Source organism: Saccharopolyspora sp. NPDC003752, assembly GCF_053605825.1.
Map to the genome: position 1 here is coordinate 1 of NZ_JBSGJZ010000027.1, position 56,674 is coordinate 56,674.

Here is a 56,674-nt window from a genome sequence, read left to right on the forward strand (position 1 = left end):
GCGGAGTCGTCGGCTTCGTCGTCGGCTTCGTGGTCGGCCTCGTCGTCGGCTCCTGCGTCTGCGTCGTCGGCTTCGACGTCGTCGGCGTGTTGGTCCGCGTGTTGGTCGGCTCCTGTTCGGAGGTGGTCTCCGCCACCGGCGGCGGCGGGAGCGGGTTCATCTCCGAGGTCGTCGGGTTCCCGGTGTTCTCCGGCGGCTTCTGGCTGTTCATCAGCGCCGAGGTCACCAGGACCGCGATCACCGCGACGGCCACCAGCGCGATGCCCGAGATGACCACGGGCCGCTTGTTCTTGCGCGGCTTCTCGTAGATCGCCGCATCGCCGCGGGTGTCGGAACCCATGTACGAGGTGGCGTCCTCGTACGACTGCTCCGAGTAGGGCTCTTCCTCGTAGTACGCGACGGTGGTGCCCTGCGAGCCGACGACGCTGGTCGGGGCCATCTCGGGCTGGCTGGACTCCGGAGCCAGCGCGGGCGGGATCGGCGCCGCCATGGTGGGGATCGACGTCACCGAGCCGCCGTCGGCGACCGACTGCAGCATGTCCCGGACCTGCGGCATGTCCGGCCGGTCCTCGACGCGGGCGGCCATCATCGCCATCAGCGGCTGCGCCATCGGGCCGGCCTGCCGGGGCGGTTCGATCTTCCCGGCCGCCACCGCGTGCAGCAGCGCGAGGGTGTTCTCGTTGAGCCCGAACGGCGGGTGGCCCTCGATCGCCGCGTACAGCGTGGCGCCGAGCGAGAACACGTCGGACGCGGGCGTCGGCTCCTGGCCCATCGCCACGTCGGGCGAGAGGTAGGCGGGCGTGCCCGCGAGCATCCCGGTCTTGGTGACCTGCACGTCGCCCTGGGCCCGCGAGATGCCGAAGTCGGTGATCTTCACCTGGCCGTTGTCGCCGAGCAGGATGTTGCCGGGCTTGATGTCGCGGTGCACGACACCGGCGGCGTGCGCCGCACCCAGCGCCGACGCGACCTGCGCGCCGATCCGCGCCACCTCGCGCGGCGGCAGCGGCCCGTGATCGGACATCATCCCGGCCAGGCTGACGGAGGGCAGGTACTCCATGACCAGGACCGGCTGACCCTCGTCCTCGGCCACGTCGTAGACCGAGATCGCGTTCGGGTGCTGGAGTCGGGCCGCGATCCGGCCTTCCCGCATTGCCCGCTGCCGCGCTTCCTCGGCCTCACCCGGATCCAATCCGGGCTGCAGCAACAACTGCTTGACCGCGACCGTGCGGTGCAGGCGTTCGTCGACACACTCCCACACCACGCCCATCGCGCCACTGCCGATGCGTCGCTGCACTCGGTAGCGTCCGGCGACCAGGCGACCTTCGTCGCTCACCGACGTCTCCCCGTACTGCTATCGATGCTCAGCAGGCACCGCGAATCCCGGGGATAATGGTCCCGGGTACGGCCCCACCGAACATCGGCGGATTTGGCGGACCGGCTCCGGCCCTCCGACATGTACACGTTCTCCTCGCGGTTCGGGCTCGTCGAACGTCTCGAACCCAACCGCGATACGGGAGCCTAGCCGACGCCAGGTCGGCGTAGGCCCGAAGTCGAAAGATCCGTGCAACCGGATCCGACGGTACGCCGGCGCTCCCGCGCGGTCGGCCGAACCGGATTCTCCTCACAGTCGTTTCCGCTGGTGATGTCGGTCCTGGGGGGCCGCGGGCGACGTCCCGATCGGGCGGCACACCGGTTGCGCTGGGCAACGATATCGGTGCGTCCGGTTCATCCTGGTACGGCGGCGGGCGTTTCAGGGGGCTCGGGTCGTTGCCGCATTGTTGTGCGCGGCCGGTCACGGTTCATCGGGGCGCGATGTGCCGGGCACCGAGCAGTTCGGCCCCGACGATCCGCGGGGAGGCGTCGGATTCGACGGTGAGCAGCTGGCGCAGCACCACCCGGTGCCCGTCCGGATAGCGGGCCTTGACCTCGGCCAGCACCACCCCGGCCGAGGAGGTCCGAACCTGCAGCTGCGTCGATTCGACCGCCTGCCAGGCGCTTACCAGCGCCGCCTGCTGCCCGGCGAGCAGCTCCGGCGCGGCCAGCGAAACGGCCGAGCCCGGGTCGTGGTCCAGGCGGCGGTAGAACTCGTCGACCAGGTTGAGCGCCGATTCGTGACTGCCGGCCGCGGGGTTCGCGGTGCCCTGCTCCACGGCTTCCGGCGCATCGTCGGCCCCGCCGAAGCCGGCCGCCGCGGCGAAACCGCCGTTGGCGTCGAACGGCCAGCCGGCTGCCCGGACCAGATCCGGGCGCAGCGCCAGCACACCGGTGATCGGGGCGGCGGAGGAGACCGGACGCGGCGCGGCGGCGGGCTGCGCGGCGAGCCTCGCGCCGATCGCGGCGGATACGAGCAGCAGCAGGGTGCCCAGTACGCCGAAGGCGATCCGGCTGCGCAGCGGGGGTGCGTCGGCAGCGGGGTCGGGCATCTTGAGCAGTTCGTCGGCGATCCGCTCGTGCTCCGGTGACAGCGGCTCGCGCTTGATCAACTCGGCCACGGTGATCGTGCCCGCACCGCCGCGCCGCCTGCTGGTCGAAGGATGTTGCTGCACTCGCTCGCCCGCCCTCATGAGTTCGCCGTAGAACTCGTACCGCGCCGACGTTCGGATCGCGAAAGGCTTACCGCGGAGTTCACCGGAAGGGGTGCGCGCGAGGACTCGAACGGAGCAGCGGATCACGAGCAGTGATCAGGCGATCCGCTCGTCGGAGGTGATCAGCGGCTCGTCCTCCATCGTGTACCGCAGCTCCCGGCGCTGCGTCTGCACCGTGCCGTCCGCCATCGTCAGCCGGACGGTGTGCAGCGTGCTGGTCGGGGTCGCGTAGCTCTCGACGACCTCGACCGACTTGGCGCCCGAATACCTCGCGGCGAACGCCTCGTAGCCCTCGGCGTGCAGCGACCCGGTGGTCAGCGCGTATGCGCTTCGCAGGTCGCCGCGGCCGATCGCGGCGTAGTACTCCTCGCCGCGCCGCTTGACCGGCCCGGTGTCGGCGAACAGCAGATTCGGCCGCTCCGACGTCCGCGTCGGGCTGGGCGTCGCCGGGGTGGTGCCGGAGGTCGGCGGGCCGGGAGCGCCCGGGGCGGAGCTGCCGATCGGGTTCGGGGGGAACGGGATGCCCCCCGGCGTGGCCATCGGCGGCGATGGCTGCAGGGGAGGCAGCGGCTGCACCGAACCCGTCGCTCGCACCGCCTCGGGCCGGGTCGGGTCGCCGGTCAGGTAGTACGGATCCGTCGGCGGCACCGGCGGGTACTCCCCGCGAGGCATGCTCGGCAGCTCCAAGCCCTCGATGGTCGTCGACCCGCCGGCCAGCAGCGTGGTGGCGAACATCAGCCCGCCCAGCGCGGCGGCCGACGAGGCGATCGCGAACCAGGCCGCCTGCCGCCAGGTCCGCGGCGGGGTGACCGACGCCGGGACCATGCCCAGGTCGAACTTGTGCAGCCCGCCCACCGGCATGGTGTCGACCAGCGGGTCGGTCGTCAGCCGCGCGCCTAGCGCGTGCGCCGGCCGGCGCGGGCGGACCGCCGGTGTCCACGACACCGGGGGCCCGACCCGGTGCCGGCCGTGCGTGGGCGGTTCCGGCGTCGGCGGCCAGTCGAGCTGGCCGCTCCAGCCGAGGGTTCTGCCGCTGTGCATCGGAGATCTCGACTTTCTGCCACTCGCGGGGAGTTCACGACGTGTCGACAACGTGGAATGCCTCGGCGAGCCGGCCGGCCATGCCGTGCCGCTCGGCCGTTCGTGCCAGGTGTCGCCGGATCATGCCCTGCAGGTCGTCGAGGTGCGCGGTCTGCGACCGGTGCGCGGCCAGCGCCGCGAGCTTCGCGTCGAAGTGATCGGTGATGTCGACCGCGTGGTTGATCCGCTCTTCGGGCGACTCCGACATCCACAGCTCGCGCACCGTCCACGGCTCCAGTCCTTCCCGCAGCAGCTCGGGGTGGGCGAAACCGTTGCGCGCGTCCGGGTAGATCGCGGCCAGGGTCGCCTCGCCGACAGCTCGGTGGTCCGGGTGCGACGTCGGGAGGTGCGCCCAGTTGATCTCCGGGGAGTGGCTGATGACCCGGTGCGGGCGGACCTCGCGGATCACCTTGGTGATGTCCCGGCGCAACTGCAGGTCCGCGACGACCTGCCCGTCCCGGTAGCCGAGGAAGCGCACGTCGGAGACGCCGACGGCGGCCGCGGCGGCCCGCTGCTCGTCCTGCCGGATGCGCGGCATGTCCTCGCGCGGGGTGTCGTCGAAGCCGCCTGCATCGCCTGCGGTGCACACGCAGTAGGCGACCTGCACGCCGTCGGCGACCCAGGACGCGACGGTGCCCGCCGACCCGAAGTCGACGTCGTCGGGGTGGGCGGTGACCACCAGGGCGCGGAGTGTCGAGGACGTTTCCGGCGACGTGGTCATGGTCACAGCCTAAGGGGCGGGCGCAATGACTCCGGTCCGGGGTCGCTCAATCACGCATGGTGATCAAAGAGGCCTTTCGGTGTGAATGAGTACACCGAAAGGCCCAATGTTGATCTGGCATATGACTGCTCAGCGTGCTGAGCGTCCGATCAGAACTGCCCGCTGCGGAACCTGCCCTGCGTCGACTGCAGCGCCTTGAGCGAGGCGACACCGCCGCCGCCGCCGAGGATCATCGCGAAGATGTCCGCCCCGGCCGAGTCGCCGGAGCTGATCAGCAGCGCCAGCAGCGTCACGCCCAGGCCGACGCCGGCGATCGGGAACCGCTTCCGGGCGAAGTCCACGGCGGGCTGGCCGCCGGCGCGCTTCTTCGCGGCCGACGTCAGCATCGCGAGGTAGCCCGCGTGCCCGGCGGCGACGAGCACCCCGGCCAGCGTCACGAGAAAGGCCACAAGACCAAGAACACCCATGACCACAGTCTGCCTTGTTTCCGCCGTGCCCGGTATGGGTGATATCCCGGATATGCCGCGCGCGGGTCGCGGGTGGGCGGAATCCCGGGGGCTCCGGGGTGCCGCCGGAAGATCCGCCGAATGCACTACTGCGAAAAACGCCCGGTCAGCCGCACTGCCGCGGCGGCCGGTGGAAAAGGTTGTGGTTTGACCCTGGATTGAGATGGGACTCACGCCTTAGGTTCTCAGGCTATGAGCGATCGGTTGGCCGGGTCGGTTGGTGCGAGCTCTGCGCGATCCAGCACCAACGGCCTGGATCTGGGGGACAAGCGAGCACTCGTCACGGGTGCGGCGAGCGGGATCGGCGCGGCGGTGGCCCGCCGGCTGGCGGCGGCCGGCGCAGAGGTCATCGCCGTGGACCGGGCGGCCAAGGTCGAGGACATCGCGGCCGAGATCGACGCCGAGGCCAGGATCGTCGACCTGGCCGACCTCGACGCCGCCGCGGCGCTCGGCGAACGGGTGGACATCGTGGTCAACAACGCCGGTTTCCAGCACGTCGCGCCGATCCACCGGTTCCCCGCCGACACCTTCAGCGCGATGCTGCGGGTGATGGTGGAGGCGCCGTTCCGGATCGTGCGCGCCGCGCTGCCGGGCATGTACGACCGCGGCTGGGGGCGGATCGTCAACATCTCGTCCGTGCACGGGCTGCGCGCGTCGCCGTTCAAGAGCGCCTACGTGACCGCGAAGCACGCGATCGAAGGGCTGTCCAAGGCGACCGCGCTGGAAGGCGCCGCGCACGGGGTGACCTCCAACTGCGTCTGCCCGGGCTTCGCGCGGACTCCGCTGGTGGAGCGTCAGATCGCCGACCAGGCGGAACTCCTGCGGGTGCCGGAGGACCAGGTCCTCGAAGACGTGCTGCTGGCCCGCACGCCGATCAAGCGCCTGGTGGAGCCGGCGGAGGTCGCCGAGCTGGCGGTGTGGTTGTGCGGCCCGGGCACCACGTCGATCACCGGGGCGTCGTTCCCGATCGACGGCGGTTGGACCTCGCACTGAGCTCTTCCCGCCGGGCTGGTGGGCGGCCCTGGGCTGCCCACCAGCACGTTCGCCGTCGGAAACGGGACTGAGAACGGTCGTGTCAGTGGCCGAGGCGGCCGCGGCCCAGGCGCAGCAGGATCATCGCGAGCTCACGGCCCTCCGGGCCGAGTTCCCGGTAGCGGGCGAGCACGTCCATCTCGCGGTTGTAGACGATGCGCGGTCCGCCGGCCGCCATGCGGGCCTGGCCGACCTGTCGGGAGACCTCGGCGCGGCGCTTGACCAGGCGCAGGATCTCGGCGTCCAGGTAGTCGATCTCGTCGCGGAAGTTGCTGATGGCCTCCGCGGCGGCCTGCGTGGCCGAGGCGGGCTCGGACTTCGGCTGGTCACCGTCCACAGTGGCGTTCATCGGGCGTTTTCCTCCGGATTCGGCCCCGTCCCCGGCCCCCGGAACGCGCGAACGCCCCGAGTCCGAGGACCCCGGGGCGTCGTAGTGGTTTTTGAGCTCACGCAGCTACGGGCGCCGGAGTCCCGGGCCCGTAGAAAAACTCGTAGGTCTGCGTTCGCACGCGACCAGTCTGCCACAGCCGGTATCGGCCTGGCCATGAGGTGGGCCCATCATCCCAACGGATGGACAATGGCGGTTGTCGATCACCAGTTCGAGTTATTCGGTGGAAATGTGCCGGGAGCAGCGCGGATCTTGGAGTCATGACGACCGAATCCGCTGCAGGCCAGCGTCCCGACCAGCACTCCGGCCAAGACTCCCGGCGGCGTCCGCGCCGGTCCGTCCCGCCGCCCTCCGCGCGGACTGCCGACGCGCGCTGCGGATCACGAAGATGCCCGCCGCAAGGCCACCGGCACAGGTCAGCGCGAGCACCGTCCAGCCGTAGCCGACCGCCCGGGCGGCCTCGCCGAGCGCCACCGCGACGATGGTCTGCACCGCCGACCACAGCGCGCCGGCGGCCGCCGAGAGCACCAGGAAACGGCGGTACGGCAGCCGCAGCGTGCCGACCACCGCCGGGACCACGGCGTGCACCACGGCGACGAATCGCGTCGTGATCAGCGCGCGCCCGCCGGTGTCGTGCACGACCGCCTCGGCGGCCTGCCAGCGGCGCGCCCCGATCTTGCGCCCGACCCACGTGTTGCGGAGCCCGGGGCCGATCAGGCGGCCCAGCCAGTAACCCCCGCTCTGTCCGATGACGTTGCCCAGCACGGCCGCGCCGAACAGCGCCGGTGCCCACCGGGCGCCGAGGACGGCGATGGTGAGCAGCAGCGTCGCCTCGCCGGGGATCAGCAAACCGATGAAGAGGGAGGTTTCCAATGACAGCAGGACCAGCGCCAGCAGCACGCACAGCCACGGGTTCAGCGTCGCGGCCCACGCGATGAACTCCCGGATCGCGGCATCGATCTGGCTGATCAGCTCCATGGGGCGCGTTCCGTTTCCGTGGCGGTTTCGGCGGTCGGAACTCACCTTCCAGGCCGGCCGCGCGCGGGGGATCGGGGTAAGTCCCGGGGCGGTCCCTGAGTTTCGCGGCCGGGGATTGGGCCAGAGCTGCGCCGGGCACGCCGTCGGTGGGCCGGATTCGGCTCCGGGCCTCGGGTGTCGGTGTCCGAACCGCCTGGCGAGCCGATCCGCGCGTCCGGTTCGGGCACCGGGATTCGGGTTTTGTCCGGGCACGCCGGTAACGTGGAGCAACGATGAGCACCCCACTCGACCTCCAGTGGCAGAGCGATCTTCCGCAGCACGGATCGCCGCAGTCGGACGAATCCGGGCGCGCCTCGCGGTCCGGCCCGGATCCGGACGCCCTGCTCAACGGCCTGAACCCGCAGCAGCGTGACGCGGTGGTGCACACCGGCTCGCCGCTGCTCGTGGTGGCCGGCGCCGGGTCGGGCAAGACGCGGGTGCTGACCAACCGGATCGCCCACCTGCTCGCGGGTGGCGTGCACCCGGGCCAGATCATGGCGATCACCTTCACCAACAAGGCCGCGGCCGAGATGAAGGAACGCGTCGTCGATCTGGTGGGTCGGCGGGCCAACGTGATGTGGGTTTCGACGTTCCACTCCATGTGCGTCCGGGTGCTGCGCCGTGAGGCCAAGAACCTGGGGCTGTCGTCCAACTTCTCGATCTACGACTCGGACGACTCCCGGCGGCTGATCACCATGATCGCGCGGGAGCAGGACCTGGACTCCAAGCGCTATCCGGCGCGCACGCTCGCGGTGCACATCTCGAACCTGAAGAACGAGCTGCTGACCCCGGAGGCCGCCGCCGAGCAGGCGGGCAACGACATGGAGCGCAAGGTCGCCCAGGTCTACGCGGGCTACCAGCGCCGGCTGGTCGAGTCCAACGCGATGGACTTCGACGACCTGATCATGCGCACGGTGGAGCTGCTGCAGGACCACCCGGCGGTCGCGGAGTACTACCGGCGGCGCTTCCGACACGTGCTGGTCGACGAGTACCAGGACACCAACCACGCGCAGTACGTGCTGGTGCGCGAGCTGGTCGGCACCGGGACGACCGACGGCGGCGTCGAGCCGGCGGAGCTGTGCGTGGTCGGTGACGCCGACCAGTCGATCTACGCCTTCCGGGGCGCGACGATCCGCAACATCGAGGAGTTCGAACGCGACTACCCGCAGGCCAGGACGATCCTGCTGGAGCAGAACTACCGCTCCACGCAGACGATCCTGTCCGCGGCCAACTCGGTGATCCGGCGCAACCCGAACCGGCGCGACAAGCGGCTGTGGAGCGATGCCGGGGACGGCGAGCGGATCGTCGGCTACGTCGCGGACAACGAGCACGACGAGGGTGCGTTCGTCGCCGGCGAGATCGATCGGCTGGTGGACGAGGGCGACGCGACGTTCAACGACATCGCGGTGTTCTACCGGACGAACAACCAGTCCCGGGTGTTCGAGGAGGTGTTCATCCGGCTGGGCCTGCCCTACCGGGTGGTCGGCGGCGTCCGCTTCTACGAGCGACGCGAGGTCCGGGACGCCTTGGCCTACCTGCGAGTGCTGGACAACCCGGACGACACGGTCAGCCTGCGCCGCATCCTCAACGTGCCCAAGCGCGGCATCGGAGACCGGGCGGAGGCCGTGGTCGCCGTGCACGCCGAGCAGGAGCGGATCTCGTTCGCCGCCGCGCTGCGGAAGGCGGCGGCCGGACAGGTTCCGCTGCTCAACACGCGGGCCCGGAACGCCATCGCGGGCTTCGTGGCGCTGCTCGACGAGCTCCAGGCGGTCGCGGCGGAGTCCGATGTCGCCGAGATCCTGGAGAAGGTGCTGGAGAGCACCGGCTACCGCGCCGAACTGGAAGCCAGCGACGATCCGCAGGACGCGACGCGGGTGGAGAACCTGACCGAGCTCGTGACGGTCGCGCGGGAGTTCACCGAGACCCTGGCGGGAGCGCCGGTCGGCGAGTCCGCGGCCGAGGTCGATCCGTCGGCCGAGGCGGTCGTCTCGGAGGCGGTGCCGGCGGCGGAGGACGCCGAGGAGGCGGCGCTGGGGCTGCCCGCGGACGACTCGCTGTCGGCGTTCCTGGAGCGCGTCTCGCTGGTGGCGGACGCGGATTCGCTGCCGGAGTCCGGGGACGGGGTCGTCACCCTGATGACCCTGCACACCGCGAAGGGCCTGGAGTTCCCGGTCGTGTTCTGCACCGGCTGGGAGGACGGCGTGTTCCCGCACTCGCGGGCGCTCGGCGACCCGGCCGAGCTGGCGGAGGAACGGCGGCTGGCGTACGTGGGCATCACCCGTGCCCGGCAGCGGCTGTACCTGTCGCGGGCGCTCATGCGCTCGGCGTGGGGGCAGCCGATGACGAACCCGGCGTCCCGGTTCCTCACCGAGATCCCGGACGAGCTGATGCACTGGCGCCGGATCGAACCGGAGCGAGCCGCCCCGCAGGTGCGCAGCACCTGGGGCAGCCGCGGCGGTTTCGACCGCACCGGGTCGGATTCCGCCCAGGCGGGGCTGGCGGAGCGCGGCATGCGCAGCACCGGCATGAAGGGCTGGAAGGACACGGTCGCCATCAAGCTGGCGGCCGGCGACCGGGTCACCCACGACAAGTACGGCCTGGGCACGGTGCTGTCCACCGAGGGTGAGGGGCCGCGGGCCACCGCGACGATCGACTTCGGCAGCTCCGGCACGGTGCGCCTGATGCTGATCGGCAGCGTGCCGATCAGCAAGCTCTGACCCGGCGAGCCGCCCGGTGTCCTGAGTAGACAATTCTTGCGGCGCGGTGGAATACCCGGCGGCCGGCCGAGGTTTGGTACTGCGATAGCAGGAAGCACAACCTTGTGAGGCGCGTCGTGAGCGAAACCCGGGCAGTCGTGGACGAGTTCTACCGCCGACTGGGCGACGGCGAGATCGGCTCGTTGGCCGACCTCTTCGCCGACCGCATCGAGTGGGACATCTACGGTGCGGACGACGTGCCCTGGACCGGGCGGCGAGCCACGCGGGAGGAAGCGGCGGAGTTCTTCACGTCGCTGCACACGCATCTCCAGCCGGAGGAGTTCGCGGTGGAGCGCATCCTCGTGGACGGGGCGGACGCGGTCGTCCTCGGCCGCATGCGGCAGATCGTCAAGGCGACCGGCAGGCCGTTCGCGTCACCCTTCGCCTTCCACTTCACGGTGGAAGGCGGGAAGATCACCCGCTACGTCACGTACGAGGACAGCCTGGCCCTGGCTCGCGCCTTCGGCGCTTCCTGAACCTCCAATGCGCTGCAGGGCATCGGAACCCTGCAGCGCCCGCGATCGAGATCGCTGCCGTGGTGTCTGCCGGGAGCCGGTCAGGGAATCGCGCCGCCGGCGGAGTCGAGGCTGGCGACAGTGTCCCGGATGCGGGCCCGCAACCACTGGTGGGCCGCATCCGCGTCATTGCGGGGATGCCACGCCATGCCCACCTCCAGCGTCGGGAGGTCCAGCGGCACCTCGAAGGTGTGCAGCCCGAGTCGTCGTGCTGCGGATTCTGTTGTCAGGCAGACGAGATCGGTCTCCCGCGCCAGCAGTAGTGCGGCGGTGTGGCTGGGCAGCACGACCGCGACTCGCCGCTGGATCCCCAGCTCGGCCAATCGCTCGTCCACCGGCCCCCGCGCGTGACCGCGCCGCGAAACGCTGATGTGCTCGGCCGCGCCGAATCGCTGCGGTGTGACCCGGCCGCGAGCCAGCGGATGCTCGGAGCGAACCGCGCCGACCAACCGCAGCGACGTCAACGGCGCCGTGCAGGTCTCGGGATCGAGGTGCTTGAGCACCCCGAGTTCGACATCGATCAGACCGTCGCGCAGGGCGCGGGTGTCCTCGACGGCTTCGGAGGCGAACCGCAGCGTCACTCCCGGCGCGTCGTTCCCGGCCGCCGCGAGCAGTCCGGGCGTCAGCGCGTCGATCAGGAGATCGCTCGTCTGCAAGGTGAAGGTGCGGGACAGCGTGGCGGGGTCGAACGCCGCGCCACGGCTGAGCAGCGTGCGCGATTGCTCGATGACGGAATGCACGTCGTCGCGCATCGCTGCGGCGAACGGCGTCATGACCATGCTCTGACCGGCGCGCACCAGGATCGGATCGTGCAGGATGCGGCGGATCCGGCCGAGCGTCCGGCTCATGGCCGCGGGCGAGGTCTGCAGCTGTTCCGCGGCGCGCGTCACGCTTTGCTCGTGCAGCAGCGCGTCCAGTGCCACCAGCAGGTTCAAGTCCATTGTGGACACTTGGAACTCCATTATGACGTCGGTCACAGCTGTCGCGAAGGGTGTTGGCCACCAGCAGTATTGCGCGCGGGGCAAGTATTTCGTGCCGGCTTTGCCATCGCGACAACGGTTTGTCCGGCTCAAGGTGGAGATGATCCCGCACCGGCGGGAACCTTTCGACCTGAGGAGAACCGGCCATGCAGACCGGCGACGTGCTGGCAGTGGTCAGCCAGAGCGGCCCCACCGTGAGCTTCTACGACGCGATCACCCACCAGTCGCTCGGAACCCTCGAACTGCCCTCGGAGCCCCACGAGCTCTGCTTCGATCCCGAGCACCGGGTCCTGTACTGCACGATCGCTTACCACTCGGGCTACTACGGCGAGAACACCGGCCGGGCCCACGAGGTGGTGGTCATCGACGCTGATGCGCGCGAGATCGTCGAGGTCATCGACCTCTCACCGGAGCACGGCCCGCACGGGCTGGCGCTGGACGCCGAGAACCGGCGGCTGTACGTCAGCGTCGAGGCCGGGCCCGCCGGGCCGGGCGGCGTGGTCGTGCTCGACACGAAGACCCGCAAGCAGATCGGTCGCATCGACACCGAGGCGCCGGGCCCGCACTGGTTCGTGATCACGCCGGACGGGCGTCGCGGCTATGCGAGCAACAAGGAGGCCCCGTTCGTCTCGGCGGTCGACCTGGAGGCCGGCCGGCTGCTGCGCCAGGTGCCGGTCGCGGGCAGCGAAGGAATCGCCGTCACCCCTGACGGCAAGCACGTTTGCGTGGCCACGCCGAAGGCCGGGACCCTCGACGCCCCGACCGCCATCGAGGTGATCGACACCGAGACCAACGACATCGTCCGGACGATCCGCACCGGGGAGCCCGTGCTCGCGGTCCACATCACCAGAACCGGCACGCTGCTCGTCGGCGGGCTCCGGTTCGACGGCGACCCGGCCCTCATCCGGCAGCAAGCCGGGCGGCTGCTGAGCTACGCGCCGGGCACCTACGAGCCGCTCGGCAGCGTCGAGGTCGGCGGCTTCCCGCTCACCATCACGTCCTCGCCCGACGGTACGCGCGCCTACGTGTCCGCCGTGACATCCTCGACGGTCTCCGTCGTCGACCTCGAAACCCAGAGCACGCTGGCGACCCTGCCGATCGAACGGCGTGGCGAGCCCGGCGCGCACGGCCTCGCCTACATCCCGGCCGGCCGGGGGTGCTTGGGTTCGTAGAGCCCGATTTCGGCGCCGCTGGGCAGGCGGAGCGCGGTGAGCAGTCCCCAGCCCTCGTTGCTGACCGGGCGGGTGATCTCGACGCCGCTCTCCTGCAGCTCGCCGATGGTGACGGCGATGTCGTCGCACATCAGGTAGAGCTCGCAGGTGGGCTCGCCGTGGGTGGGATGGGTGGCGAGTTCCGCGGGCGGCAGCCCGAAGATCAGCCACCCGTCCCCGGCGTCGACGGAGTCGAACCCGAGCACGTCGCGGAGGAACGCCCGGTCCCGTTCGGCGTCCCGGCTGAACAGCAGCAAGTGCGCGCCGTTGATCATCGCAAACCACCTCCTGGCGAAACCGTGCCACGGCAGCGGGCGGCCCGCCGTTCCACGACAAGCCCGGGCGAGACGTCCGCTGCCGTACGGCACCAGAGCAGCCGCGCGAGCTCGTGGATCTCGGCGGCGGGAACTCGATGCCACCGGGTTTCCCGCTGAGGACACCAGGCAATCGACCGGCGCGTGGAACTGGCCCGTCGGGTCAGAAGCGGTAGCGGAGCATCCGGCCCATCCGCCGCATCGCGGTGATGCGCCCGGACGCGCGGATGGCGGCGCGCGCCGGGATCGGGTACCTGTCGAGTTCCGGCGCGTCGGTGAACGACCACTCGGTGACGAACCGCAGCCCGGGAACGCGGGATTCCAGCGCTCGCGGCTCGTCGATGCCCCAGTGCAGGCTCGCTCCGGCGTGGACCACCGCGGGGTTGAAGCGGTTGGACACCCGGACCCCCAGGCTGCTGAAGGCGTCGAAGATCAGCTCTCCGCTGGGGAAATGCCCCATGACGCGGCGCAGCAGCGCCAGACCATCCACTTCGGACAGGTACATCGTGAGCCCTTCGGCGACCACCAGGACCGGCCGGTCGCCGGGGATGCCGTCGAGCAGGCCGGGCGCGGTCACCGACGAGGCGATGGTGTGGTGGTGCGGGCGTTCCGGGAAGAGGCGGCGGCGCAGCTCGATGACGTCGGGCTGGTCGATGTCGTACCACTCGACGCTCTCCGGCGGGTTGATCCGCTCGAAGCGGCTGTCCAGCCCGCAACCCAGGTGCAGGACAGTCATGCCGGGCCGCAGGGCCTCCTCGACCCAGCGATCCAGAGCCTTGGCGCGCATCGCCACGGAACCGGCGTTGTGCGCGCGCAACTTGAACTTGCCGAAGTCGAAGTCGATGCGCTGAACGGCCTCGTCGGCGTGCCGGTCGCCGAGCATCGGGTCCGCCGACCGGTTGTCCAGCGCGCGCAGGTAGAGCGTGGCGAGCATCGTCGCCTGCGCGCCGGTCAGCTGGACCTTCTCGCGCTCCTGGTGTTCGAAGCTGTAGTGCAGCAGTCGCATGGCCTTGCGCAGCGGCGGGATGGTGTTCATGACCTTCGCGATCGTGCGGTCGGTCGCGCCCATCTTCGCCACGGCCGGCAGGTCCATCATCGGCAGTTCCTGCCGCAGCCGGAGGCCGGGCACGCGCAGTTCGAGGGCGTGGGGATCGCCGATGCCCCAGTGGAAGGAGGCGCCCGTTCGCTGCAGGAACCCGGAGAAGCGCGCGGCAGTCACGGTCCACGGCAGCACCGCGTCGAAGATCATCTCACCGATTTCGAAGCGCTCGACCAGCCGGCGCAGCAGGTCGATGCCGTCCGTCTCGGTCAGGTACATCGTCAGGCCCTCGGCGATGACCAGAGTCGGCCGCCCGGCCGGGATCTCGTCGAGCCAGTCCCGATCGGTCACCGATGCCGCGATGGTGCGGTAGTTCGCCGGGCCCTGCGGGTAGAGGCGGTCCCGCAGCTCGATCACGTCGGGCATGTCGATGTCGTACCAGCGCACGCCGGCGGGTACGGCGAGCCGGAATGCCCGGCTGTCCAGGCCGCACGCCAGGTGCAGCACCACCGCGTCGGGGTGCTCGGCGAGGTAGCGCGCCGCCCAGTCGTCGAGTTGCTTGGCCCGCAGGATCACCGCCATCTGATCTCCCGAGCCCAACAGCCTGTGGAAGTCGAAGTCGATGCGGTCGAGCAGCCGGTCCGCCGTCTCGTCGCCGAGCACCGGATCGGGCCTGCGGTTGTCCATGGCCCGGGCGTAGAGGGGGCCGAGGAGCGTCTGCTGAGCGCCGGTAAACCGGATCTGTTCGGTCACGCGGCCCAAGCTACACTTGTTTCACAAAGTCGTGAAATAAAGAAAACGTATAAAATCTTTCGAGTGATCGACACGGTTGCTGAGGATGGGGACATGGCGGAACGCGCGGGCGACGACGTGCTGCGGTTCGTCGAGCGGTTCGCCTTGGACCTGATCGGCGCCGGCTTCCCGCGCATGGCGGCACGGGTGTTCGCGAGCCTGCTGGTCGCCGACGAGGGGCGGCGGACGGCGAGCGAGCTCGCCGAGGTGCTGGACGTGAGCCCGGCGGCGGTGTCCGGCGCGGTCCGCTATCTGGTGCAGGTCAAGCTGGTGGTGCGGGAGCGGAGTCCTGGCGAGCGGCGCGATCATTACCGGGTGCTCGACGACGTCTGGTACGCGAGCATCGTCCAGCGCGACGCGGAACTGCTCGGCTGGGAGCGGACCCTCGCGGAAGGCGTGGCCGCGGTGGGAGAGGAGACGGGGCCCGGGAGACGCCTGGACGAGACCCGCCGGTTCTTCGAGTTCCTCCGCGCCGAGATCCCTGAGCTGATGCAGAAGTGGCACCGCGAGCGTGAGTCATGACCCTGCTCGACGGGCTCGTGCACTGCGCAACAGGCAGCTGACCTCGATGATCGCGCCAGATCGACCTGATCGCCGAGGCTCGATCGGAGCGCGCGGGGTAGGCCGGGGCGAGGCTGAATGGCTGCTGCTCGATGAAGGCGGCGACCTCTTCGGGACTCGGGTCCGGGCTCCTGTCGGACAGGGCTCGGTGATCCGGTCGATGCGGAAGGCCCCGCCAGTCCTCGCGCAGGTGCCAGAGCCGGTGTGGCTCGACCAGGTGCTTGCTCGCGGCGCGGTAGGTGAAGTTCCGGCCGGTGATCGCGTTGGCCGGCGTCAGCGGCACGGTCGTCGAGCCGAGGGCCTTGACCCGCCGCAGCCGCGAGGGCAGAACCTGTTGGAGCTTGGCCAGCCCCCGATGCCTTGCACGATGTTCCTCGCCACTAGGCGAAGGCAGGCCACGAACGGCCACGGTCTCCTCGCCATCGAGCAACAGGAGAGGCATGGCCTTGCCGGCGATCAGGCGGTAGCCGCCTTCCGCGCCTCACCCGGATAGCTGAGCCTCGCGGCCGGTCGATGTCGAGGCGGATGATGCGCGGGCCGACCTCCCCAGCGCACGGCGAGTTCAGCGACTTCGGCGTTCAGGCGGCTGGAAGCAGAAGTGGCGCCGACGGTCGTCGACGCCACTTCCGAACTCGCGCGGGATGCCTACGCGGGCGAGATGCCGCGGGCCTGCATCCAGGGCAGCGGGTTGATCTTCTTGCCACTGGTGTTCCACACCTCGAAGTGCAGGTGCGGGCCGGTGGAGAAGCCGCGGTTGCCCATGGTGGCGATCTGGTCGCCGGCCTTCACCTTCGTGCCCTGCTTGGCCGTGATGGTGTTGACGTGGCCGTAGACGGTGATCGTGCCGTCCTCGTGCTGCACCCGCACCCACAGGCCGAAACCGCTGGCCGGGCCCGCCTCGATCACGACTCCGTCGGCGACGGAATAGATCGGGGTGCCCTTGGCGTTGGCGATGTCGATGCCGTAGTGCGTGGTGCCCCAGCGGCCACCGAAACCGGAGGTGAAGCTGCCGTCGGCGGGAAGCACGTACTTCGGGGCCCGCGCCGCCTCCTCGGCGGCGATGCGGGCGGCGTCGCGCTCCTGGGTGATCCGCTCGCTCTTCTTGAGCTGATCCATCTCGGAGCTGACGTCGGTGGTCTGCGCGACCGGGAGCATCGCCGGAGCGGGAGCGCTGCCGCCGACGCCGGTGTAGGACTGGTCGGCCAGCGCGGTGTTGAACGAGGCCGATGCGTCCGACGGGTTGAAGTCGTCGTGGTCCGGGGCGGCGTGCCCTTCACCTGCGGCCATCGACTGCCCGGCGGCCGCGAAGGCGCCGGCTGCGACGGCGGCGACGACCACGCGGCCGCGCCAGACCGATGCGGGTGAGGAGCCCCGGGTCTTCGCCGGACTGCTGGAGGGGTCGTCGGGGGACGCCTCCGCACAGCCCGGGGAGTGTTCTTCGCCGCCGGGGGAGCGGTGTCGAGCCAATGCCTGCCCTTCCGTCTCGGGGAGCCGGATCACGTTTCCGGGCGGGGATCCCGGGGCCGGTCGGGGAACCAGCCGAAGGTTGTCCTTCGTGATCAGACCGTGACAACGGACCGGGGGACAGTAACCAAGGTGATCCCCTAGGGGCAAATCCCCGTCCGTGGTGTCGCGGCTACGGAACGTGCCCGATAGGCGTGCGGCGGGCCCGATTGTCGGGGTCGTGTGGATACTGGGTGTGGTCGTCGCGCAGCGGAGCTGCCAGCGGCTTCGTGATCGGCACGGGGTAGATCGATCGGCCCGCAGCTGACGACGACGTGTCTCGATCAAGTTGCCTCGCCGTAATGAAATGTGTTGCGAGTCACACTCCAAGAGCGGCTTGATGGGCACTCGGCGGTGCTCCGTTCAGTCGGTCCTAGGGGATGTCCCTGAGCGTGTGACCGGTGGGTGCCGCCGCCGTCCGGGGTTGCTAGCGTCTGCGCGGTGACTGCGCGGCCCGACCATCCGTCCGGCGGTTCCTCGGCTCTCGCCGCGAATCCGCAGCCCGATCTCGATATACCGATGCGACTGCGGGTCGCGATCGTGGTGGCCGCCGCCGGTGCTCTGCTCGTCGGCCTCGGTCCATTGCTCGGGCTCGTCGAGCCCGGCGCCTCGGCGGCATTCCTGGCATGGCCCCTTTTGCTGGCGCTCTCCCTGCTCGCCCCCGCGTTGGCCTTCGCCTTCGCCAAGCGTGGGCGACCCGGAACGGCGGCGGCCGTGCTCGTCGGCCCGGCGGCGCTCGCGCCCGGCCGCTTGGTGCTGGATCTGCAGTTCGTCGCCGACCCCGGTCTGGCCGCCCGGCCCGAGCTGCTCCGGGTGGAAACCCTCGACGTCCTCGCCCCTTCGGCCGGTGTCTGGTTGCTCCTCGCCGGGCATGTCGCGGCGATCGCCGCAGGTGTTCTCGCAGTTCGGGGCATCGGTCACGGTGATGAGGGCGCCGGTTCGCACCGGCAAGGCCTGCTCACGCTCGTGCTGTGCGCCGGCGTGATCGCGGCCGTCGGCGTTCTGATGGCGCCGTTCGCCTCCGAGGACCCGTACCTGTTGCCGCACCCGGCGCTGGACGGGCCGGTGGTGCTGCTGATCGGCGGCATCCTGCTCGCCGTCGCCGCGCCGAGCACCGCCGGATTCCTGGCGGGTTCCACCGACCCGGAGTTCGCCCGCGGCGGGCTGCTCGGGATGGCTGCGGCGCTGGCCTGCGTGGCCGTGCCGCCGCTGGTGTCCGCGGCGGTGCTCGACCAGGTCCAGCTGGCTTGGGGTCCGGTGCTCGTCGCGGCCGCGGTGATCTCGTTGGTAGTGCTGGCTGTGCCCGCCGGGCGCGCCGATTCCGGAGAGTCGACCGACGATCTCCGCCTGCCCGCGCTGACCCGATTGATCACCACCTCGGCCGTGCTCGCCCTGATCGCCGGTGCGCTGGCGCTGCTGGCGGCGGCCGCGCCGCAGGTGGAGATGCCCTTCGGGCTGCGCGACCCGTCGCCGTACCCGGCGCGGCTGCTGTGGCCCGCCGGCTTCTTGCTGGTGGCGCTGGGCATCGGACTGCTGCTGCCGCGCCTCGCCGGATGGCTGCGCCCGATGCTGACGGTGGTCTGGGTGGTGATTCCGTTCGCGGCGGCCGGAGTGCTCGACGCGGTCTTCACCGCCGTGCAGGCAGCGGACGCAAGCGCCGGGATCGGAGCCTGGGCGGCCGGGGTCGCGGTCTTGTTCGCCGCGTCCGCGGCGATCGTCGCGGCCATCGCCGGTGCGGTCGAACGCGACGACGTGGATCTGACGGAAATGGCGATGCACCGCATGGTGCTGGTTCCGTCGCTCCTCGCGCTGCTGCTCGGGGCCGGTGCGTTCAGCTTCCCGGTGCTCACAGCCCCGGACTACACGGCGCCCGGTGTGTTCACCGCCTTCGGGACGACGTCCTGGGGACTGGTGGTCGCGCTTGCCGCCGTGGTCGGAGCGGCGGTGCTGGCGCCGATGTGCCGACCGCCTCGCGCTGCGGCGCTGCTCTGCGCGGCGGCGCTCGTCGTGGCGGTCCGGGTGCTTGAGTTCCCGCTGACCGCGGAACGGCTCCCGGGCTCGGAGCCCGGCCTGGGTCTGTGGTTCGGGGCGGCCTGCGTGGTGGTGCTGCTCGGAACGTCGATCGCGGCCGCCCGGGTGCCTGGCGATCGACAGTAGTAAGGAACGCTTCCTGATCATGCCCAGCGGCCCCGGGGCGGAGTTCCCGCAGGTATGGGCCCCGGAGATGGTCGCCGGAGCTGTGGCCCGCGTCGCGCGGCGGGAGTGAACGCCCCGTTCGTCCCGGAGCCGCCCACCCCGGCAGTGCACGCTGGCTCCGGGTGGATGAGGCGAACGGCCTATTCACCTCATCTATCGGCGCGAACAGGCCGTTCGCGCCGCGCCAACCAGTCCATCGCTGGCGTGACGAGGTCGTGTGCGCCACCGTGCGGAATTCGCACGGTTCGTGTGCTCAGGGGAAACGCCGCGGTCGTGGAGGCGTAGGTGTTGAGCCGTTCGCCGCGGGCGGATCACTCGATCAGCCGCCTTGCCGGCGCCCGCGGCGCGGTCGACAATGCCTGGCACACCGTCACGGTGCGCTGTTCCGTTCGTCACCACGAACGTCGATATCGAGCCTGCGGAGCAGGCCAATCCCCGTGCTGGACGGTTCGACCAGGCCTAATGCCCAACCTCAGGTGAGGCAGTTCACCGGGTGCGCCGCCCCATGCGTCCTCGCAGGTCGATATCGTCACCGAGTCCGACACCGACGTCGCAGGAGAGTCGAGTGGACCTGTACGAGTACCAGGCGAAGGAGCTCTTCGCCTCCCACGGAGTGCCGACGCTGCCCGGCGCCGTGGCAACCGATCCGCAAGGGGCCAAGGCAGCCGCCGCAGAACTGGGCGGGCCCGTTGTGATCAAGGCCCAGGTCAAGACCGGGGGCCGCGGTAAGGCCGGTGGCGTCAAGCTGGCCGAGAACCCGGATGAGGCCGAGACCAAGGCCGGGGCGATCCTCGGCCTGGACATCAAGGGCCACATCACCCGCAAGGTGCTGGTCACCACCGCCTCCGACATCGCCGACGAGTACTACTTCTCGTTCCTCCTCGACCGCGCCAACCGCAACTTCCTCGCGATGGCCTCCGTCGAGGGCGGCATGGAGATCGAAGAGGTCGCGGCGACCAAGCCCGAGGCGCTGGCGAAGATCGCGATCGACCCGATCGAGGGCGTCGACCAGGACAAGGCGCGGGAGATCGTCACCGCCGCCAAGTTCCCGGCCGAGGTCGCCGACCAGGTCGCCGACGTGATCGTCCAGCTGTGGGAGACCTTCGTCGCCGAAGACGCCACGCTGGTCGAGGTCAACCCGCTGGTCAAGGACCCGCAGGGCAAGATCATCGCGCTGGACGGCAAGGTCACCCTCGACGAGAACGCCGCGTTCCGCCAGGCCAAGCAGGCCGAGCTGGTGGACAAGGAAGCGGAGAACCCGCTCGAGGCCAAGGCCAAGGAGAAGGGCCTCAACTACGTCAAGCTGGACGGCGAGGTCGGCATCATCGGTAACGGTGCCGGGCTGGTCATGTCCACCCTCGACGTGGTCGCCTACGCCGGCGAGAAGCACAGCAGTGTGAAGCCGGCGAACTTCCTGGACATCGGCGGCGGCGCCTCCGCCGAGGTCATGGCTGCCGGCCTGGACGTCATCCTCGGTGACCCGGCCGTGAAGTCGGTGTTCGTCAACGTCTTCGGCGGAATCACCGCCTGCGACGCGGTTGCCAACGGCATCGTGCAGGCGCTGAAGATCCTGGGCGACGAGGCCACCAAGCCGCTGGTCGTCCGGCTCGACGGCAACAACGTCGAAGAGGGTCGCCGCATCCTGGCCGAGGCCAACCACCCGGTCGTGACGATGGTGGACACCATGGACGGTGCGGCCGACAAGGCCGCCGAGCTGGCTGCGGGGGCATGAGGCCATGGCTATCTTCCTCAACGAGAACAGCAAGGTCATCGTTCAGGGCATCACCGGCTCTGAAGGAACCAAGCACACCGCTCGGATGCTGCGCTCCGGCACCAACATCGTCGGCGGCGTGAACGCCCGCAAGGCCGGGCAGACCGTCGAGATCGAGGGCAAGCAGCTCACGGTCTTCGGCACCGTCAAGGAGGCCATGAAGGAGACCGGCGCCGACGTGTCGGTCGTCTTCGTGCCGCCGAAGTTCGCCAAGGACGCCGTGATCGAGGCCATCGACGCCGAGATCGACCTGGCCGTGGTCATCACCGAGGGCATCCCGGTGCACGACTCGGCCTACTTCTGGGCGCACGCCAACGCCACGGGCAACAAGACCCGCATCATCGGGCCGAACTGCCCGGGCATCATCTCGCCCGGCAAGTCCAACGCCGGCATCATCCCGGCCGACATCACCGGCCCGGGCAAGATCGGTCTGGTGTCCAAGTCGGGCACGCTGACCTACCAGATGATGTACGAGCTGCGGGACATCGGTTTCTCCAGCGCCGTCGGCATCGGTGGTGACCCGATCATCGGCACCACCCACATCGACGCGCTGCAGGCCTTCGAGGACGACCCGGAGACCGAGGCGATCGTCATGATCGGCGAGATCGGTGGGGACGCCGAGGAGCGGGCGGCCGACTACATCAAGGCCAACATCACCAAGCCGGTGGTGGGCTACGTGGCCGGTTTCACCGCGCCGGAGGGCAAGACCATGGGCCACGCGGGCGCCATCGTCTCCGGTTCGTCCGGCACCGCCGCGGCGAAGAAGGAGGCCCTGGAGGCCGCTGGGGTCAAGGTCGGCAAGACGCCGAGCGAGACCGCCAAGCTGATGCGCGAGATCGTCAAGGGCTGAGCCCGATCTCGACACGTCCTTTTCGGGGCCGGACGCCTTCGGGCGTCCGGCCCCGGTGGCTGTCTGCATGCTTTTGTGCGGGGCCGACGGAATCGCGAGCGCTTCGCCGGAGCCCGCAGGGAAGTCCCGGTTCGGCGGTCTTCCGGTACACCGAAGCCGGTTGATTCGATACCGTCAGCAAGCTCCGCCCCCCCGAGTGTTGAAGCGAGGAGTCCGTCCAGCCATGTCCGCGCCCTTCCCCCAGTCGCCGCCGCCGGCCACCCCGGGACGCCCCGGCGTTTCGCTCGGTCTCAACGAGATCCTGGCCTTGGTGGCGGCAGGCGCCGGTCTGATCGGCTACCTGATCGGTTTCTTCGACGGCGTCGCCGGCGTGGCGATCGGCAGCCTCGTCGGGTTCTCCCTGATCGTCTCCGCCGCGCTGGCGGGTCTGCGGTTCGTGCCGAAGACGCCGAACGCGCTGTTCGCGGCCGCACCGCTGTCCGCCTACGCGACCCTCAGCCTGCTCCAGGACTTGGTCGGCGGTGGCTCCGGCGGAATCGTCGTGGTGCTTCTGCTGCTGTCCATCGTCCAGCTGGGTGCTGTGGCCGGCATCCTGCTGATGGAGGGCGGCATCATCAACGCGCCGTCGAAGCCCGCGCAGCCCCCGAAGCCGCCCTTCGGCCAGTCCGCCCCGTTCCAGTCGGGCAAGCCCGGCGGCCCGGCCGGTCCCGGTGGCCCTGGCGGCCCCGGTGGGCCTGGTGGTCCGGGTGGGCCTGGTGGTCCCAGCGGGCCCGGTGGTCCCGGTGGACCCGGTGCGCCGGCGTGGAACCAGCCCGGCCAGTTCGGTCAGCCGAGTGGCGGCTGGAGCCCGGCGGCCGGCCCGCAGTCCCAGCAGTCCGGCAGCTGGGAACCCGCCTCCGGCGGCTTCCAGTCCCCGAACCAGCCTGGTCAGCCCGGACCGTCGGGTCAGCCGGCGCAGTCGAGCCCGTCCGCGCCGCAGTCGAGCCCGTCCGGTCAGCCGAGCCAGCCGCCGCAGTCCGGCCAATCCGCGCCGACGTCGAACCCGTCCGGCCAGCCGGCGCAGCCGAGCCAGGGTTCCGGTCCGCAGGGCACTCAGCAGATGCCGCACCCCGGCTCCAATCCGCCCAGCTTCTGATCAGTTCGATCCGCTCGTCGCGCGGGCGGCCTTGTCACCGGTTTGTGCTGGTGGTGAGGCCGCCCGCGCGGTGTTCGCAGGGGCTACCGCGGAATCGGAAGAGCGCTTTCGGCACGGAGCTCCGGGTGGTGACTCACCGCACCGGCTATGTCCAATGTGGACGAATGCTGTCGCACGATGGGCGGAAGCAACGGCGTGTTGTGACCCGTTCGGCGTAACTTCGGTGCGACATTCGGCTGCGTGTCAGTGCTCGACTCGATCCCCCACGCCATCGCCGACGGTCCCCGCGAACGCCGGCACGGGATCCGCTGGTGGTTGCTCGCCGTGGCCGTCGGCGCCGTCCTGCTCGCCGGTTACCTGGTCGCCGCAGGACTGATAGCGCTGGTGATGGCGACCGCGGGCAGCGCGCAGTTCGACCCGGTCGTGGTCCTGGTGGCGGCCCTGCCAGGGTGGCTCGCGCTGCACCAGACCGCGCTGAAGATCACGGACGCGCCGCTGAGCGTTCTGCCGCTGCTGCCCACCGCGCTGGTGATGCTGCTGATCGCCGCCGCATCCGCCTGGGTCGCGCGGCGGTCCCGACTGCGCCGTCCGGATCAGGCATGGCCGTTGATCACGGCGATGGGGCTGGTGCACGCCTTCGTCGGCACCGCCATCGCCGTGGTGCTGGACGGTCCGGTGAACGCGGTCCCGGTGGATGCGTTCCTGAGCTGCGGGCTGGTAGCCACGATCGCCTCTGCGGCAGGTGTGGCGAACCGGTGCGGGTTGATCTACCTGGTTTGGGAACGGGTCGAGGCCGAGGTCTGGTCGGGCCTGCGCCTCGGCCTGCTGGCGCTGGCCGCGCTCGTCGCTGCCGGTGGCGTGGTGCTGCTGGCCGGGATCTGCCTGTCGGCTCCGGAGATGGTCGCCGCCCTCGCTCGGCTCGAGAGCACGGCCGGCGACGCGATCGGCGCCACGCTGTTGTCGCTGCTCTACCTCCCGAATGCAGTCATGGCGGGCTGGTCCTTCGCCGCCGGAACGGGCCTGTCGATCGGCCGGCTCGAGATTCAGCCACTGCACGTCGCGCCGGGTCCGGTGCCGGACCTGCCGCTGCTCGCCGTCCTGCCGACGCACGATTCGGCGGCCTGGTGGGCGATCGTGTTGGGGTTGCCTCTGGTCGTCGGCCTCCTCGTCGGGACCGCCGCGCGCCGGGTGCCCGGGTCCCTGGCGCGCAGGCTGCTCGCGGTCGGCGTGGCGGCAGCGGTCGCGGCGATGGGAACGCTGCTGCTCGCGCACGTTGCCGGGGGCGATCTGGGCAATGGTCCGTTCGGCCAGGTGACGCTGCGGCCGGTCGCACTGGCCGCAGCGACGTTGTGCTGGATCGCCATCCCAGCCGCCGCCGTCACGTGGCTGGCCGGGCCGGACCTCGACGACGAGCTCGAGGCGGATGCCGAGGGGGCCACGGGCTCGCCCGCGGCCGGCGCCGACTCCGCGGACGAGGCGACCCCGAAGGACGACGCAACCGGCGATCCGTCTGATGCCTCCGCTTCGGACGCCGCCGACGACACCGTCACCGGCGCTGACGACACCACCGATGTCGACGGCGACGCCCCGGCGGACGACAACGCGTCCGAGGCGGAGGCCCTGGAACTGGACGACCTGGCTCCGGGGATTCCGCACGCCCGCGAGGCCGCGGAGTCCGAACCGCCCCGGAGCAAGCCCGCCGAGATCGACCCCACCGAATTCGACGGCGACCTCACCGGGGACGACCGGAGGTGAGGGCTGCGCCACTCGCCCGGGCCCTGGCGACGTCGGCGCCGCAATCAGCGCTTACGCTGCTTCGGGAGATCGTGCCGAGGCATGTCAGGAGCGAACGCTGAATCCGAGTACGCCCGACCAGCCGAGCGCCGCCGAGCACTCGAAGTCAACCCGGTTCGCCACCGCCGGCCCCGCACGGGTCGTCGTGCTGGTGTCCGGATCCGGAACCCTGCTGCAAGCGCTGCTCGACTCGACCAGTTCGCCGGACTTCCCGGTGCAGGTGGTCGCGGTGGGCGCCGATCGCGACGGCATCGAGGGACTGGCCCGCGCCGAGCGCGCCGGGGTGCCGACCTTCGTGCGTCGGGTCAAGGACCACGCCGACCGCGCCGAGTGGGACCGCGCGCTGACCGAGGCCTGCGCCGAGTACGAGCCGGACCTGGTGGTCTCCGCCGGGTTCATGAAACTCGTCGGCGCCGATTTCCTGGCTCGCTTCGCCGGCCGGTACCTCAACAGCCACCCCGCGCTGCTCCCGTCGTTCCCCGGCATGCACGGGGTGCGGGATGCGCTGGAGTATGGAGTCCGGGTCACCGGCTGCACGCTGTTCGTGGTGGATGCCGGCGTGGACACCGGGCCGATCCTCGCGCAGGAGGCCGTCGAGGTGCGGCCCGACGACGACGAGGCGAGCCTCCACGAGCGGATCAAGGCCGTCGAGCGGCGGCTGCTGGTCGACACCCTGGAACAGCTGGCACTGCACGGCTGGACCGTGCAGGGACGGAAGGTGAGTATCCCGTGACCACGAACTCGCAGGAGCGGCGAGCAGTTCGCCGCGCGCTGATCGGCGTGTCCGACAAGTCGGGCCTGCTGGAGCTGGCCACCGGGCTGCACGCCGCCGGCGTGGAGATCGTGTCCACCGGCGGTACGGCCCGCACGATCGCCGCCGCGGGCGTGCCCGTCACCCCGGTCGAGGAGCTCACCGGTTTCCCGGAGGCGCTCGACGGCCGGGTCAAGACCCTGCACCCGCGGGTGCACGCCGGGCTGCTCGCCGACCTGCGCCGCCAGGAGCACGCGGACCAGCTGCGCGACCTGGACATCGCGCCGTTCGACCTGCTGATCGTGAACCTGTACCCGTTCGTGCAGACGGTGGCCTCGGGCGCCGCGCCGGACGAGGTGATCGAGCAGATCGACATCGGCGGGCCGGCGATGGTGCGGGCGTCCGCCAAGAACCACGCGAACGTCGCCGTCGTGGTCGACCCGAGCCGCTACGAGTGGGTGCTGGAGCAGGTCCGCGAGGGCGGCTTCACGCTGGCCGACCGGGTCGAGCTGGCTGCGGCCGCGTTCCGGCACACCGCGTCGTACGACGTCGCCGTGGCGTCCTGGATGAGCAAGGTGCCGACCGGGGACGACTCCGTGTTCCCCGGCTGGATCGGGGAGACCTGGGAGCGGCGCTCCGCGCTGCGCTACGGCGAGAACCCGCACCAGCCCGCCGCGCTGTACGTCTCCGGCGGCGAAGCGACCGGGCTCGCGGCCGCGGCTCAGCTGCACGGCAAGGAGATGTCGTACAACAACTACGTCGACGCCGACTCGGCCTGGCGCGCTGCGCACGATCACAGCGAGCCGTGCGTGGCGATCATCAAGCACGCCAACCCGTGCGGCATCGCGGTGGCCGATGACATCGCCGCGGCGCACCGCAAGGCGCACGAGTGCGACTCGGTGAGCGCGTACGGCGGCGTCATCGCGACGAACCGCGAGGTGTCGGTGGCGATGGCCGAGCAGGTCGCCGAGATCTTCACCGAGGTGATCGTGGCGCCGGGCTACGCCGATGGCGCCGTGGACGTGCTGAGCAAGAAGAAGAACATCCGGATCCTGACCGCGCAGCCGCCCAAGAGCGGCCGGATCGAGATGCGGGCGATCTCCGGCGGCATGCTGGTGCAGGGCTCCGACGCGATCGACGCCGAGGGCGACGACCCGGCGAACTGGACGCTGGCGGCCGGCTCGCCGGTGGACGAGGCGACCCTGGCGGACCTGAAGTTCGCGTGGCGCGCCTGCCGCGCGGTGAAGTCCAACGCGATCCTGCTGGCCGACGACGGGGCGACCGTCGGCGTCGGCATGGGCCAGGTGAACCGGGTCGACTCGGCGCGCCTCGCGGTGTCGCGGGCGGGCGACCGGGCGAAGGGCTCGGTGGCTGCCTCGGACGCGTTCTTCCCGTTCGCGGACGGTCCGCAGGTACTGCTGGACGCCGGGGTTCGCGCGATCGTGCAGCCCGGCGGCTCGGTCCGGGACGCGGAGACCATCGCGGCGGCCGAGGCCGCCGGCGTGCCGATGTACTTCACCGGGACGCGCCACTTCGCGCACTGAATCCGGTGCACTGTGGACGGTGCGGTCGACTTCGGTCGGCCGCACCGTTTTCGTTTCGCCGGTCGCCTCGGCCGGGCGGTGATCGGCGCGTGTTTCGTCCGTGCGCATGGTCCTTGCCTCCTCGGACTGCGTGCCGCAGCCGTCGGCGCAAGGCCGGTGGCTACGGGTGGGTTCGTTCGCCGTTCGCGGGCTCACCGTGGGCTGGCCCGCCTGCTCGGTCGGCCGCCGGAACTGCTCGGACGGCGGCTTTCCCGCGAGCTGGAAACGCGGTCATGAGTCAAGTTGTAGCGGACATTTCCGCCAAGATCAGATGATCGAACAAATGTTCACCTGATCCGGTAGAAGCCCTTGACGCGGGTCGCTGTGCAGGGTTTACTTAACTTGTTCGAACTGAGGTTCGAGATAACGGAAGTGGCCGATGTCGGGGTCGGCTACTCCGATGGAACCGGCGCCGTGTTCGGGTGCAGGCGCAGCGCCGGGTCCACCGCTGCCTTCCCCGCAGCGGCTGAATGGGTGCCCGCGCCGGGGTCGGGCATCCATGCGGTCACGATGTGGGGAGGCAGCGATGTCCGCGATGGCGTCCTTGACGGCGCTGGGCGCGTCCACGGCTGACGGGGTGTCCGTGGGTGTGCAGGCCGTCGAGGCCGGCGGCATTCCGGGAGCGGGCCGGGTGCTGCCCACGCGGACGGAGCTCGCCGCCGTGCTGCCATGGCCAGGTTTGCGCCGTGGCAGCACGGTGGCGGTGCACGGATCGGTCTCACTGCTGTTCGCGCTGCTGTCCGAGGCGACGGCGAACGGATCGTGGGCGGCGGTGGTGGGGCTGCCCGGAATCAGCTTGGTGGCGGCGGCCGAAGCCGGCGTGGAGCTCGCCAGGCTCGCGGTGGTGCCGCGGCCGGGCGGAGACCCGGTGGGCGTGATCGCCGCGCTGCTCGACGGGGTCGACCTGGTGGCGGTGGGTGGTACCCGGCAGGTGGCCGACTCGGATGCCCGGCGACTGTCGGCGCGGGCGCGCAACCGCGGCTCGGTGCTGCTGCCGTTCGGCCCGTGGACGGGTGCCGAGGTGCAGCTGCGCTGCGTCGGTGCCGACTGGCGAGGACTTGGACAGGGCCATGGTTACCTGCGGGAACGTGCCGTCACGGTGCGAGCGGGAGGGCGCGGAGCGGCATCCAGGCCGCGCTCGTGCCGACTGCTGCTCCCGGCGCGCGACGGAGCGATCGGGGTGCCCGCGGACGAGTCGGGCGAGAGCGCTCGGCCGCGGCTGCGCCCGGTGGCGGGGTGAGAGCGGTGCCGCCTCGTCGACTCGTCATCTGGTGCCCGGACTGGCCGGTGGTCGCCGCCTCCCGTGCGGCCGAGCTCGGCCCGCTGGTGCCCGCCGCGGTGTTCGCGGCGAACCGGGTGGTGGCCTGTTCCGAAACTGCTCGCAGCAGTGGGGTGCGTCGTGGGATGCGCCGCCGCGAAGCGCAGGGCCGGTGCCCGGAACTTGTTGTGTGCGAACACGATCCGGCCCGGGACGCGCGGTTGTTCGAGCCGGTGGTGGCGGCGGTCGAGGAGTTGATGCCGGGTGTGGAGGTCGTGCGTCCGGGCCTGGTGGCGGTCCCGGCACGGGGGCCGGCCCGGTACTTCGGTTCGGAGGAGGCCGTCGCCGAGCGCGTGCTGGACCAGCTGGACGCGCAGGTCGGCGTCGAGTGCCAGATCGGCATCGCGGACGGGCTGTTCGCGGCGGTCCTGGCGGCCCGGCGCAACGAACTCGTGGCCCCGGGCCGAAGCCGGGAGTTCCTCGCTCCGCTGCTGATCGAGGAGATCGACCAGCTCACCGACCGGCTGCCCGGGCAGCGCGCCGCAGATCAGGCGGAGCTGGTGGATCTGTTGCGGCGGCTGGGGGTTCGCACGCTGGGCGAGTTCGCGGCGCTGTCCTCATCGGACGTGTCCACCCGGTTCGGCCAGGCCGCGTTGCTGGTGCACCGCGCGGCCGGCGGTCGGGAAGAGCGGCCGGTCCTGCGGCGCCAGCCGCCGCCGGACCTGGTGGTGTCCGAGGAGCTCGACCCGCCGGTGGAGCGGGTGGACGAGGCCGCGTTCGCGGCCAAGGTCCTGGCGGACCGGCTGCACGCCAGGCTGGGCGAACTCGGGCTGGCCTGCACCCGGCTGGGGATTTCGGCCCGCACCGAGCACGGCGAGGAGCTGCACCGGGTCTGGCGCTGCGCGGAGCCGTTGACGCCGGCGGCCACTGCGGATCGGGTGCGCTGGCAGCTCGACGGCTGGCTGCACGGTCGCAGCGGTCGGCAGCGCCCGACAGCCGGGGTGAGCGTGCTGAGCCTGCGGCCGGAAGAAGTGGTCGGGGCGGGTGGTCTGCAGCTCGACTTGCTCAACGCCGCGACCGGGGAGGCGGACGCCCGCGCCGGGCGCGCGTTCGCGCGGGTGCAGGGCTTGCTCGGGCCGGAGGCGGTCCTGACCGGGGTGCTCGGCGGCGGCCGGGACCTGCGCGATCAGGTGCGGTTCGTGCCGTGGGGCGACGAGCGCCGTCCTGCGCTGCCCGCCGACCGGCCGTGGCCGGGGCGCATCCCGTCGCCGTCGCCCTCGGTGGTGCCGGATTCGCCGTGGCCCGCGGCGGTGTTCGACGACGAGGACCGTCCGGTGGGCGTCACCGACCGGCATCGGCTCACTGCCGCCCCGTGTCGCGTGGAGGTGTCTGGTGGGCGGTCGCGGGTGGTGTCCGGCTGGGCCGGGCCGTGGCCGGTGGCCGAGCGCTGGTGGGCGGAGCTGCTGGCGGGCGGCGCCGGCCAGACGGCACCGGCGGCGCAGGTGCCGGCGCGGGAGGTGGTGCGGGTCCAGGTCGTGCTCGAACCGGAGGCGGATCCGGCCGGGGACGGCGACGCCGAGGTGGGCGAGGTGGCGCTGCTCTTGGTGCACGAAGGGGGCCGGTGGTGGGTGCAGGGTGCCTATCGATAGCGGCGAACACTCGTTCGAGTGGAGTGCGGCTTATTTGGTGGCAGCGGTGAATCGAACAGGAGTTCACTGGATTTCATGAGTTGGTTCAACCCTCCCCAGACCTGGTCGGACCTGGAGAAAGCGCTCTCCGGTCGACTGCCTCCGGCCGACGGGTCCGGCCCGCGCGACGAGCGGCACCCCGGCGACGGGAACGACAGCCCGGCGTGGACCCGGCGGCGTGCCAGGTACGAGGCCGACGCCGTCGCCGCGGTGGCGGCGGTGCCCTATGCGGAGCTGCATGCGCACTCCAACTTCAGCTTCCTCGACGGTGCGGGCCATCCCGAGGAGCTGGCGGCGGAGGCGGCCCGGCTCGGGCTGGAGGCGATCGCGCTGACCGACCACGACGGGCTGTACGGGGTGGTCCGCTTCGCGGAAGCCGCGGCCGAGCACGGGGTGCGCACCGTGTTCGGCGCCGAGCTGAGCCTGGGGCTTTCGGCGCCGCAGAACGGGATTCCCGACCCCGAAGGCCGCCACCTGCTGGTGCTGGCCCGCGATCCGGCCGGCTACGCGAGCTTGTGCCGGGCGATCAGCGAGGCGCACTTGGAGGGCAAGGAGAAGGGCCGTCCGGTGTACGACCTGGAGAAGCTCGCGGGCGCGGCGGCGGGGCGTTGGCAGGTGCTCACCGGGTGCCGCAAGGGCGCGGTCCCGGCGGCACTGGCCGAAAGCGGCCCGGCGGCGGCCGCCGCCGAGTTGGACCGGCTGATCGGGCTGTTCGGGCAGGACCACGTGACGGTGGAGCTGGCCGACCACGGGCTGCCCGCAGACTCGGCGCGCAACGACGCGCTGGCCGGGCTCGCCGATCGAGCCGGAGTGTCCACAGTGGCCGCGACCGGCGCGCACCTCGCCCGGCCGGACCGCGCCCGGTTGGCCGCGGTGGTGGCGGCGATCCGGGCCCGCCGCAGCCTGGACGACATGGATGGCTGGCTGCCCGGCTGGGCGGGCAACTACCTGCGTTCCGGCGCGGAGATGGCTGAGCTGTTCGCCCGCTACCCGGGGGCCGTGCAGCGGGCCGCCGAGCTGGGCCGGGAGTTCGCCTTCGACCTGAAGCTGGTGGCCCCGAAGCTGCCGCCGTTCGACGTGCCGATGGGGCGCACCGAGGCGAGCTGGCTGCGCGAACTCGTCCTCCGGGGCGCGCTCGACCGGTACGGCCTGCCGCAGGACGATCCCGCGGCCTACCGGCAGATCGAGCACGAGCTGGCGCTGATCGAGCAGCTGGAGTTCCCCGGCTACTTCCTGGTGGTGTCCGACATCGTCGAGTTCTGCCGGGAGCAGCGGATCCTGTGCCAAGGGAGGGGGTCGGCGGCGAACTCGGCGGTGTGCTTCGCGCTGCGGATCACCAACGCCGACCCGGTCCGCTACCAGCTGCTCTTCGAGCGCTTCCTGGCCCCGGAGCGGGACGGGCCGCCCGACATCGACCTGGACATCGAGTCGGATCGCCGCGAGGAGGTGATCCAGTACGTCTACCGCAAGTACGGCCGGATGCACGCCGCGCAGGTCGCGAACGTGATCAGCTACCGACCGCGCTCGGCGGTGCGGGACGTCGCGCGGGCCCTCGGCTACTCGCCCGGGCAGCAGGACGCCTGGAGCAAGGAGATCGAGCACTGGGGGCCGCTGCCGGAGGACTCCGAGATTCCCGAGCCGGTGCGGGAGCTGGCCGGCGAGCTGCTGGGCTTCCCCCGGCACCTGGGCATCCACTCCGGCGGGATGGTGATCTGCCACCGGCCGGTCGGTGAGGTCTGCCCGGTGGAGTGGGCGAGGATGCCCGGCCGCACGGTCCTGCAGTGGGACAAGGACGACTGCGCGGAGGTCGGCCTCGTCAAGTTCGACCTGCTGGGGCTCGGCATGCTCTCGGCGCTGCACTACGCGATCGACATGACCCTCGAACACCACGGGGTCGAGGTCGACCTCGGCGAGCTCGACCTGAACGACGACGCGGTGTACGAGATGCTGCGGCGGGCCGACGCGGTCGGAGTGTTCCAGGTGGAGAGCCGCGCGCAGCTGGCCACGTTGCCGAGGCTGAAGCCGCGGGAGTTCTACGACCTCGTGGTGGAGGTGGCGCTGATCCGGCCGGGCCCGATCCAGGGCGGTTCGGTGCATCCGTACATCCGGCGACGGAACGGCTTGGAGGACTGGGACTTCGAGCACCCGTCGATGGCCGGCGCCTTGAAGAAGACCCTCGGCGTCCCGCTGTTCCAGGAGCAGTTGATGCAGTTGGCGGTCGACGTCGCGGGCTTCTCCGCGGCCGAGGCGGACCAGCTGCGGCGGGCGATGGGGGCCAAGCGTTCGGAGGAGCGGATGGAGCGGCTCCGGGGGCGGTTGTTCGAGGGGATGGCGGCCAAGGGCATTTCCGGGGAATTGGCCGAGCGGATCTACCAGCGGATGCTGGCCTTCGCGAACTACGGCTTCCCGGAGAGCCATGCCCTGAGCTTCGCGCTGCTGGTGTTCGCCAGCGCTTGGTTCAAGCACTACTACCCGGCGGTGTTCTGCGCCGCGCTGCTCAAGGCCCAGCCGATGGGCTTCTACTCGCCGCAGTCGCTGGTCGCCGACGCCCGCCGGCATGGGGTGCGGGTGCGCGGGCCTGATGTCAACGCGAGTCGCGCCCAGGCCGATTTGGAGCCGGACGCCGACAGCGCGGGCAAGCGAGCGGTGCGCCTGGGGTTGGCCTCCGTGCGCAAGCTCGGCGAGAGCGCCGCCGAGCGATTAGTCATGGAGCGCGCGGAGAACGGCCCGTACGTCGACATGGCCGATGTGGCGCGCCGAACGCAGCTGACTGCCGCGCAGATGGAGGCGCTGGCGACGGCGGGTGCGTTCGGCTGCTTCGGCCTGTCTCGGCGGGAGGCGCTGTGGAACGCCGCCGCCGCTGCCGGTGATCGGCCGGATCGGTTGCCGGGCACCACCGCGTCGGCCGCGGCCCCGGCGCTGCCGGGGATGGACGGCGTGGAGGTGGCCGCTGCGGACGTGTGGGCTACCGGGGTGTCCCCGGACAGCTTCCCGCTGCAGTTCGTCCGAGCCAGATTGGACGAGTTGGGCGCGATCCCGGCGGAGCGACTGTCCGAAGTGGAGCACGGTTCCCGGGTGCTGGTGGGCGGCGCGGTGACCCACCGGCAGCGACCGGCCACGGCGGGCGGCATCACGTTCCTGAACCTGGAGGACGAGACAGGCATGGTCAACGTCATGTGTTCACCGGGTTTGTGGGCGCGCTACCGGAAAGTCGGGCGTACCAGCGCCGCGTTGCTGGTGCGCGGAATCGTCGAACGAGCGGAAGGAGTGATCAATTTGAGAGCTGACCGGCTGCAGAAACTGGAAGTGCGCATCCCCTCGACCTCGCGTGACTTCCACTAGCCGCGGCGAGCCTCGCATCTCGCTGGTGACTGCGGCCACCGAACCGGGGCGTCGACCATGCCCGACCGGCAGCGGACGGACACTTCTCCCTCCCAGAGTGTTGTTCCCCAATCTGACCGGCGGACGCTGGAAACGCCAAGAGCCCGGGCACGACGTGCGTGCCGGCATGCCGTGTCCGGGCCCGTTCGGTCCCGCCGTTCGCCGCGTCCTGCGGGAAGAAACGTCACGAGACGTTGAACTTCGCGGCACCGGCCGCGTCGCGGGCATCCAGATCGTCGACGCCCGCCGACACCGTGGCGTCGATGATGGTGTCCAGTGCGTCGCGGGCGGCCAGGAAGGCTGGCCACGGGTTCGTCGATGCGCTCACGTTCCCGGTTCAGGTCGGGAGCATGCCGGAACAGGCCGGCGACAGGGTTTGCCCATCGTTGACCATGCACGGCAGCAATTCGGCACCCCGGTGACCTCGGCACCATGGAGGTGAACCTGAACGTGCTCGAGCACATCGCTCGGACCTGCGTGGAGCAGGGCGTCCACGCCGATCTGCCGCGGCAGACGGCGACGATCGCCGAGGGCCACGGCGACGAGAACTACCTGGCGGTGTTCGGGATCTTCAAGAAGCCGACGCCGGGTTCGTGACCATCGTGCGCTGAGCGGCGTGGTGGGCGATCAGGCGATGCCGCAGCGGCGGATCGCCAGCAGGGCGTAGGCGCGCGCGGCCCGTTCCAGCTCTGCGAGCGCGACGTGCTCGTCGTGCGCGTGTGCGTAGCGGATATCTCCGGGCCCGTACTGGAGCGTCGGAACTCCGGCGGCCGCGTAAAGCCGCAGGTCCGTTCCGTACGGGGCACCCACCGCCGCTGGGCGGGGCGCTCCGGCTGCTGCCGCTGCGTCCTGGGTTTCGGCGAGGAGCCGGTGTCCTTCGGGCAGCCGTCCGCTGGCGAACATCCCGCCGGGCCAGCTCACCCGCACCGGGTGTTCCGAGAGCCACGGGTCGGCGGCGCAGGTCTGCGCGATGGCGGCTTCGAACTCGGCCTTGGCGGCGGGGATCGACTCGTCGAGCCGCACGCCGTAGCGGCCTTCGGCGATCGCGAGATCCGGCACCGTGCTGGCCCAGTCGCCGGCCCTCGCCATGCCGATCGACAGCGGGTACGGCACTTCCAGGTGCGCCACCAGCGGGTCGGGGGCGGCGTTGCGGCGGGCCTCCAGTTCGCGCAGTACCGGAAGCAGGGCGGCGAGCTTGTCCAGCGCGCTCACACCGCGGTAGCGGGTGGAACCGTGGGTGCTCTGACCGGCGACTTCGAGCCGGAACGTGAGGGAGCCGCCATTCGCGGCCACGATCGTGCCCGAGCTCGGCTCGGCCAGGACGCACGCGGCTCCGCGATGGCCTCGCTGGAGCGTCGCGAACGCCCCCAGGCCGCCGTCCTCCTCGCCGACGACGGTGTGCACGGCCACCGGCTGGGCGAGCTGGATCCCGGCGGTGCGCAGGGCTTGCAGCGCACCGAAGATCGCGGCCAGTCCGCCCTTCATGTCGCAGGTGCCCCGGCCGGCGGCGATGCCGTCCGCGACGCGCAGTGCGTACGGGTCGCGGTTCGGCCACCGGTCGAGATCGCCGGGTGGGACGACGTCCGTGTGCCCGCAGAAGATCAGGGCGGGCTCCGGGCCGTCCCCGTGCACGCCGACGCAGCCGTAGGCGACGTCGCGGTCGGCTTCCTGCCCGGGAAAGCCGGGCTCCTCGGCGAGGGCAGGGACGTCGATGCGCCAGTGGTCCACCTGGTGCCCCAGCGAGCCGAGCCTGTCGGCGCACCACTGCTGGGCGTCGTGTTCGCCGCTGGTGCCGCCGACGCTGGGGATCGCGACGAGTTCTCGCAGGTCGTCCAGAATCCCGTTCACGTCCACTGCGTCGAGCACACGACGTTCGAGGTCGGAGGGGGTATGCGCGCCGTTCACGTTTCGAGTGTGTCGTATGCGTCCACCGGCTCGACGCGCGCCCACTACCATCTCCGCGTGGCCGAAGGCGACAAGACCGAGCGGGAATTCGAGATCGGCAAGGACGGACTGGGCGGCATCGTCGTGGGCATGGACGGCAGCCCGGCGAGCTTCCACGCCGCGGCGTGGGCGGCCGGCCTGGCCAGGCGGGAGCGTGCCCGCCTGGTGCTGGTCTACGTCGAGGCGGTGGGCGGCGTCGCCTACTGGTCGCCGATGGGCGTAGCCGTGGCCAGCGAGGCGGCCGAGAGCCTGGTCGAGGAGCTGAAGAAGGAAGTCGTGTCCCACCTGAAGTGGGTGGACATCGATTGGGACTTCGTGCACCACCGCGGCGACCCGGCCGTCGGCCTGGAGCAGGTCGCCGAGCAGTACCGGGCGGATCTGATCGTGGTCGGCCGGTCCCGCCGGCGCGGCGGCCTGCTCGGCACCGTGCCGGCGACGCTGGTGGTCGAGGCGGTCCGGCCGGTCGTCGTCGTGCCTTGAGCTCTCACGCGCCCGGGGTCAGCACGAGGTAGGCGAAGCCGACCAGGCCGCGGTATCCGCGCAGCCACCTGGTGCGGTGCTCGTCGGCCAGGGCGCGGACTTCGTCGCGTCCGGCCGCGGTGGGGTTGTCCAGCAGCCACCTCTCCAAGGCGCCGCACCAGCGGGATTCGAAGCTGTCCCACTCGTCGGTGCCGGCGGTGGCCAGCCGCAGCATGCGGAATCCGCATTCTTCGGTGAGCTCGACCAGTTCGGCCAGCGACAGGTCCACGTCGAGGTCGTTCCGCATCGACGCGGTGTCCTGGAAGGCCTCGCCCAAGAGGAGTCGGCCGCCGCGCCGCAGTCGCGGCCGGATCGCTTCGAGCGCCTGCCGGGTGCCGCCCCACGCGTGGCTGCTGCCGATCGAGATGGCCACGTCCGCGGTTCCGTCCCAGCTGCCGGCGTCGCCTTGCACCAACCGCACCCGCTCGGCCACGCCGCGAGCTTCGGCGTTGCGACGGCCCCGGGACAGTTCTTCGTCGGTGGTGTCGATGCCGATGCCGGTCGCGTTCGGCTCCGCTTCGAGCAGTCGCAGCAGCAGTTCCGCCCATCCGCAGCCGAGATCGACGACCTCGGCGGAGTCCAGCGGTGCCAGCGCGGCGATGAGTTCTTCGGCGCGGGCGTCCGACATCGGCGCGTTGAAGTCGAGGTCTGCATGTGCGAGCACTATCGGATTCACCCGGCGCAGGCTCGCAGAACCCCCGGCGGGGCGCCACGGGTTATTTCGTTCGCGACGATCGGCTATTAATGCTCACCGGTGGGACAGGATGTTGACCACCGTTCCGCTGGGGTCGCGGCAGAAGAAGCGGCGTACGCCCCACGGCTCGTCGGTCAGCGGGTGCACGATCTCGTGACCCCGCCGCAGGGCTTCCTCGTGCGCCGCGTCGACGTCGTCGACTTCGACGGAGATGTCCGGGTGCGCAGGCGCCGTGGCGTCGTCGCGCATGATGCTGACCTGGCGCTGCGGATCGTCGGGCGCGCTCACGGTGACGATCCAGCCGAGGTCCATGACGACCTGGAAGCCCAGGGTGTCGACGTAGAAATCCCGGGTGGCCGAGAGGTCGTCGGCGTGGACGTTGGGTACGACTCGGCGCACGCCCATGGTGCCTCCAGGAGGGTCGGTGTCACGTGCCACTCTAAGAGCCATGACGAGTTTGGTCGGCGAGGATTTCCAGGACGCGGTGCTGACGGACGAGCAGTGGGAGGGCCGGACCTTCGAGCGCTGCGACTTCACCGACGCCGACCTGACGGGCCTGAGCACCCGCAACTGCGTGTTCTCCGACTGCGTCTTCACCGGCACCGATCTCAACGGTTCCAAGCACGTCGCGACGGCGTTCCGGTCGTGCAAGTTCGAGCGCACCGTGTTCGGAAAGTCCACCATGGACGGATGCAGCCTGCTCGGTTCGAGCTTCGTGGACTGCCGCCTGCGCGCCTGGACGCTGCGCGAGACGGACCTGACGCTGGTCGGCATGGGCAAGGCGGACCTGCGCGGTTTGGACCTGCGCGGAATCCGGTTCCGGGAAGCCAATCTCGTCGAATGCGACCTGCGCCGCTGCGATCTCCGCGAGGCGGACTTGACCGGCGCGCGCATGCTCGGTGCAAGGCTGGACGATGCCGACCTGCGTGACGCCCGGATCGATGCCGATGCCCTGGTGCAGGCGAAGCTCTGGGGCGCCCGGATCGACACGCTGACGGCACTCGCGTTCGCCGCAGCCCACGGCCTCCGCGTCGACTGACCGGCAGTGCAGCGCGCATGGCGCGAAGTTCGCCGGAATTCGTTGACCTGGAAGGGACTTCTGCCTCGCCGCTTGGCAGGTGCTGCTCGCTCAGGTCGCCGAATGCCGCAATCGAACCCGACGAGCAAGGCGCCTTGAGGTGAAGAGCCCGCCGTGGCAAGGAGAATCCCTGTTGTGGCGGAGGAGAAGAGGCGGTCCGGAATGCGTGAAGGGCGCCTGTGACCGGTGTTGCCGGTCGCAGGCGCCCTTCACGTTGAGCTGGATCGGTTATTCCATGGGCGGGCGGTCGTTGGCCGGCATTTCGGCCAGGGTGCCGTCCGCGAGCAGGTCGCCGATCGTCGTCGGAAGCACGAACGCCGTGCCACCGCCGGGCTGTTCGAACCACGGCACCGCAGTGCCGCGCAGCGCCTGGATCGGCCGCTGCACCCGGTACGCGAAGTACGAGCGGTTCGACCACTGCGGCGGCAGCGAACGGTGCGTGTACGGCGTGCGGATCGCGTAGGTGACGTTGCCGTTCGGCTCGCCGAACCGGTCCAGCTCGGTGCCCGGCTGCAGCATCACGATCCGGCGGTCCCGGTACAGCGTCAGCGGCGGCTCACCGCTGAGCGGCTGGATCTGCTGACCACCCTGCGGCTGACCACCCTGCGGCTGACCACCCTGCGGCTGTGCACCGGGCTGACCACCTTGCGGCTGACCCGGCTGACCCGGCTGACCGCCCTGCGGCGGACGCGGCGGCCCCTGCCGGGGCGGCCCCGCCATGCCCGGCCCACCGGGGCCAGGACGCCGCTCCGCGCCGCCGACCGGCCCCGGCGCGGGTCCGGCCTGGGGCACCGGCGCTCCGCTTTCCCGGCGCGGCTGGCGCTTCGGCAGCGGCGGCGGTGCGCCCGGACCGCCAACCGGCGGTTGCACGGGCTGCCCGACCGGCGGAGCCGCCGGCGCCGACTGCGGCGGCGCGGGCCGGTCCATGCGCGGTGCGGGCTGGAAGCGGGTGGCTTCTTCGCCCGCCTGCGCGGCGGTGTCCAGCGGCGGTTCCTGCGGTCCGCCCGCCGGGTCCTGGTTCGCGGTGAACAGCGGGTTCGCCCCACCGTGATCCGGTTCCGGCGCCGACCGCTGCGGCAAGTCGGGCACTTCCGCCGCAGATCGCTGCGGCAGGTCGGGCACCTCTGCGGGGCGCTGCGGGAGATCGGCGACCTCCGCCGCCGCCCGCTGCGGCAGGACGGCCACTTCTGCGGGGCGCTGCGGGAGATCGGCGACCTCCGGTGCCGAACGCTGTGGCAGGTCGGGCACTTCCGCCGCGGATCGCTGCGGCAGATCGGCGATTTCTGGCGACCGCTGCGGCAAGTCCGGCGTGGCACGCTCCGGCAGATCGGCCGGCGGCGCAGCCGCGTCTACCTGCGGCGGCGCGGGCCGGTCCATCAGGAGGCTGCCCAGCAGGTACGCCGCGGCGTGGTCGACGCGGGCGAACCGGACGTCCTCGCCGTCGTCGGAGCCGGCGGTGACGACCCAGTCGGCCCCGTCCTCCAGCAGGCAGCGGGCGTCCGGGCTGTGGCTGCCGATGCGGTAGCCGCGGCCGTCCACCTGGTGGTCGGTGAGCCGGTCGTGCAGCTTGGCAAGCACTTCCTGGGTGTCGGGTGCGTCGGTCTCGTCGAGCACGTGCCGGGATCCGCCCGACGGCTCGGGCTCGGCGAGCGCTTCGTCGGCCTCGTCGTCGAAGTCGGGTTCCGGCTCGTCCGCGGGCTCGGCGTAGTCCTGCGGCTCGCGGTCGAGCTCACCGTCGAGGTCGTCGGCGGGCTGGTCGAGCAGCTCGCTGACGGCCGCGTCGCGGGTGGCCTCGTCGACCTCGGGCAGCTGGAAGGCGCGCCGGCGGATGTGCTCGACGAGCTCGGCTTCCGGCGGCACCCCGTACTGCGTCAGGTAGAAGGCGATGGCGCCCGGCCACAACCAGGTGCCGTCGGTGTGCCAGGTGCCCGGCACGGACGCGGTGCGCTCCGGGTCGAGCTGGTCCTCCTCGTCCTCGCGGGAGGCGAGCACGATCGGGGCGTTCTCCAGGTACTGGCGCAGCGCCCCGACCTCTTCGGTCGGGATCGGCTCGCGCTCGGCGACGACCGGGCGGCCCTGCTCGTCGTAGTCGTCGAAGACGTTGGCGACCTGGAATCCGTCGGCCGGCTCGGTGATCCCCGGCTCCGGGATCGGCGTTTCGGCGACGGCGGGTTCGTCGGCCGGCGGGGTCTCGGGCTCGATCGGGTCCACGACCGGTGCCTCGGCGACCGCCGGCTCAGCGGTCGGTGGTTCGGCGGGCGGGGACTGCGCGGGGCCGTCGAAGCGGTCCCGCATCCAGTCCGGGATGTTCTCCTCGGCGCGCGGGTAGCGACGCAGCTCGTCGACGTACGCGGCGCGCGGCAGCGGGCGGTGCCACTGCGGTTCGGAATCGAAGTTGATATCGATGCGGTAGCTCGACGGGCGCTCCACGACGTAGAGGGCGCTGAGCCAGGTGCCCACATCGGGCCGGTACATGCCTTCGCGCAGGCGCTCGAAGATCTCCTGCAGTTCGGTCGGCGGCTCCCAGGGGTGGGAGCTGCCGTCCTGAGCGGCGACCTCACCCAGCAGGTCGTGGTACTCACCGGTGGCGCGGTACTCCACCGTGATCTCCTGCCAGTCCTCGGGAGCGCCCTGTAACAGCAGAACCCCGATCCTGCGGGCGATCTGCTCCTGCTCTTCCGGACTGATCGCTGTCGGACGCGACATGGGTGACATCCTCCCCCTCTCGACGAGGCAACCCGACTCCACCCCGCCAAGACGCTACTCGACGCGGGTGCGGTCATGTGCGCTGTGTGCGAGTTCGGTGCCGTTCATCCAGCACACGTGCTCGCGCACAAGATCCTTGTCACAGCGCGCGGTGATCTCGTCACGAAAGCCTGCCTGTTGGGCGGGCGGATGAACATCACACCACCAGGTGTATCGATCAGCGGCGCCCCATCGGCGGCGGGCGGTCGACGAAATTCGGTAGCGGCACGGGCGTGCCAGAAGTCAGAGTGAGGCACGTGCTTCGCCCCTACCGACTTCTGGCGGCGGTTCCGCATGCGTCGAGCCTGATGGCCTTCAGCCTGCTGGGACGCCTGCACATGCCGGCGCTGGCGATGGTGCTGGCCTTCCTCGTCGTCGACTGGACCGGTTCGTACGCCATCGGCGGCGTCATCGGGATGATGGTGACGCTCGGCCAGGCCATCGCCGGACCGCTGCGCGGCCGGGCCGCCGACCGCAGCTCGTCGCCGAAGCTGCTGGTCGTGACCGGTCTGGGCTCCGGTCTGGGGATGGTGGCGCTGGTCCTGGTGACCCGCTGGGCGGATCCGGCGCAGTGGTGGCTGATCCTGCCCGTGGCGGTGTTCACCGGGCTGTCGCACCCGCCGATCACCCAGATCGGCCGGGCGATCTGGCCGCGGCTGACCGATGGTCCGGCGAGGGAGGCTGCCTTCGCGGTGGAGGCGACGCTGCAGGAGCTGCTGTTCGTCGTCGCGCCGATGCTGGCGACCTTCGTGGTGGCGATCTGGGGCGCGGTCGTCGCGATGCTGGCCTGCGCGGCTTGGGCGGCCCTCGGATCGATCATCTTCGCGGCGTCCTTGCTGCGCGCCGGGCTGCGCGAGGCGCCCGCGGAGAGCGCGAGCGGCGCTCGCGGGGCGGGGTCGCTGTTCCGGGTGCGCGGCTTCACGTCGCTGCTGCTGTTCTACGCCACGCTGGTGGGCGGCCTGATCTCGATCGACCTGGTGCTCGTCGGCTGGGCCCGGGAGCGCGGTGCGCCGGAGCTCGCGGGGCTGCTGGCCATGGTGTGGGCGGTCGGCTCGCTGACCGGCGGCCTTGTGTCGGGCGGCTTCGCGGCGCGTCCGAGGCTCTGGCTGCGGGTTCTGCTGGCCGCACTGGGGATGGCCGCGCTGGTGCCGGTGCTGCCGCCGATCGCCGATCCGGGCTCGCCGTGGCTGGTCGGCGCGATCCTGCTGATCGGTGGCACGGCGATCGCGCCGACGCTGGCCGCCGGGAACGGGCGGATCGCGGACCTGGCGCCGGCCGAGCGGCGCAGCGAGGCGTTCGGCTGGCTGACCAGCGCCACCACGCTGGGCGGGGCGATCGCCTCGCCCATGGCGGGCTGGATGCTCGACCTCTCCGGGCCGGCGCTGGCCGCCGCGGGGGCGGCCGGGCTGGCCTTCGTGGGCTTCGGCTTTGTCGCACATCACAGCGCCCGGGCGTCGCGTGCGCCGCGGGAGAGGGAGCAGACTGCGGTCACGTGACTGTTTCTGCGCTGCGACACCAGGAAGAGCGGCCGAAGACCCGGGAACGGGCCCTCGGCATGGCCGGTGCGGCCGGGGTCGGGGTGCTGCTCGCGATCCAGGCGCGGATCAACGGCGCGCTCGGCTTGCGGATGGACGACGGCATCGCGGCCGGGCTGATCTCGTTCTTCGGCGGTTTCGTCGTGCTCCTGGCCGCCACCTTCGCGTTCCCGCAGGCCAGGCGTGGCTGGCGGAACCTGCGCACCGAGCTGCGCAGGCCGGGCGGGTTGCGGCCGTGGCAGTGCCTCGGCGGCGTGTGCGGCGGGTATCTGGTGTTCACCCAGGGCATGGCGGCGGCCGCGCTCGGCGTCGCGATGTTCACCGTCGCGGTGGTGGCCGGACAGGTCAGCAGCGGGCTCGTCGTCGACCGGCTCGGGCTGGGCCCCGCCGGTCCGCAGCACGTGACGCCCGCGCGGCTGCTGGGAGCGGGGCTCGCCGTGGTGGCGGTGGTGATCGCGGTGTCCGCGAAGCTGGGCAGCGGCGAGGCCAGCTGGCTGGTGCTGCTGCCCGCGCTGGCCGGGATCGGGCTCGGCTGGCAGGCGGCGGTGAACGGCCGGATGAAGCAGGCGGCCGACTCGGCGGTGTTCGCTTCCATGTTCAACTTCGGCATCGGGATGACCGCCCTCGCGGTGGCCTTCGCGGTCGAGTTGGTGTTGCGCGGCCTCCCGCACTTCCCGGCGGAGCCGTGGCTCTACACCGGCGGTTTCCTGGGGATCTTCGTGATCGGCGGCTCGGTGGCGCTGGTGCGCTTCACCGGCGTGCTGGTGCTCAGCCTCGGCATGATCGCCGGGCAGCTGGTCGGCGCGCTGCTGCTCGACGTGTTCGCCCCGGCCGCCGGGACGGGCATCCCGGCGTCCACTGTGCTCGGCGTGCTGCTCACGCTGGTCGCCGTCGGCGTGGCGGCATTGCCGGACCGGCCGGGACGCGCCGGGCGCCGTCTGCCACGATGAACAGCCGTGAGCGCGACGATTCTGGACGGCAAGGCCACCAAGGACGCGATTTTCGACGAGCTGCGGCCGCGGGTCGCCCGGCTCATCGAGCAGGGGCACGCCCCAGGGCTGGCCACGGTGCTGGTCGGCGATGACCCGGGTTCGCAGTCTTACGTGCGCGCCAAGCACAACGACTGCGCCAAGGTCGGCATCAAGTCGATCCGCAAGGACCTGCCCGCCGACGTCAGCCAGGCCGACGTCGAGGCGGTGCTGGACGAACTCAACGCCGCCCCGGACTGCACCGGCTACATCGTGCAGTTGCCGCTGCCCAAGCACCTCGACGCGGGCCCGCTGCTGGAGCGCATCGCGCCGGAGAAGGACGCGGACGGGCTGCATCCGATCAGCCTGGGGCGCCTGGTGCTCGGTGAGGAGGCGCCGCTGCCGTGCACGCCGCGCGGCATCATCGAGCTGCTGCGCCGCTACGACGTGCCGTTGAACGGCGCGCAGGTCGCCGTCGTCGGCCGCGGGATCACGGTCGGCCGCCCGATCGGTCTGCTGCTCACCCGGCGCAGCGAGAACGCCACCGTCACGCTGTGCCACACCGGCACGAGGGACCTCGCCGAGGAGGTGCGCCGCGCGGACATCGTCATCGCGGCGGCCGGCAAGCCGCACCTGATCACGGCCGACATGGTGAAGCCGGGAGCGGCGGTGCTGGACGTCGGCGTGAGCCGCACCGACGCCGGGCTGGCCGGGGACGTGCACCCGGACGTCGTGCAGGTCGCCGGTTTCGTGTCGCCCAACCCGGGCGGGGTGGGGCCGATGACCCGCGCGATGCTGCTGACCAACGTCGTCGAGGCCGCGGAGCGCAACGCCGGCTGATCCGGGCCGCAATTTCAATGGAAATCGAAGATCCGATTTCCATTGAAATTGCGGGGTTCGGCCGCAGACGGCACGACGATGGGAGGAACGGCGTGAGCGAACGGTTCGACGGCAGGTCGCGCCTGTCGGTGCACGTGCCGTTCGGCCTGGTGCTGCTGATCGGGCTGATCGGGCTGCTGCTGGTCTCGCTGGGGCACTGGCGGAAGGGTCCGGTGCTGCTCGGTGTCGCGCTGCTGCTCGCGGCGACGATGCGCGCCGTGATCCCGCCGGAGCGGACGGGGCTGCTGACGATCCGCAGCCGGGCCGTGGACGTCCTCGTCTACAGCGGGTTCGGCTTGGTGATCATCGCAGTGGCGATGACCATCAAGGGCGGACTGCTGGGCTGAGCACCCGTAGGGTTCCCCGTCGTGCGCATCGATCACCGGGCGGATGAGCCGGTTCGTTCCGGAATCCCGGAACACGGCCGGATTCCGCGCTACTACGCGGCGAAGATCGAGCTGCTCGAACTGGTCGAGGAGCTCGGAGAGGGAGCCGCGCTGCCCGCGGAGCGGGAGCTCGCGGAGCGGTGCGGCGTCTCGCGGGTGACGCTGCGGCAGGCCGTCACCGAGTTGGTGCTCGAAGGCCGGCTGATCCGCCGGCAGGGCAGCCGGACCGTCGTGGCGCCGCCGAAGATCGTGCAGCCGCTGGCGCTGGCCAGCTACACCGAGGGCGTCCGGGCGCAGGGCAAGGAGCCCGGCCGGACGGTGATCACCGTCGAGTCGCGGTCGGCGGATCCGCGCTTGGCGGCGGATCTCGGGTTGGCGCCGGGGGCCGAGGTGGTGCACCTGGAGCGGGTGCTGATGGCCGATGGCGAGCGCGTCGGGCTGGAGTCGAGCTACCTGCCGAAGCAGCGCTTTCCGGAGTTGCTGGGGGAGTTCGACCCGACCGGTTCGCTGTACGCGTTCCTGCAGGAGAAGCTGGGCGTGCGGTTCGGCGAGGCCGAGGAGCGCATCGAGACGGTGCTCGCGACGCCGCGCGAGGCGCTGCTGATCGGCACCAACCCGGCGACGCCGATGATCCTGCTGCACCGGTGCTCGTGGACCCCGGACGGCGAGCCGATCGAGCGGGTCCGCTCCCTGTTCCGCGGCGACCGCTTCAGCCTCGTCACCCGCCTCCGCGACTGAAATCCTCTCTCCCTGGGGCCGTGCGTACTTCTTGTCGCTGTAGCAGCAGAAAGTGCTCACGGGTCCTGACCAGGCCGAACCTCTCTTCTCCGGGCCGCTGGAGCAAGTTTGATAACGAACAGATAACTGATCTAGTCCTTCTGGTGGTGTTCACCTGGGGTTCGCCGCGCCTGCACGGGCTATTCGTCGTCGGCCGCGAGTGTTTGCGCCGTGCGAGTTCTGATTGTCGGCGGCGGCGTGCTGGGCACCATGCACGCGCTGCGGGCCCTGGAGCGGGGCCATGAAGTGGTGCACCTGGAGCGGGAGGCCGAGGCTCGCGGTGCCTCGGTCCGGAACTTCGGGCTGATCTGGGTCAGCGGCCGGGAAGCCGGCCCGGACCTGGCGGTCGCGATGCGCGCCCGCCGGGACTGGGAGCGCATCGCCGCGGACGTGCCGGAGCTCGGCTTCCGCGGCACCGGCTCGCTGACCGTGCTCCGGACGCCGGCCGAGCTGGCGGTGGCGGAGGAGTTCGTCGCCCGCCCGGACGCCGCCGAGCGCGGCACGAAGCTGCTCGACCCGGCCGAGGCGAGGACGAAGAACCCGGCGCTGCGCGGCGAGATGCTGGCCGCCCTGTGGTGCGAGCAGGACGGTGCCGTCGAGTCGCGTACCGCGCAGCCCGCGCTGCGTGCGCACCTCGCCAAAACTGGCCGCTACTCCTGGCTGCCCGGTCGCGAGGTTCGCGACGTCGGCGAGGGCTGGGCGCGGGACGACACCGGCGAGCGCCACGAAGCCGACGTTGTGGTCCTCTGCACCGGCGCGGCCCTCAGCGGTCTGGTCCGGGAATTGCGGCCGGAGCTGCCGGTTCGCCGGGTCCGGCTGCAGATGATGCAGACCGATCCGCTCGGCGAAACCCTGACGACCTCGATCGCCGACGGCGACAGCATGCGCTACTACCCCGGCTACCGCGGGGCGGCGCTCGACGCGCTCAACGCCGCCGAGCCGCAGCCGCAGGTGGCCGCGGACAACGGCATGCAGCTGCTGATGGTGCAACGAGTCCACGGTGGACTCACCATCGGCGACACCCACGAGTACGACGCGCCGTTCGCGTTCGACGTTCACGAAGATCCCTACGAGCACCTCAGGCAGCGCGCCGAGGAACTGCTCGGCCGCCCGCTGCCGCGGATCGCGCGCCGCTGGGCCGGGGTTTACGCGCAGACCGCGGACAAGTCGCGCGTCGTGCACCGCGAGCAGGTGCTCCCCGGCGTCTGGCTGGTGACCGGCCCCGGCGGGCGCGGCATGACCTGTTCCCCGGCGATCGCCGCCGACACCTGGCAGGAGATCGACGCATGATCAAGCTGGTGGTGCTGGACATGGCCGGCACGACGGTGGCCGACGACGGCCTGGTCGAGCGGGCGTTCACGCAGGCGATCGGCGAGGTCGGCGTCGCCGAGGACGACGCGGCGTTCCCGGGCATGCTCGACTACGTCCGCCGCACCATGGGCGAATCGAAGATCACCGTCTTCCGGCATCTGCTGGGCGGCGACGAAGACCTCGCGCAACGCGCGAACCAGGCCTTCGAGCGGGCGTACGCCGAACGCGTCGCGGACGGCGACTGCCGGGAGATCGACGGTGCCGAGGCGGCGATCCGGCGACTGCGCGACAACGGCATCAAGGCCGCCCTGACCACCGGTTTCTCCGAGACGACGCAGCGCCAGATCCTCGACGCGCTGGGCTGGGCCGGGCTGACCGACCTGACCCTGACCCCGGCGCAGGCCGGCCGCGGCCGGCCGTACCCCGACATGGTGCTCACCGCCCTGCTGCGGCTGGGCATCGACGACGTGCGCGAGGTCGCCACCGCCGGCGACACCGCGTACGACGTGCGTTCCGGCCTGCGCGCCGGGGCGTCGATCGCCGCGGGCGTGCTCACCGGCGCGCACGACCGCGCCGCGTTCACCGAGGCCGGTGCCACCCACGTCCTCGAATCCGTCCGCGACCTCCCCGAACTCGTACTGCCAGCAAAGGAAGATCTGCCGTGAAACGCATCAGCCGACTGGTCGTCGGACTCGCCGCGCTGGGCCTGCTCTCGGCGTGCGGGCCGAGCGCGGCCGAGCAGGGCGGCGAGTCCGATGAGCTCGTGTTCGCCGCCATCCCGTCCGAGGAATCGGCCAGCCTGCAGCAGGACTTCCAGCCGGTGCTGGACCTGCTGGCCAAGGAAACCGGAAAGAAGATCACCTTCCAGAAGGCCACCGACTACGCCGCGATCATCGAGGGCCAGCGCGCCGGGAAGATCGACATCGCGAAGTACGGCCCGTTCTCCTACGTGCTGGCCAAGAAGCAGGGCGTGCCAGCGAACGCGGTCGCCGGCCAGGTGGAGGCGAAGGGCGAGCAGCCCGGCTACCGCTCCTACGCGATCACCCGCCCGGGCAGCGGCATCACGTCGCTGGCCGACTTCCGCGGCAAGAAGGTCTGCTTCGTCGACCCGACCTCGACCTCCGGCTACCTGTACCCGAAGGCGGGCCTGCTGCAGGCTGGCATCAACCCGGACACCGACGTGCAGCCGGTCTTCGCCGGCGGCCACGACGCCTCCGCGATCGCCGTCGCCAAGGGCGACTGCGACGCCGGGTTCGCCTACGACAGCATGGTCGACCGGCAGCTGGTCGAGAAGGGCCAGCTGCAGCCCGGCCAGCTGACCGCGGTGTGGAAGTCGGTGGTGATCCCCGGCGACCCGGTCGCCATCTCCGACGACCTGGACCCGGCGCTGAAGGAGAAGATCACCGCCGCGCTGCGGGACAAGGCCAACAGCGATTACCTGCGCGCCAACGGGTTCTGCACCGGGGAGTGCAAGATCGGCGACGTCGACGGGTACGGGTTCGCCCCGGTCGACGACGCCTTCTACGACGGCATCCGCGAGGTCTGCGACGTGACCAGGGACAAGCAATGCCAGTGATCGCCTTCGACCGGGTCGGCAAGTCCTTCGGCAGCGTTCGGGCGCTGGACGAGGTGTCGCTCGACGTGGAGCGGGGCGAGGTCGTCGTCCTGCTCGGGCTTTCCGGATCGGGCAAGTCCACCCTGCTGCGCCACGTGGACGGGCTGCAGCGCGCGACGTCCGGAAGCGTCCGCGTGCTCGGCGAGGATGTAGGTTCGCTGCGCGGATCCGGCCTGCGAGCGCTGCGCCGCCGGGTCGGGTTCGTGTTCCAGCAGTTCCACCTCGTCGGCTCGCTGACGGTGCTGGAGAACGTGTGCACGGGCGCGCTGGGCAGCCTGCGCGGCCCGCGGCTCGGACTCTTCGCGTACCCGAAGCGGATCCGCTACGCCGCGATGGAGCAGCTGGAGCGGGTCGGCCTCACCGACCAGGCGCTGCAGCGCGCGGACACCCTCTCCGGCGGGCAGCAGCAGCGTGTCGCGGTGGCGCGGGCGCTGCTGCAGAAGCCGGAGGTCCTGCTCGCGGACGAGCCGGTCGCGTCGCTGGACCCGGACTCGGCGGCGCAGGTGATGAACCTGATCGCGGAGATCGGCCGGGAGGACGGGCTCACCGTGCTCTGCAGCCTGCACCAGGTCGACCTGGCGTTGAGCTGGGGGCACCGGATCGTCGGGCTGCGCTCCGGGAGCGTCGTGCTGGACACCCCGGTCGACGAGTTGAGCCGGGACGCGGCGATGGGTATCTACGCCAAGGTCGGATCGGCCGAGCTCGCGACGGCGGGGTGAATTCCGTGACCACGACAGCAGAAGCGCCGGCCCGCCGGACCGGGTCGGCGCCGCGCCGCCGGACGCTGGCCCGGCCCCGCCCGGAGGGCGCGGCGGCGGCACTGGTCGTGCTCGCCCTGCTGGGCGCCGCGATCTGGGCGTTCAGCGACCTGCGGCTGAACCTGGCGACCATTGTGGACGGATTCGGCAACGCGGCGGACTTCGCGGCCCGCACGCTGCCGCTGGACTTCCCGCCGATCGGCGAACTGCTCGGCCTGGCCGGGCAGACGCTGGCGATCGTGGTCTGCGCGACGCTGGTCGCGTCGCTGATCAGCGTGCCGGTGGCGGTGCTGGCGGCGCGCAACACCACGCTCGGCGGCGCCGGCCGTTTCGGCGCGCGCGTGGTGATCGTGGTGGCCCGCGCGGTCCCGGACGTGGTGCTGGCGATCGTGTTCTTCCGGATGTTCGGCTTCGGCGGGCTGACCGGTGTGCTCGCCATGGGCCTGCACTCGGTCGGCATGATCGGCAAGCTGTACGCGGACGCCATCGAGCAGGTCAGCGAGGGGCCGCGCACCGCGATCCGCGCGGCCGGCGGCACCCGGTTGCAGCAGCTGGTCAGCGGCGTCCTGCCGCAGGTGCTGCCGTCGTTCGTGGCGACCTCGCTGCACCGGCTGGACATCAACCTGCGGGTGTCGGTGGTGCTCGGCTTCGTCGGCGTCGGCGGGCTGGGGCAGGCGATCGCGGATTCGCTGCGCACTCTCGACTACCAGCGCGGGATGGCGTTGGCGTCGGTGGTGTTCCTGCTGTGCGTGCTGGTCGAGATCGTGTCCGGTTCGATCCGCCAGGCGTTGCTGGGCGTGCGCGAGGAGCGCGGCCGGAAGCCCGGCGTGCTCGCGGCGCTGACCGGGCGGAAGCCCGGCGTGCAGGTGCCGGTTCAGCGGGGCGCGGGGCTCGTGAGCGGCGATGCCGGTTCTTACCGGAACGAGCGCTCACGACCGGCCATCAGTCCTGAGTGGACGGCGATCCGGCTGCGGCGCACCGGCTACTGGCTGCTGACCGCCCTGATCGTGGCCGCGTCGATCTGGGGCGCCGACATCTCGTTCGCCCAGTTCGAGCGCGCGATCACCAACTTCGGCCCGACGCTGGCGCTGTTCTGGCCGCCGGAAGCCGGTGGCATCCTCGGCGAGCTGCTGGCCGAGCTGCTGGTGACCGTCCAGATCGCGCTGGCCGCGACGCTGATCGGCGCGGTGCTGGCGCTGCCGATCGGCGCGCTGGCGGCGGCGAACGTGGCGCCGAGCCCGGCGGTGGCGAAGCTCTTCCGCGGTGTGGTGCTCGCGGTTCGCGGGGTGCCGGAGCTGGTGCTGGCCATCGTGTTCGTGGTGATCACCGGCCTGGGCGCGGTCGCGGGCGCGTTCGCGCTGGGCGTCGGATCGGTGGGATTGCTGGGGAAGCTCGTCGCGGATTCGCTGGAGGAGGTGGATCGCGGTCGCGAGCAGGCGCTGCGCGCGACCGGGGCGAACCGGCTGCAGGTGTTCTTCGCGGCGACGGTGCCGCAGGCGGCTCCGGCGTTCGTGGCGCACGTCCTGTACCAGCTGGACACGAACCTGCGCTCGGCGACGCTGCTGGGGCTGGTCGGCGCGGGCGGCATCGGCTACTACCTGCTGAACGCCTCGCGGGTCCTGGAATTCGGCGTGGTCACAACGGTTCTGCTGCTCACCTTCGCGGTGGTCATGCTCGTCGAACTGCTGGCCCTCTGGCTCCGCAAGGTCCTCCACGCCTGAGGGTCTTCCACGCCTGAGGGTTCCCCGGACGGGTGTTGGTCCGCAATTTCAATGGAAATCGGACCTTCGATTTCCATTGAAATTGCGGCGGAACACGGCACCGGAACCGATTTTCGCAGGTCAACACCCGTGAGCGTGTTGGGTTGCTATAGCGCCCCAAAGCACTCACGGGCCTCTAGCGGGTGAGGCGGGGCGTCGGGCTCACTCCCACCAGAAGGACCAGGTGCGGCGGCCGCGGATCTCCTGGGCGTAGGCCTCGATGGTGCCCGTCTCCTGCAGGATCCGGTCCGGGCAGAAGGTCCAGTGCTCCGCCGCGACGGCCGCGGCGTGGTCCGCGTCCTGCGGCGGCGCCGCCACGCTCAGGTCCAGCCGGTCCGGGCCGAGGCGCAGCAGCCGCGCCCCGAACCGCTCCTCCCAGCTGCGGGCCATCGCCGAGAGCCCGGCCGTGCGCGACACGTGGTTCGCCGCGCCGGACCAGCCCAGCGCCGTCAGCACGTCCGCGCCGCGCCGCACCGGGATGAGCGCGAGCCGGGTGTCGGCGTCGATGAAGCGCGGCAGCTGCTGGTTGGCCAGGACGTCCGGATCGGCCAGCAGGTTCCCGCCCCGCGCCGGTCCCGGGCAGTTGTAGTCGAACGGCGCCAGTACTTCCAGGTCGTACGCCGGGCCGAGCTCGTCGTCGGCCTGCACCAGGCCGTCCCAGATCCGGGCCATCACGTCGACCACCCGCCAGCGGTCGATGTGCTCCAGCGGTTCCGGGGGCACGACGCCGACCGTGCACCGCTCCCCGTAGACCTCGTCGCTGTCGCACAGCAGCAGCGGCAACAGCCCGGTGATGCGGTGCTCGGCACGAAGGGCGGCGACGAGCTGCGGCGCCGGGGCGTCGTCGCTGATCCAGCACAGCGGCTCGGGGTTGTCGGTGAGGGTGGTCTGCTCGGTCAGGACCTCGCCGGGCGGTAGCGGGACGGAAACTCCTGCACCGGTGCCGAAAACCGCGGACAGGTCGGCAGGAGCCCCCGCTTGCCGGTCGTCTCGCAACACTTCACCGCCTCCTAGGCAAACGCCCCTCGTCGCGGACCACCTTAGAGCCTGGCCTCGACCCGTTTCGCGTGGCGTGCGCAGCCCGCGGCCGTCAAGCCCCGGCGGGATCCGGGGAAAGTCCCGGGATCAGCAGGATCCGGCCGGTCCGGCTGCCCGAGATGTGCAGGTCGAGCGCGCGTGCCGCGGATTCCAGCGGCAGCCGCTCGGCGACCAGCGGCCGCAACTGTCCACTGGCGACCATTCGGAACAACCCGGCCAGGTCCGTCCGGAACTGCGCGTTCGGCCTGATGTAGTACATCCGGGCGCGCCGGCCGCCGGTGCGCCCGAGCAGCCGCGCCAGCTCCCACCGGGCGAGCCGCCGGGTCAGGCCGAGGTAGGGGCGCCACCACGGCCCGTCGTCGTGCAGCGTCGCCGAGCTGCCGTAGGCGTGCAGCGAGCCACCCGGCGCGAGGAGTCGCCAGGACCGGTCCAGGCTCTCCGGGCCGAGCGGGTCGAAGATGGCGTCCACCCCGCCGGGCGCGAGCTCGGCCACGCGGCCGTCGACGTCCTCGGTGCGGTGGTCGATGAGCTCGATGCCGATGTCCCGCAGCGCTTCGTGCCGGCTCGCGGACGCCGTCCCGATCACCCGCGCGCCGGCGGCGACGCCGAGCTTCGCCAGCAGGACGCCGACGCCGCCGCCGACGCCGTGCACCAGCACTGTCTGTCCACTTCGGATCTTCGCGGCGCGGTGCAGCATCTGCCAGGCCGTGACGCCGTTGACGATCATCGCGGCCGCGTCGCCGGCCTCGACCCCGTCCGGCACGGAAACCAGTTCGGCGTCCTGGATTTCGGCGTACTCGGCCCACGCGCCGGTGCGCGGCATGGCCGCGACCCGCTGGCCCGGCCGCCACCCGGTGACCGCCGAGCCGACCGCGACGACCTCGCCGACCAGGTCGTAGCCGGGAACGAACGGGAACTTCGGCTGGGCCGGGTAGCGCCCGCGCAGCATCTGCACCTCGGCGAAGGACACCCCGGTGGCTTCGACCCGGACCAGCACGCCGTGCGGTCCCGGCGCGGGCGGCGCGCTGCGCCGCGTGGTGACGACTTCGGTCCCGCCGAGGCCGGTGAGCACGATCTCGGTTCCGGTGGTGGGAATGGTCATGACGCCTCCAGATAACAAGCTCGTTTGATTGTTAGAAGTTCTAACATGACTATGAGCCTGTTACGGTGTGGGTGTCAAGGGGAGGGGACATGGACGCAGCGCCGCGCAGCCCGCGGGAGCGGTTCCGGGAGCAGATCCGCAACGAGGCCAAGCGGGTCGCGCTCGACCAGCTCGCCGAATCGGGGCCGGCAGGGATCTCGGTGAACGCGATCGCGAAGCGGATGGGCATCACCGGCCCCGCGCTGTACCGGTACTTCGACAGCCGGGACGCGCTGCTGACCGATCTGGTCGTGGACGCCTACAACGATCTCGGCGATGCGATGGAAGCCGCGGCGCAAGCGTACGCCGACCAGTTACCCGCGACGAGGTTCCGCGAACTCGGCGCCCGGTTCAGGTCCTGGGCGCTCGCGCAGCCGCACCGGTACCTGCTGCTGTTCGGCACGCCGGTGCCGGGTTTCCAGGCCCCGGAACTCACCATCGGCCTCGCCGACCGGGCCTTCCGGCCAGTCCTCGACGTCGTCGCCGACCTGGCTCCCGGCGGACTGCCCGCGGAGCGCACCGCGTTCGACCGGCAGCTCACCGCCTGGCGCGAGCGGCGCGGCGGATCATCGCTTCCGCCGGCCGTCCTGCAGCGCGCGCTGCTGGCCTGGTCGCGGATGCACGGCTTGATCAGCCTCGAAGTGGAGGGGCAGTTCGGCGCGATGCTCGTCGACCCGGAGCCGCTGTTCCGGGCGGAGCTGGAATCGGTACTCGACCAGCCCTGGCAGTGAGGCGGCTCCTCGGGGGCGCCTCGCTGGGGGAGAGGTCTTGAACTGCGAGGCGACGCCCGGAGGAGCCGCGCGACTCGGACGGATCCGCCGTCCTGCGAGGCGGAGCGGCCGGGAGTCAGTCCCCTTCGCGGGGACGGGGAGTCTCGATCGAGCAATCGCCGCCCGGGAAGACCAGGCCCTCGTGGCCGTCCTTGAACCGGACCTTGTACGGCGGGGCGCCGTCCTCGCCGCGGACCTCCAGGATCTCGGCGACCTGGTCGGCCTCGTCGACGTGCCTGCTGTGCACGTGCAGTCGATCACCAACGGCTGCTTTCATCACCCATCACCTCCGCGGTCCCAGACTAAGTGACCGGGGCCACACCGCGCATCGGGTGCGCCGCGGAGGTGCGGGCGGCCGCCTCAGTTGCCGATCTGCGAGCAGGTGGTGGTCACCTGCTGGTACCGCTCCAGCTGGGCGGTGGTCCACTCCGCGCTCGACTCCAGCGTGATCTCGCCGGAGGCGACGCGCTGCACGGACTGCTCGACCTCGAGGAGGTTCTGGCGCAGCGTCTGGTCGGGCGTCTGCTCGGCCAGCTTGCGCAGTTCCTCGGCCTTCGCCTCCGCGTCGGCCTTCGCCTGTTGCGGGTCGGCGAAGTTGGGCATGAAGCTCGCGACGTTGATCGCCTGCGCGCAGGCGGAAACCGCATCCAGGTTCTGCTGCGCCTGCTGGATCTGCTCGTCGGCGTTCTGCAGGCCCTGCTGAACCTCCTGAACCTGGCCGCACGCGGCGAGGCCGGTCAGCAGCGGCAGCGACAGGGCTGCCGCCACGAACCTCTTTCGAGCTCGCATCTTCCCTCCGGGGCTTCGGGCGACGCCGAAGTGGTGCCGCTCTTGTACCCTATCGACCCCGGAACGAGCGATGGGCGAAATGTCGCATCCAGCGGGCCCGAGATCGGCCAAATCCCGTGGATTCGGGAGCGGAACCGATCAGGACGGGGAGATCCAGGCCATGACCTCGGGCGGCAGGTCGAGCTGGGCGATCCACGGGGCCGCGCCGATCCGGTAGAGGACGACGGCGCTCAGCACCACTGCGGCGATCGTCAGGCCCGGGCCGACGAGCACCATCTCCACCTTGCCGCCGGTGCGCATCCGCATCGCCTTCGGCGGCGCCACCGGATACCAGGTCTTGCCGCTCAGCGGCACCGGCCAGAGCATCGGACAGCCCTGCTCGGTGATCGCGTCGCCGATGAAGTGCGCGATGCAGCCGATCATCACCGCCACCCCGAAGGCCGCGGCGTTGGTGGGCTGGTCGCCGGCCCAGGCCCAGCAGGCGAGGGTGAGCAGCACCGAGGCCACCGTGATCATCAGCGCGTCCTTGCTGGACGACCAGGTGTGCAGGAGCCCGCGGACCGCGAGCCCGGCGAAGAAGAACATCAGCACGCCGAGCGCGGTGCCCTGGCTGGTCTGCACGATGGCCGTGGTGATCAGCCCGGCGAGCACGGCGAAGACGACGGTGTGGGTGAAGCCGCGGTGGGTGCCCTCCCGGTTGCTGTCGTGCTTGGTGCGGGTCAGCCGGTAGACGAAGCCGCTGAAGCCGCTGATCCCGGCCGACGCGCCGCGCGAGACGGCGCCGAAGGTGCTGGCCACCGTCGACTTCGGGTGATCGATGTCGGGCAGCAGCGCGGCCCCGGCGGACAGCGTGGCCCCGACCACCCAGGTCTTCGGGGATAATTGCCCCAGCGCGTGAGTGTCGGCCAGGGCGGTCACTGCCGCCCAAGCGGCCACCCCGCTCATCGCGTGCGTCGGTCCGGTCGCCACGGCCCCCTCCAAGATCGCTCGGTCGAGTGTCGAGCGTAGAAGAAGATCACGACACCTGGTCGCGGTCGGGAACAGTGGCGCAACGCGCGTCCGCCGGGGTGGTGGCGGACGACGGGGGCAAGGCACAATCGAAGCCGATAGCAGTACGCTTGTACCGCTTGCATTCTCGCGAGAGGAGCACCCCGCCACATGAGCAAGATCAAGGTCCAGGGCACCGTAGCCGAGCTCGACGGCGATGAGATGACCCGGATCATCTGGTCCTTCATCAAGGACAAGCTGATCCACCCGTACCTGGACATCAACCTCGACTACTACGACCTCGGCATCGAGCACCGGGATGCCACCGACGACCAGGTCACGGTCGACGCGGCCAACGCCATCGCCAAGCACGGCGTCGGCGTGAAGTGCGCCACCATCACGCCGGACGAAGCCCGCGTGGAGGAGTTCGGCCTGAAGAAGATGTGGCGGAGCCCGAACGGGACGATCCGCAACATCCTCGGCGGCGTCATCTTCCGCGAGCCGATCGTGATCTCCAACATCCCGCGCTACGTGCCGACCTGGACGAAGCCGATCGTCATCGGTCGTCACGCGCACGGCGACCAGTACAAGGCCACCGACTTCAAGGTCCCCGGCCCGGGCACCGTCACGGTCACCTACACCCCGGAAGACGGCGGCGAGCCGATCGAGTTCGAGGTCGCCAAGTTCGGTGCGGACGGCGGCGTCGCGATGGCGATGTACAACTACCGCAAGTCGATCGAGGAGTTCGCGCGCGCGTCCTTCCGCTACGGCCTGGAGCGCGGCTACCCGGTCTACATGTCGACCAAGAACACGATCCTCAAGGCCTACGACGGCATGTTCAAGGACGTGTTCCAGGAGATCTTCGACAGCGAGTACAAGGCCGAGTTCGACGCCAAGGGCATCAGCTACGAGCACCGGCTGATCGACGACATGGTCGCCAGCGCCCTGAAGTGGGAGGGTGGCTACGTCTGGGCCTGCAAGAACTACGACGGTGACGTGCAGTCCGACACCGTGGCGCAGGGCTTCGGCTCGCTGGGTCTGATGACCTCGGTCCTGATGACCGCCGACGGCAAGGTGGAGGCCGAGGCCGCGCACGGCACGGTCACCCGCCACTACCGCCAGCACCAGCAGGGCAAGCCCACCTCGACCAACCCGATCGCGTCGATCTTCGCCTGGACCCGCGGCCTGCAGCACCGGGGCAAGCTGGACTCGACCCCGGAGGTCGTCGGCTTCGCCGACACGCTGGAGAAGGTCGTCATCGAGACCGTCGAGAGCGGCAAGATGACCAAGGACCTGGCGCTGCTGGTCGGTGGCGACCAGGCGTTCCAGACCACCGAGGCGTTCCTCGCGACGCTGGACGAGAACCTCCAGAAGAAGATGGCCAACCGCTGATCTTCCGCACCGCGAACGCCGCTCCCCACCAGGGGGGCGGCGTTTTCCGCTTTCCGGGGCGATGCCGCCGTCCGTCGCCCGACAGGTGTGAGGGTGGGTAACCCGCAATTTCCATTGAAATCGAACCTTCGATTTCAATGGAAATTGCGGTCCCTCCGTCCTTCTGCGGTCAGGGGTCGAT

52 protein-coding genes (1 of these 52 cut by a window edge) are annotated in these 56,674 nt (G+C 71.1%); 30 read left to right on the forward strand and 22 right to left on the reverse strand.

Going from position 1 to position 56,674, the window contains the following annotated elements:
* From ACWEV3_RS29110 to ACWEV3_RS29130, 5 genes are all read right to left on the reverse strand, one after another.
* Nucleotides 1-1,333: serine/threonine-protein kinase (locus tag ACWEV3_RS29110; protein WP_452616932.1), on the reverse strand; the 1,333-nt coding region annotated here is incomplete at its 3' end.
* A 466-nt stretch (nt 1,334-1,799) separates the two neighbouring features.
* The gene (locus ACWEV3_RS29115; RefSeq protein ID WP_452616933.1) at nt 1,800-2,492 is read right to left on the reverse strand and encodes a hypothetical protein; all 693 of its coding nucleotides are present in this window, start codon (nt 2,490-2,492) and stop codon (nt 1,800-1,802) included.
* 189 nt (nt 2,493-2,681) lie between these two features.
* Nucleotides 2,682-3,626: a hypothetical protein gene (locus tag ACWEV3_RS29120; RefSeq protein ID WP_452616934.1), complete on the reverse strand. Its 945-nt coding sequence runs from the start codon at nt 3,624-3,626 to the stop codon at nt 2,682-2,684.
* Nucleotides 3,627-3,660: 34 nt separating this feature from the next.
* A complete protein-coding gene (locus tag ACWEV3_RS29125) occupies nt 3,661-4,386 on the reverse strand; it encodes a PIG-L deacetylase family protein (protein WP_452616935.1) in 726 nt (241 codons plus the stop codon).
* Nucleotides 4,387-4,535: 149 nt separating this feature from the next.
* A complete protein-coding gene (locus tag ACWEV3_RS29130; RefSeq protein WP_452616936.1) occupies nt 4,536-4,853 on the reverse strand; it encodes a hypothetical protein in 318 nt (105 codons plus the stop codon).
* A gap of 231 nt (nt 4,854-5,084) precedes the next feature.
* Between ACWEV3_RS29130 and ACWEV3_RS29135 the strand changes: the two genes are divergently transcribed.
* Nucleotides 5,085-5,885 carry a 3-hydroxybutyrate dehydrogenase gene (locus ACWEV3_RS29135; protein ID WP_452616937.1) on the forward strand — a complete coding sequence of 267 codons (801 nt, stop codon included), beginning with the start codon at nt 5,085-5,087 and terminating at the stop codon, nt 5,883-5,885.
* Nucleotides 5,886-5,967: 82 nt separating this feature from the next.
* On the opposite strand, the gene ACWEV3_RS29140 is transcribed toward ACWEV3_RS29135, so the two are convergent.
* Together ACWEV3_RS29140 and ACWEV3_RS29145 are read right to left on the reverse strand one after the other, a co-directional pair.
* Nucleotides 5,968-6,273 carry a chorismate mutase gene (locus ACWEV3_RS29140; RefSeq protein WP_358580699.1) on the reverse strand — a complete coding sequence of 102 codons (306 nt, stop codon included), beginning with the start codon at nt 6,271-6,273 and terminating at the stop codon, nt 5,968-5,970.
* A 297-nt stretch (nt 6,274-6,570) separates the two neighbouring features.
* A complete protein-coding gene (locus ACWEV3_RS29145; RefSeq protein ID WP_452616938.1) occupies nt 6,571-7,290 on the reverse strand; it encodes a DedA family protein in 720 nt (239 codons plus the stop codon).
* Nucleotides 7,291-7,562: 272 nt separating this feature from the next.
* On the opposite strand from ACWEV3_RS29145, the gene ACWEV3_RS29150 reads away from it, so the two are divergent.
* Together ACWEV3_RS29150 and ACWEV3_RS29155 are read left to right on the forward strand one after the other, a co-directional pair.
* The gene (locus ACWEV3_RS29150) at nt 7,563-10,046 is read left to right on the forward strand and encodes a UvrD-helicase domain-containing protein (protein ID WP_452616939.1); all 2,484 of its coding nucleotides are present in this window, start codon (nt 7,563-7,565) and stop codon (nt 10,044-10,046) included.
* 116 nt (nt 10,047-10,162) lie between these two features.
* Nucleotides 10,163-10,561 carry a nuclear transport factor 2 family protein gene (locus ACWEV3_RS29155; RefSeq protein WP_452616940.1) on the forward strand — a complete coding sequence of 133 codons (399 nt, stop codon included), beginning with the start codon at nt 10,163-10,165 and terminating at the stop codon, nt 10,559-10,561.
* An 80-nt stretch (nt 10,562-10,641) separates the two neighbouring features.
* Here ACWEV3_RS29155 and ACWEV3_RS29160 read toward each other — a convergent pair whose 3' ends face one another.
* Entirely contained in the window at nt 10,642-11,541 is a 900-nt protein-coding gene (locus ACWEV3_RS29160; protein WP_452617040.1) for a LysR substrate-binding domain-containing protein, read from the reverse strand.
* Between the two features lie 185 nt (nt 11,542-11,726).
* Between ACWEV3_RS29160 and ACWEV3_RS29165 the strand changes: the two genes are divergently transcribed.
* Nucleotides 11,727-12,752: a YncE family protein gene (locus ACWEV3_RS29165; RefSeq protein ID WP_452616941.1), complete on the forward strand. Its 1,026-nt coding sequence runs from the start codon at nt 11,727-11,729 to the stop codon at nt 12,750-12,752.
* Here ACWEV3_RS29165 and ACWEV3_RS29170 read toward each other — a convergent pair.
* Together ACWEV3_RS29170 and ACWEV3_RS29175 are read right to left on the reverse strand one after the other, a co-directional pair.
* Nucleotides 12,716-13,066, reverse strand: a complete 351-nt coding sequence (locus ACWEV3_RS29170; RefSeq protein WP_452616942.1) for a VOC family protein — start codon at nt 13,064-13,066, stop codon at nt 12,716-12,718. The genes ACWEV3_RS29165 and ACWEV3_RS29170 overlap by 37 nt on opposite strands.
* 202 nt (nt 13,067-13,268) lie before the next feature.
* Entirely contained in the window at nt 13,269-14,897 is a 1,629-nt protein-coding gene (locus ACWEV3_RS29175) for a class I SAM-dependent methyltransferase (protein WP_452616943.1), read from the reverse strand.
* Nucleotides 14,898-14,990: 93 nt separating this feature from the next.
* Here ACWEV3_RS29175 and ACWEV3_RS29180 point away from each other — a divergent pair, with 93 nt between their 5' ends.
* Nucleotides 14,991-15,458: a GbsR/MarR family transcriptional regulator gene (locus tag ACWEV3_RS29180; protein ID WP_452616944.1), complete on the forward strand. Its 468-nt coding sequence runs from the start codon at nt 14,991-14,993 to the stop codon at nt 15,456-15,458.
* 684 nt (nt 15,459-16,142) lie between these two features.
* Here the strand turns inward: ACWEV3_RS29180 and ACWEV3_RS29185 are convergent.
* Nucleotides 16,143-16,964, reverse strand: a complete 822-nt coding sequence (locus ACWEV3_RS29185; RefSeq protein WP_452616945.1) for a M23 family metallopeptidase — start codon at nt 16,962-16,964, stop codon at nt 16,143-16,145.
* Nucleotides 16,965-17,519: 555 nt separating this feature from the next.
* Here ACWEV3_RS29185 and ACWEV3_RS29190 point away from each other — a divergent pair.
* From ACWEV3_RS29190 to ACWEV3_RS29235, 10 genes are all read left to right on the forward strand, one after another.
* Nucleotides 17,520-19,157, forward strand: a complete 1,638-nt coding sequence (locus ACWEV3_RS29190) for a hypothetical protein (RefSeq protein WP_452616946.1) — start codon at nt 17,520-17,522, stop codon at nt 19,155-19,157.
* A gap of 604 nt (nt 19,158-19,761) precedes the next feature.
* Nucleotides 19,762-20,928: an ADP-forming succinate--CoA ligase subunit beta gene (gene sucC / locus ACWEV3_RS29195; protein WP_452616947.1), complete on the forward strand. Its 1,167-nt coding sequence runs from the start codon at nt 19,762-19,764 to the stop codon at nt 20,926-20,928.
* Nucleotides 20,929-20,932: 4 nt separating this feature from the next.
* Nucleotides 20,933-21,817, forward strand: coding sequence for a succinate--CoA ligase subunit alpha (sucD, locus tag ACWEV3_RS29200; protein WP_452616948.1), 885 nt, complete (start codon nt 20,933-20,935; stop codon nt 21,815-21,817).
* A gap of 223 nt (nt 21,818-22,040) precedes the next feature.
* Nucleotides 22,041-22,952, forward strand: a complete 912-nt coding sequence (locus tag ACWEV3_RS29205) for a DUF5336 domain-containing protein (RefSeq protein WP_452616949.1) — start codon at nt 22,041-22,043, stop codon at nt 22,950-22,952.
* A 240-nt stretch (nt 22,953-23,192) separates the two neighbouring features.
* Nucleotides 23,193-24,707: a cell division protein PerM gene (locus tag ACWEV3_RS29210; RefSeq protein ID WP_452616950.1), complete on the forward strand. Its 1,515-nt coding sequence runs from the start codon at nt 23,193-23,195 to the stop codon at nt 24,705-24,707.
* Nucleotides 24,708-24,897: 190 nt separating this feature from the next.
* Nucleotides 24,898-25,479, forward strand: a complete 582-nt coding sequence (gene purN / locus ACWEV3_RS29215; protein WP_452616951.1) for a phosphoribosylglycinamide formyltransferase — start codon at nt 24,898-24,900, stop codon at nt 25,477-25,479.
* Nucleotides 25,476-27,041, forward strand: a complete 1,566-nt coding sequence (gene purH, locus ACWEV3_RS29220) for a bifunctional phosphoribosylaminoimidazolecarboxamide formyltransferase/IMP cyclohydrolase (RefSeq protein ID WP_452616952.1) — start codon at nt 25,476-25,478, stop codon at nt 27,039-27,041. Before purN ends, purH begins: the two co-directional genes overlap by 4 nt.
* A gap of 565 nt (nt 27,042-27,606) precedes the next feature.
* On the forward strand, nt 27,607-28,320 hold the full coding sequence (locus tag ACWEV3_RS29225) for a hypothetical protein (protein ID WP_452616953.1): 714 nt from the start codon (nt 27,607-27,609) through the stop codon (nt 28,318-28,320).
* Nucleotides 28,317-29,987, forward strand: coding sequence for a DNA polymerase Y family protein (locus tag ACWEV3_RS29230; RefSeq protein ID WP_452616954.1), 1,671 nt, complete (start codon nt 28,317-28,319; stop codon nt 29,985-29,987). Before ACWEV3_RS29225 ends, ACWEV3_RS29230 begins: the two co-directional genes overlap by 4 nt.
* Nucleotides 29,988-30,062: 75 nt before the next feature.
* On the forward strand, nt 30,063-33,368 hold the full coding sequence (locus ACWEV3_RS29235; RefSeq protein WP_452616955.1) for an error-prone DNA polymerase: 3,306 nt from the start codon (nt 30,063-30,065) through the stop codon (nt 33,366-33,368).
* 223 nt (nt 33,369-33,591) lie between these two features.
* On the opposite strand, the gene ACWEV3_RS29240 is transcribed toward ACWEV3_RS29235, so the two are convergent.
* Nucleotides 33,592-33,735, reverse strand: a complete 144-nt coding sequence (locus ACWEV3_RS29240; protein WP_452616956.1) for a hypothetical protein — start codon at nt 33,733-33,735, stop codon at nt 33,592-33,594.
* 77 nt (nt 33,736-33,812) lie between these two features.
* On the opposite strand from ACWEV3_RS29240, the gene ACWEV3_RS29245 reads away from it, so the two are divergent.
* Nucleotides 33,813-34,004, forward strand: coding sequence for an imine reductase family protein (locus ACWEV3_RS29245; RefSeq protein ID WP_452617041.1), 192 nt, complete (start codon nt 33,813-33,815; stop codon nt 34,002-34,004).
* 30 nt (nt 34,005-34,034) lie between these two features.
* Here the strand turns inward: ACWEV3_RS29245 and ACWEV3_RS29250 are convergent, their stop codons facing one another.
* Nucleotides 34,035-35,312: an ArgE/DapE family deacylase gene (locus ACWEV3_RS29250; protein ID WP_452616957.1), complete on the reverse strand. Its 1,278-nt coding sequence runs from the start codon at nt 35,310-35,312 to the stop codon at nt 34,035-34,037.
* 57 nt (nt 35,313-35,369) lie between these two features.
* Between ACWEV3_RS29250 and ACWEV3_RS29255 the strand changes: the two genes are divergently transcribed.
* Nucleotides 35,370-35,831, forward strand: coding sequence for a universal stress protein (locus ACWEV3_RS29255; RefSeq protein WP_029536194.1), 462 nt, complete (start codon nt 35,370-35,372; stop codon nt 35,829-35,831).
* 4 nt (nt 35,832-35,835) lie between these two features.
* Here ACWEV3_RS29255 and ACWEV3_RS29260 read toward each other — a convergent pair whose 3' ends face one another.
* Nucleotides 35,836-36,534 (reverse strand): SAM-dependent methyltransferase, encoded by a 699-nt coding sequence (locus ACWEV3_RS29260; protein WP_452616958.1) that lies wholly within the window; start codon nt 36,532-36,534, stop codon nt 35,836-35,838.
* A gap of 84 nt (nt 36,535-36,618) precedes the next feature.
* The gene (locus ACWEV3_RS29265) at nt 36,619-36,969 is read right to left on the reverse strand and encodes a VOC family protein (RefSeq protein ID WP_452616959.1); all 351 of its coding nucleotides are present in this window, start codon (nt 36,967-36,969) and stop codon (nt 36,619-36,621) included.
* A 43-nt stretch (nt 36,970-37,012) separates the two neighbouring features.
* On the opposite strand from ACWEV3_RS29265, the gene ACWEV3_RS29270 reads away from it, so the two are divergent.
* Nucleotides 37,013-37,603: a pentapeptide repeat-containing protein gene (locus tag ACWEV3_RS29270; RefSeq protein WP_452616960.1), complete on the forward strand. Its 591-nt coding sequence runs from the start codon at nt 37,013-37,015 to the stop codon at nt 37,601-37,603.
* 267 nt (nt 37,604-37,870) lie between these two features.
* Here ACWEV3_RS29270 and ACWEV3_RS29275 read toward each other — a convergent pair whose 3' ends face one another.
* Nucleotides 37,871-40,348: a glycohydrolase toxin TNT-related protein gene (locus ACWEV3_RS29275; RefSeq protein ID WP_452616961.1), complete on the reverse strand. Its 2,478-nt coding sequence runs from the start codon at nt 40,346-40,348 to the stop codon at nt 37,871-37,873.
* A gap of 296 nt (nt 40,349-40,644) precedes the next feature.
* Here ACWEV3_RS29275 and ACWEV3_RS29280 point away from each other — a divergent pair, with 296 nt between their 5' ends.
* The 10 genes from ACWEV3_RS29280 to phnE all read left to right on the forward strand — a co-directional run bounded on the left by ACWEV3_RS29280 (nt 40,645) and on the right by phnE (nt 50,337).
* Nucleotides 40,645-41,883, forward strand: a complete 1,239-nt coding sequence (locus ACWEV3_RS29280; RefSeq protein ID WP_452616962.1) for an MFS transporter — start codon at nt 40,645-40,647, stop codon at nt 41,881-41,883.
* Entirely contained in the window at nt 41,880-42,872 is a 993-nt protein-coding gene (locus ACWEV3_RS29285) for a DMT family transporter (protein ID WP_452616963.1), read from the forward strand. The genes ACWEV3_RS29280 and ACWEV3_RS29285 overlap by 4 nt, the downstream gene beginning before the upstream one ends.
* 6 nt (nt 42,873-42,878) lie before the next feature.
* Nucleotides 42,879-43,730, forward strand: a complete 852-nt coding sequence (locus ACWEV3_RS29290; RefSeq protein WP_452616964.1) for a bifunctional methylenetetrahydrofolate dehydrogenase/methenyltetrahydrofolate cyclohydrolase — start codon at nt 42,879-42,881, stop codon at nt 43,728-43,730.
* A gap of 92 nt (nt 43,731-43,822) precedes the next feature.
* Entirely contained in the window at nt 43,823-44,116 is a 294-nt protein-coding gene (locus tag ACWEV3_RS29295; protein WP_452616965.1) for a DUF3017 domain-containing protein, read from the forward strand.
* 21 nt (nt 44,117-44,137) lie between these two features.
* A complete protein-coding gene (locus ACWEV3_RS29300; RefSeq protein WP_358498903.1) occupies nt 44,138-44,893 on the forward strand; it encodes a GntR family transcriptional regulator in 756 nt (251 codons plus the stop codon).
* 210 nt (nt 44,894-45,103) lie between these two features.
* A complete protein-coding gene (locus tag ACWEV3_RS29305; protein WP_452616966.1) occupies nt 45,104-46,222 on the forward strand; it encodes a TIGR03364 family FAD-dependent oxidoreductase in 1,119 nt (372 codons plus the stop codon).
* The gene (locus ACWEV3_RS29310) at nt 46,219-46,908 is read left to right on the forward strand and encodes a phosphonatase-like hydrolase (protein WP_452616967.1); all 690 of its coding nucleotides are present in this window, start codon (nt 46,219-46,221) and stop codon (nt 46,906-46,908) included. Before ACWEV3_RS29305 ends, ACWEV3_RS29310 begins: the two co-directional genes overlap by 4 nt.
* A complete protein-coding gene (locus ACWEV3_RS29315) occupies nt 46,905-47,819 on the forward strand; it encodes a phosphate/phosphite/phosphonate ABC transporter substrate-binding protein (RefSeq protein ID WP_452616968.1) in 915 nt (304 codons plus the stop codon). Before ACWEV3_RS29310 ends, ACWEV3_RS29315 begins: the two co-directional genes overlap by 4 nt.
* Nucleotides 47,810-48,577 (forward strand): phosphonate ABC transporter ATP-binding protein, encoded by a 768-nt coding sequence (phnC, locus tag ACWEV3_RS29320; RefSeq protein ID WP_452616969.1) that lies wholly within the window; start codon nt 47,810-47,812, stop codon nt 48,575-48,577. The genes ACWEV3_RS29315 and phnC overlap by 10 nt, the downstream gene beginning before the upstream one ends.
* A gap of 5 nt (nt 48,578-48,582) precedes the next feature.
* Nucleotides 48,583-50,337, forward strand: a complete 1,755-nt coding sequence (phnE, locus tag ACWEV3_RS29325; RefSeq protein WP_452616970.1) for a phosphonate ABC transporter, permease protein PhnE — start codon at nt 48,583-48,585, stop codon at nt 50,335-50,337.
* A 201-nt stretch (nt 50,338-50,538) separates the two neighbouring features.
* Here the strand turns inward: phnE and ACWEV3_RS29330 are convergent, their stop codons facing one another.
* Both ACWEV3_RS29330 and ACWEV3_RS29335 read right to left on the reverse strand, forming a co-directional pair.
* On the reverse strand, nt 50,539-51,375 hold the full coding sequence (locus tag ACWEV3_RS29330) for a DUF4253 domain-containing protein (RefSeq protein WP_452616971.1): 837 nt from the start codon (nt 51,373-51,375) through the stop codon (nt 50,539-50,541).
* 91 nt (nt 51,376-51,466) lie between these two features.
* On the reverse strand, nt 51,467-52,516 hold the full coding sequence (locus tag ACWEV3_RS29335; protein ID WP_452616972.1) for a medium chain dehydrogenase/reductase family protein: 1,050 nt from the start codon (nt 52,514-52,516) through the stop codon (nt 51,467-51,469).
* 89 nt (nt 52,517-52,605) lie between these two features.
* Here ACWEV3_RS29335 and ACWEV3_RS29340 point away from each other — a divergent pair, with 89 nt between their 5' ends.
* A complete protein-coding gene (locus ACWEV3_RS29340) occupies nt 52,606-53,286 on the forward strand; it encodes a TetR/AcrR family transcriptional regulator (protein WP_452616973.1) in 681 nt (226 codons plus the stop codon).
* Nucleotides 53,287-53,401: 115 nt separating this feature from the next.
* On the opposite strand, the gene ACWEV3_RS29345 is transcribed toward ACWEV3_RS29340, so the two are convergent.
* From ACWEV3_RS29345 to ACWEV3_RS29355, 3 genes are all read right to left on the reverse strand, one after another.
* Nucleotides 53,402-53,602: a DUF1918 domain-containing protein gene (locus tag ACWEV3_RS29345; RefSeq protein WP_358582926.1), complete on the reverse strand. Its 201-nt coding sequence runs from the start codon at nt 53,600-53,602 to the stop codon at nt 53,402-53,404.
* 83 nt (nt 53,603-53,685) lie between these two features.
* Nucleotides 53,686-54,114 carry a hypothetical protein gene (locus tag ACWEV3_RS29350; protein WP_452616974.1) on the reverse strand — a complete coding sequence of 143 codons (429 nt, stop codon included), beginning with the start codon at nt 54,112-54,114 and terminating at the stop codon, nt 53,686-53,688.
* Between the two features lie 138 nt (nt 54,115-54,252).
* A complete protein-coding gene (locus ACWEV3_RS29355; RefSeq protein WP_452616975.1) occupies nt 54,253-55,083 on the reverse strand; it encodes a metal-dependent hydrolase in 831 nt (276 codons plus the stop codon).
* Between the two features lie 189 nt (nt 55,084-55,272).
* Between ACWEV3_RS29355 and ACWEV3_RS29360 the strand changes: the two genes are divergently transcribed.
* Nucleotides 55,273-56,493, forward strand: a complete 1,221-nt coding sequence (locus tag ACWEV3_RS29360; RefSeq protein WP_132486334.1) for an NADP-dependent isocitrate dehydrogenase — start codon at nt 55,273-55,275, stop codon at nt 56,491-56,493.
* A 169-nt stretch (nt 56,494-56,662) separates the two neighbouring features.
* Here ACWEV3_RS29360 and ACWEV3_RS29365 read toward each other — a convergent pair whose 3' ends face one another.
* On the reverse strand, nt 56,663-56,674 hold the 3' portion of the coding sequence (locus tag ACWEV3_RS29365) for a TetR/AcrR family transcriptional regulator (RefSeq protein ID WP_452616976.1). It continues 546 nt past the right edge of the window; only the last 12 of its 558 coding nucleotides appear in the window; the start codon falls outside the window, past its right edge; its stop codon occupies nt 56,663-56,665.

What these genes read in the sequence shown, in the direction of transcription:
- ACWEV3_RS29120 (WP_452616934.1), bottom strand. Translation starts at nt 3,626, where the DNA reads ATGCACAGCGGCAGAACCCTCGGCTGGAGCGGCCAGCTCGACTGGCCG.
- ACWEV3_RS29125 (WP_452616935.1), bottom strand. Translation starts at nt 4,386, where the DNA reads ATGACCACGTCGCCGGAAACGTCCTCGACACTCCGCGCCCTGGTGGTC.
- ACWEV3_RS29130 (WP_452616936.1), bottom strand. Translation starts at nt 4,853, where the DNA reads ATGGGTGTTCTTGGTCTTGTGGCCTTTCTCGTGACGCTGGCCGGGGTG.
- ACWEV3_RS29135 (WP_452616937.1), top strand. Translation starts at nt 5,085, where the DNA reads ATGAGCGATCGGTTGGCCGGGTCGGTTGGTGCGAGCTCTGCGCGATCC.
- ACWEV3_RS29140 (WP_358580699.1), bottom strand. Translation starts at nt 6,273, where the DNA reads ATGAACGCCACTGTGGACGGTGACCAGCCGAAGTCCGAGCCCGCCTCG.
- ACWEV3_RS29145 (WP_452616938.1), bottom strand. Translation starts at nt 7,290, where the DNA reads ATGGAGCTGATCAGCCAGATCGATGCCGCGATCCGGGAGTTCATCGCG.
- ACWEV3_RS29150 (WP_452616939.1), top strand. Translation starts at nt 7,563, where the DNA reads ATGAGCACCCCACTCGACCTCCAGTGGCAGAGCGATCTTCCGCAGCAC.
- ACWEV3_RS29160 (WP_452617040.1), bottom strand. Translation starts at nt 11,541, where the DNA reads ATGGACTTGAACCTGCTGGTGGCACTGGACGCGCTGCTGCACGAGCAA.
- ACWEV3_RS29165 (WP_452616941.1), top strand. Translation starts at nt 11,727, where the DNA reads ATGCAGACCGGCGACGTGCTGGCAGTGGTCAGCCAGAGCGGCCCCACC.
- ACWEV3_RS29170 (WP_452616942.1), bottom strand. Translation starts at nt 13,066, where the DNA reads ATGATCAACGGCGCGCACTTGCTGCTGTTCAGCCGGGACGCCGAACGG.
- ACWEV3_RS29180 (WP_452616944.1), top strand. Translation starts at nt 14,991, where the DNA reads ATGGCGGAACGCGCGGGCGACGACGTGCTGCGGTTCGTCGAGCGGTTC.
- ACWEV3_RS29190 (WP_452616946.1), top strand. Translation starts at nt 17,520, where the DNA reads ATGCGACTGCGGGTCGCGATCGTGGTGGCCGCCGCCGGTGCTCTGCTC.
- sucD (WP_452616948.1), top strand. Translation starts at nt 20,933, where the DNA reads ATGGCTATCTTCCTCAACGAGAACAGCAAGGTCATCGTTCAGGGCATC.
- ACWEV3_RS29205 (WP_452616949.1), top strand. Translation starts at nt 22,041, where the DNA reads ATGTCCGCGCCCTTCCCCCAGTCGCCGCCGCCGGCCACCCCGGGACGC.
- ACWEV3_RS29225 (WP_452616953.1), top strand. Translation starts at nt 27,607, where the DNA reads ATGTCCGCGATGGCGTCCTTGACGGCGCTGGGCGCGTCCACGGCTGAC.
- ACWEV3_RS29235 (WP_452616955.1), top strand. Translation starts at nt 30,063, where the DNA reads ATGAGTTGGTTCAACCCTCCCCAGACCTGGTCGGACCTGGAGAAAGCG.
- ACWEV3_RS29265 (WP_452616959.1), bottom strand. Translation starts at nt 36,969, where the DNA reads ATGGGCGTGCGCCGAGTCGTACCCAACGTCCACGCCGACGACCTCTCG.
- ACWEV3_RS29270 (WP_452616960.1), top strand. Translation starts at nt 37,013, where the DNA reads ATGACGAGTTTGGTCGGCGAGGATTTCCAGGACGCGGTGCTGACGGAC.
- ACWEV3_RS29275 (WP_452616961.1), bottom strand. Translation starts at nt 40,348, where the DNA reads ATGTCGCGTCCGACAGCGATCAGTCCGGAAGAGCAGGAGCAGATCGCC.
- ACWEV3_RS29310 (WP_452616967.1), top strand. Translation starts at nt 46,219, where the DNA reads ATGATCAAGCTGGTGGTGCTGGACATGGCCGGCACGACGGTGGCCGAC.
- phnC (WP_452616969.1), top strand. Translation starts at nt 47,810, where the DNA reads ATGCCAGTGATCGCCTTCGACCGGGTCGGCAAGTCCTTCGGCAGCGTT.
- ACWEV3_RS29335 (WP_452616972.1), bottom strand. Translation starts at nt 52,516, where the DNA reads ATGACCATTCCCACCACCGGAACCGAGATCGTGCTCACCGGCCTCGGC.
- ACWEV3_RS29340 (WP_452616973.1), top strand. Translation starts at nt 52,606, where the DNA reads ATGGACGCAGCGCCGCGCAGCCCGCGGGAGCGGTTCCGGGAGCAGATC.
- ACWEV3_RS29345 (WP_358582926.1), bottom strand. Translation starts at nt 53,602, where the DNA reads ATGAAAGCAGCCGTTGGTGATCGACTGCACGTGCACAGCAGGCACGTC.
- ACWEV3_RS29350 (WP_452616974.1), bottom strand. Translation starts at nt 54,114, where the DNA reads ATGCGAGCTCGAAAGAGGTTCGTGGCGGCAGCCCTGTCGCTGCCGCTG.
- ACWEV3_RS29360 (WP_132486334.1), top strand. Translation starts at nt 55,273, where the DNA reads ATGAGCAAGATCAAGGTCCAGGGCACCGTAGCCGAGCTCGACGGCGAT.